The organism is Shinella kummerowiae (assembly GCF_009827055.1).
Classification (GTDB): domain Bacteria; phylum Pseudomonadota; class Alphaproteobacteria; order Rhizobiales; family Rhizobiaceae; genus Shinella; species Shinella kummerowiae.
Map to the genome: position 1 here is coordinate 55,830 of NZ_WUMK01000008.1, position 55,850 is coordinate 111,679.

56 protein-coding genes (2 of these 56 cut by a window edge) are annotated in these 55,850 nt (G+C 64.3%); 26 read left to right on the plus strand and 30 right to left on the minus strand.

The window, feature by feature from the left end; translation table 11 throughout:
• The 4 genes in view from GR138_RS20605 to tsaD are tightly spaced (at most 16 nt apart) and all read right to left on the minus strand, a layout consistent with a single transcriptional unit that may run on beyond the window.
• Positions 1–20, minus strand: partial view of an EVE domain-containing protein gene (locus GR138_RS20605; protein WP_160861149.1) — the beginning only. It extends 412 nt beyond the left edge of the window; 20 of the gene's 432 nt are visible here — the first part of the coding sequence; the start codon lies at positions 18–20; its stop codon lies beyond the left edge, outside the window.
• 5 nt (positions 21–25) lie between these two features.
• Complete coding sequence (locus GR138_RS20610) at positions 26–319, minus strand: YciI-like protein (RefSeq protein WP_160861150.1); 294 nt, start codon at positions 317–319, stop codon at positions 26–28.
• A gap of 16 nt (positions 320–335) precedes the next feature.
• Positions 336–1,319 (minus strand): NAD(P)H-dependent glycerol-3-phosphate dehydrogenase, encoded by a 984-nt coding sequence (locus GR138_RS20615; protein ID WP_160861151.1) that lies wholly within the window; start codon positions 1,317–1,319, stop codon positions 336–338.
• Positions 1,316–2,410: a tRNA (adenosine(37)-N6)-threonylcarbamoyltransferase complex transferase subunit TsaD gene (gene tsaD / locus GR138_RS20620; RefSeq protein WP_160861152.1), complete on the minus strand. Its 1,095-nt coding sequence runs from the start codon at positions 2,408–2,410 to the stop codon at positions 1,316–1,318. The genes GR138_RS20615 and tsaD overlap by 4 nt, the downstream gene beginning before the upstream one ends.
• A 73-nt stretch (positions 2,411–2,483) precedes the next feature.
• Between tsaD and hemC the strand changes: the two genes are divergently transcribed.
• The 7 genes from hemC to GR138_RS20655 all read left to right on the plus strand — a co-directional run bounded on the left by hemC (position 2,484) and on the right by GR138_RS20655 (position 8,763).
• Positions 2,484–3,413, plus strand: a complete 930-nt coding sequence (gene hemC, locus GR138_RS20625) for a hydroxymethylbilane synthase (protein ID WP_160861153.1) — start codon at positions 2,484–2,486, stop codon at positions 3,411–3,413.
• Between the two features lie 3 nt (positions 3,414–3,416).
• A complete protein-coding gene (locus GR138_RS20630) occupies positions 3,417–4,142 on the plus strand; it encodes a uroporphyrinogen-III synthase (RefSeq protein WP_160861154.1) in 726 nt (241 codons plus the stop codon).
• Positions 4,143–4,240: 98 nt separating this feature from the next.
• Entirely contained in the window at positions 4,241–5,503 is a 1,263-nt protein-coding gene (locus tag GR138_RS20635; protein ID WP_160861155.1) for a COG4223 family protein, read from the plus strand.
• A gap of 12 nt (positions 5,504–5,515) precedes the next feature.
• Positions 5,516–7,135: a heme biosynthesis protein HemY gene (locus GR138_RS20640; protein WP_160861156.1), complete on the plus strand. Its 1,620-nt coding sequence runs from the start codon at positions 5,516–5,518 to the stop codon at positions 7,133–7,135.
• A 26-nt stretch (positions 7,136–7,161) separates the two neighbouring features.
• Entirely contained in the window at positions 7,162–7,650 is a 489-nt protein-coding gene (locus GR138_RS20645) for a tellurite resistance TerB family protein (protein ID WP_160861157.1), read from the plus strand.
• Between the two features lie 3 nt (positions 7,651–7,653).
• On the plus strand, positions 7,654–8,370 hold the full coding sequence (locus tag GR138_RS20650; protein WP_160861158.1) for a glutamine amidotransferase: 717 nt from the start codon (positions 7,654–7,656) through the stop codon (positions 8,368–8,370).
• A 99-nt stretch (positions 8,371–8,469) separates the two neighbouring features.
• Positions 8,470–8,763, plus strand: coding sequence for a YggT family protein (locus tag GR138_RS20655; protein WP_069060745.1), 294 nt, complete (start codon positions 8,470–8,472; stop codon positions 8,761–8,763).
• A 244-nt stretch (positions 8,764–9,007) separates the two neighbouring features.
• Here GR138_RS20655 and ppa read toward each other — a convergent pair whose 3' ends face one another.
• Positions 9,008–9,541 (minus strand): inorganic diphosphatase, encoded by a 534-nt coding sequence (ppa, locus tag GR138_RS20660; protein ID WP_160861159.1) that lies wholly within the window; start codon positions 9,539–9,541, stop codon positions 9,008–9,010.
• Positions 9,542–9,672: 131 nt separating this feature from the next.
• Between ppa and GR138_RS20665 the strand changes: the two genes are divergently transcribed.
• Positions 9,673–10,287, plus strand: coding sequence for a hypothetical protein (locus GR138_RS20665; protein WP_160861160.1), 615 nt, complete (start codon positions 9,673–9,675; stop codon positions 10,285–10,287).
• A 1-nt stretch (position 10,288) separates the two neighbouring features.
• Here the strand turns inward: GR138_RS20665 and GR138_RS20670 are convergent, their stop codons facing one another.
• From GR138_RS20670 to GR138_RS20685, 4 genes are all read right to left on the minus strand, one after another.
• The gene (locus tag GR138_RS20670; protein WP_160861161.1) at positions 10,289–10,795 is read right to left on the minus strand and encodes a GNAT family N-acetyltransferase; all 507 of its coding nucleotides are present in this window, start codon (positions 10,793–10,795) and stop codon (positions 10,289–10,291) included.
• A gap of 215 nt (positions 10,796–11,010) precedes the next feature.
• Positions 11,011–12,837, minus strand: a complete 1,827-nt coding sequence (gene typA / locus GR138_RS20675; RefSeq protein ID WP_160861162.1) for a translational GTPase TypA — start codon at positions 12,835–12,837, stop codon at positions 11,011–11,013.
• Between the two features lie 134 nt (positions 12,838–12,971).
• Positions 12,972–14,534, minus strand: a complete 1,563-nt coding sequence (locus GR138_RS20680; RefSeq protein WP_160861163.1) for an alkaline phosphatase D family protein — start codon at positions 14,532–14,534, stop codon at positions 12,972–12,974.
• A gap of 287 nt (positions 14,535–14,821) precedes the next feature.
• Complete coding sequence (locus GR138_RS20685; RefSeq protein WP_160861164.1) at positions 14,822–16,882, minus strand: M3 family metallopeptidase; 2,061 nt, start codon at positions 16,880–16,882, stop codon at positions 14,822–14,824.
• A gap of 377 nt (positions 16,883–17,259) precedes the next feature.
• On the opposite strand from GR138_RS20685, the gene GR138_RS20690 reads away from it, so the two are divergent.
• A complete protein-coding gene (locus GR138_RS20690) occupies positions 17,260–18,381 on the plus strand; it encodes a DUF475 domain-containing protein (protein WP_160861165.1) in 1,122 nt (373 codons plus the stop codon).
• 246 nt (positions 18,382–18,627) lie between these two features.
• Here the strand turns inward: GR138_RS20690 and GR138_RS30320 are convergent, their stop codons facing one another.
• From GR138_RS30320 to GR138_RS20710, 5 genes are all read right to left on the minus strand, one after another.
• On the minus strand, positions 18,628–18,792 hold the full coding sequence (locus GR138_RS30320) for a hypothetical protein (RefSeq protein WP_171902425.1): 165 nt from the start codon (positions 18,790–18,792) through the stop codon (positions 18,628–18,630).
• Between the two features lie 153 nt (positions 18,793–18,945).
• On the minus strand, positions 18,946–20,463 hold the full coding sequence (locus tag GR138_RS20695) for a tripartite tricarboxylate transporter permease (RefSeq protein ID WP_160861166.1): 1,518 nt from the start codon (positions 20,461–20,463) through the stop codon (positions 18,946–18,948).
• 10 nt (positions 20,464–20,473) lie between these two features.
• Entirely contained in the window at positions 20,474–20,962 is a 489-nt protein-coding gene (locus GR138_RS20700) for a tripartite tricarboxylate transporter TctB family protein (protein WP_160861167.1), read from the minus strand.
• Positions 20,959–21,903 (minus strand): Bug family tripartite tricarboxylate transporter substrate binding protein, encoded by a 945-nt coding sequence (locus GR138_RS20705; protein ID WP_160861168.1) that lies wholly within the window; start codon positions 21,901–21,903, stop codon positions 20,959–20,961. Before GR138_RS20705 ends, GR138_RS20700 begins: the two co-directional genes overlap by 4 nt.
• A gap of 233 nt (positions 21,904–22,136) precedes the next feature.
• On the minus strand, positions 22,137–23,204 hold the full coding sequence (locus GR138_RS20710) for an ABC transporter substrate-binding protein (RefSeq protein ID WP_160861169.1): 1,068 nt from the start codon (positions 23,202–23,204) through the stop codon (positions 22,137–22,139).
• Between the two features lie 79 nt (positions 23,205–23,283).
• Between GR138_RS20710 and GR138_RS20715 the strand changes: the two genes are divergently transcribed.
• The 3 genes from GR138_RS20715 (at position 23,284) to GR138_RS20725 (ending at position 25,883) form a co-directional block, all read left to right on the plus strand.
• The gene (locus GR138_RS20715) at positions 23,284–23,958 is read left to right on the plus strand and encodes a response regulator (protein ID WP_160861170.1); all 675 of its coding nucleotides are present in this window, start codon (positions 23,284–23,286) and stop codon (positions 23,956–23,958) included.
• Positions 23,955–25,346, plus strand: coding sequence for a sensor histidine kinase N-terminal domain-containing protein (locus tag GR138_RS20720; protein WP_160861171.1), 1,392 nt, complete (start codon positions 23,955–23,957; stop codon positions 25,344–25,346). Before GR138_RS20715 ends, GR138_RS20720 begins: the two co-directional genes overlap by 4 nt.
• Before the next feature lie 99 nt (positions 25,347–25,445).
• The gene (locus tag GR138_RS20725; protein WP_160861172.1) at positions 25,446–25,883 is read left to right on the plus strand and encodes a VOC family protein; all 438 of its coding nucleotides are present in this window, start codon (positions 25,446–25,448) and stop codon (positions 25,881–25,883) included.
• 13 nt (positions 25,884–25,896) lie between these two features.
• Here the strand turns inward: GR138_RS20725 and GR138_RS20730 are convergent, their stop codons facing one another.
• A complete protein-coding gene (locus GR138_RS20730) occupies positions 25,897–26,538 on the minus strand; it encodes a LysE family translocator (RefSeq protein WP_160861173.1) in 642 nt (213 codons plus the stop codon).
• A gap of 173 nt (positions 26,539–26,711) precedes the next feature.
• On the opposite strand from GR138_RS20730, the gene GR138_RS20735 reads away from it, so the two are divergent.
• Together GR138_RS20735 and GR138_RS20740 are read left to right on the plus strand one after the other, a co-directional pair.
• Complete coding sequence (locus GR138_RS20735) at positions 26,712–27,197, plus strand: MarR family winged helix-turn-helix transcriptional regulator (RefSeq protein ID WP_160861174.1); 486 nt, start codon at positions 26,712–26,714, stop codon at positions 27,195–27,197.
• Positions 27,194–28,411, plus strand: a complete 1,218-nt coding sequence (locus GR138_RS20740; RefSeq protein WP_160861175.1) for a multidrug effflux MFS transporter — start codon at positions 27,194–27,196, stop codon at positions 28,409–28,411. The genes GR138_RS20735 and GR138_RS20740 overlap by 4 nt, the downstream gene beginning before the upstream one ends.
• Before the next feature lie 63 nt (positions 28,412–28,474).
• Here GR138_RS20740 and GR138_RS20745 read toward each other — a convergent pair whose 3' ends face one another.
• The 5 genes from GR138_RS20745 to GR138_RS20765 all read right to left on the minus strand — a co-directional run bounded on the left by GR138_RS20745 (position 28,475) and on the right by GR138_RS20765 (position 32,201).
• Entirely contained in the window at positions 28,475–28,978 is a 504-nt protein-coding gene (locus tag GR138_RS20745; protein ID WP_160861176.1) for an invasion associated locus B family protein, read from the minus strand.
• A 342-nt stretch (positions 28,979–29,320) separates the two neighbouring features.
• Positions 29,321–29,710, minus strand: coding sequence for a YkvA family protein (locus GR138_RS20750; RefSeq protein ID WP_160861177.1), 390 nt, complete (start codon positions 29,708–29,710; stop codon positions 29,321–29,323).
• A gap of 101 nt (positions 29,711–29,811) precedes the next feature.
• Positions 29,812–30,120, minus strand: a complete 309-nt coding sequence (locus tag GR138_RS20755; protein WP_160861178.1) for a 4a-hydroxytetrahydrobiopterin dehydratase — start codon at positions 30,118–30,120, stop codon at positions 29,812–29,814.
• Between the two features lie 78 nt (positions 30,121–30,198).
• Positions 30,199–30,924 carry a beta-ketoacyl-ACP reductase gene (gene phbB / locus GR138_RS20760; RefSeq protein ID WP_160861179.1) on the minus strand — a complete coding sequence of 242 codons (726 nt, stop codon included), beginning with the start codon at positions 30,922–30,924 and terminating at the stop codon, positions 30,199–30,201.
• 95 nt (positions 30,925–31,019) lie between these two features.
• On the minus strand, positions 31,020–32,201 hold the full coding sequence (locus tag GR138_RS20765; protein ID WP_160861180.1) for an acetyl-CoA C-acetyltransferase: 1,182 nt from the start codon (positions 32,199–32,201) through the stop codon (positions 31,020–31,022).
• Positions 32,202–32,492: 291 nt separating this feature from the next.
• Here GR138_RS20765 and phaR point away from each other — a divergent pair, with 291 nt between their 5' ends.
• Positions 32,493–33,071 (plus strand): polyhydroxyalkanoate synthesis repressor PhaR, encoded by a 579-nt coding sequence (phaR, locus tag GR138_RS20770; RefSeq protein ID WP_160861181.1) that lies wholly within the window; start codon positions 32,493–32,495, stop codon positions 33,069–33,071.
• A gap of 34 nt (positions 33,072–33,105) precedes the next feature.
• Here the strand turns inward: phaR and GR138_RS20775 are convergent, their stop codons facing one another.
• The 4 genes from GR138_RS20775 to mtgA form a co-directional block, all read right to left on the minus strand.
• A complete protein-coding gene (locus tag GR138_RS20775) occupies positions 33,106–33,513 on the minus strand; it encodes a hypothetical protein (protein WP_160861182.1) in 408 nt (135 codons plus the stop codon).
• 165 nt (positions 33,514–33,678) lie between these two features.
• On the minus strand, positions 33,679–33,864 hold the full coding sequence (rpmF, locus tag GR138_RS20780; protein WP_069060722.1) for a 50S ribosomal protein L32: 186 nt from the start codon (positions 33,862–33,864) through the stop codon (positions 33,679–33,681).
• A 147-nt stretch (positions 33,865–34,011) separates the two neighbouring features.
• On the minus strand, positions 34,012–34,659 hold the full coding sequence (locus GR138_RS20785; RefSeq protein WP_160861183.1) for a glutathione S-transferase family protein: 648 nt from the start codon (positions 34,657–34,659) through the stop codon (positions 34,012–34,014).
• A gap of 67 nt (positions 34,660–34,726) precedes the next feature.
• Positions 34,727–35,482 carry a monofunctional biosynthetic peptidoglycan transglycosylase gene (gene mtgA, locus GR138_RS20790; RefSeq protein WP_420853690.1) on the minus strand — a complete coding sequence of 252 codons (756 nt, stop codon included), beginning with the start codon at positions 35,480–35,482 and terminating at the stop codon, positions 34,727–34,729.
• 136 nt (positions 35,483–35,618) lie between these two features.
• On the opposite strand from mtgA, the gene GR138_RS20795 reads away from it, so the two are divergent.
• The 3 genes from GR138_RS20795 (at position 35,619) to GR138_RS20805 (ending at position 38,515) form a co-directional block, all read left to right on the plus strand.
• Positions 35,619–36,536 (plus strand): polyprenyl synthetase family protein, encoded by a 918-nt coding sequence (locus tag GR138_RS20795; RefSeq protein ID WP_160861185.1) that lies wholly within the window; start codon positions 35,619–35,621, stop codon positions 36,534–36,536.
• Between the two features lie 4 nt (positions 36,537–36,540).
• Entirely contained in the window at positions 36,541–37,596 is a 1,056-nt protein-coding gene (gene hisC, locus GR138_RS20800) for a histidinol-phosphate transaminase (protein WP_160861186.1), read from the plus strand.
• A gap of 274 nt (positions 37,597–37,870) precedes the next feature.
• Positions 37,871–38,515 carry a LysE family translocator gene (locus GR138_RS20805; protein ID WP_160861187.1) on the plus strand — a complete coding sequence of 215 codons (645 nt, stop codon included), beginning with the start codon at positions 37,871–37,873 and terminating at the stop codon, positions 38,513–38,515.
• Between the two features lie 56 nt (positions 38,516–38,571).
• On the opposite strand, the gene ispG is transcribed toward GR138_RS20805, so the two are convergent.
• The 6 genes from ispG to GR138_RS20835 form a co-directional block, all read right to left on the minus strand.
• A complete protein-coding gene (ispG, locus tag GR138_RS20810) occupies positions 38,572–39,825 on the minus strand; it encodes a flavodoxin-dependent (E)-4-hydroxy-3-methylbut-2-enyl-diphosphate synthase (protein ID WP_160861188.1) in 1,254 nt (417 codons plus the stop codon).
• 140 nt (positions 39,826–39,965) lie between these two features.
• Entirely contained in the window at positions 39,966–41,153 is a 1,188-nt protein-coding gene (locus tag GR138_RS20815; RefSeq protein ID WP_246200619.1) for an MFS transporter, read from the minus strand.
• Between the two features lie 42 nt (positions 41,154–41,195).
• The gene (locus GR138_RS20820; RefSeq protein ID WP_160861190.1) at positions 41,196–41,963 is read right to left on the minus strand and encodes a DeoR/GlpR family DNA-binding transcription regulator; all 768 of its coding nucleotides are present in this window, start codon (positions 41,961–41,963) and stop codon (positions 41,196–41,198) included.
• Positions 41,964–42,299: 336 nt separating this feature from the next.
• Entirely contained in the window at positions 42,300–43,043 is a 744-nt protein-coding gene (locus tag GR138_RS20825) for a Bax inhibitor-1/YccA family protein (RefSeq protein WP_160861191.1), read from the minus strand.
• Between the two features lie 189 nt (positions 43,044–43,232).
• Positions 43,233–45,785: an ABC transporter permease gene (locus tag GR138_RS20830; protein WP_160861192.1), complete on the minus strand. Its 2,553-nt coding sequence runs from the start codon at positions 45,783–45,785 to the stop codon at positions 43,233–43,235.
• Positions 45,782–46,495, minus strand: coding sequence for an ABC transporter ATP-binding protein (locus tag GR138_RS20835; protein ID WP_160861193.1), 714 nt, complete (start codon positions 46,493–46,495; stop codon positions 45,782–45,784). The genes GR138_RS20830 and GR138_RS20835 overlap by 4 nt, the downstream gene beginning before the upstream one ends.
• 61 nt (positions 46,496–46,556) lie before the next feature.
• On the opposite strand from GR138_RS20835, the gene GR138_RS20840 reads away from it, so the two are divergent.
• From GR138_RS20840 to GR138_RS20875, 8 genes are all read left to right on the plus strand, one after another.
• Positions 46,557–47,201 carry an arylesterase gene (locus GR138_RS20840; protein ID WP_160861194.1) on the plus strand — a complete coding sequence of 215 codons (645 nt, stop codon included), beginning with the start codon at positions 46,557–46,559 and terminating at the stop codon, positions 47,199–47,201.
• Between the two features lie 82 nt (positions 47,202–47,283).
• Positions 47,284–47,865, plus strand: coding sequence for an RNA 2',3'-cyclic phosphodiesterase (thpR, locus tag GR138_RS20845; RefSeq protein ID WP_160861195.1), 582 nt, complete (start codon positions 47,284–47,286; stop codon positions 47,863–47,865).
• Positions 47,866–47,978: 113 nt separating this feature from the next.
• Positions 47,979–49,400 (plus strand): methylamine utilization protein MauJ, encoded by a 1,422-nt coding sequence (mauJ, locus tag GR138_RS20850; protein WP_160861196.1) that lies wholly within the window; start codon positions 47,979–47,981, stop codon positions 49,398–49,400.
• A 318-nt stretch (positions 49,401–49,718) separates the two neighbouring features.
• Entirely contained in the window at positions 49,719–52,787 is a 3,069-nt protein-coding gene (locus GR138_RS20855) for a helicase-related protein (protein ID WP_160861197.1), read from the plus strand.
• A gap of 3 nt (positions 52,788–52,790) precedes the next feature.
• Positions 52,791–53,210, plus strand: a complete 420-nt coding sequence (locus tag GR138_RS20860) for an RNA-binding S4 domain-containing protein (protein ID WP_160861198.1) — start codon at positions 52,791–52,793, stop codon at positions 53,208–53,210.
• A gap of 183 nt (positions 53,211–53,393) precedes the next feature.
• A complete protein-coding gene (gene fdxA / locus GR138_RS20865; protein WP_069060702.1) occupies positions 53,394–53,732 on the plus strand; it encodes a ferredoxin FdxA in 339 nt (112 codons plus the stop codon).
• Positions 53,733–54,201: 469 nt separating this feature from the next.
• Positions 54,202–54,771 (plus strand): CarD family transcriptional regulator, encoded by a 570-nt coding sequence (locus tag GR138_RS20870; RefSeq protein WP_069060701.1) that lies wholly within the window; start codon positions 54,202–54,204, stop codon positions 54,769–54,771.
• Positions 54,772–55,030: 259 nt separating this feature from the next.
• Positions 55,031–55,850, plus strand: the 5' portion of a protein-coding gene (locus tag GR138_RS20875; RefSeq protein ID WP_160861199.1) for an RNA polymerase factor sigma-32. The gene runs 41 nt beyond the window's last position; only the first 820 of its 861 coding nucleotides appear in the window; the start codon lies at positions 55,031–55,033; the stop codon falls past the right edge of the window.

Here is a 55,850-nt window from a genome sequence, read left to right on the forward strand (position 1 = left end):
TTGTAGAGCCAGTATGCCATGCGTCTCAGGCCTCCGGATTGTTGAAGACCCAGTTCCAGGCCTTCACCTCGACGGAGGCGAACAGGCCCGCCTTGGCATAGGGATCGTTGTCGGCGATCTGCCGCGCCTCTTCGATCGTCTCGGCCTTGACCACGACGAGGCTGCCGGTCGGCTTGCCGTCGTCACCGAGGAAGGGACCGGCAAAGGCGAGCTTTCCGCCCGCATTGAGGTCGTTGAGATAGGCGACGTGTTCCGGCCGTGTATCGAGGCGCACCTGAAGCGCGCCGGGCTTGTCCTGACAGATGAATGCGAAATGCATGAACAATCCTTCCTGTCTATTCCTGGGTGATCGGGCGCGTCATCAACTGCCCGATGGCTGTCTTCACGTCGAGCGTGCCGTCGATGATGCGGGCGACCGCATCGGTGATCGGCATGTCGATGCCCTTGTCCACGGCCACGCCGGCGGCAACCGAGGCGGCAAAAGCGCCCTCGACCAGATCGCCCGACCAGCCGGTGGCTGTGCCGTGGCGGCCGAGCGCGATGCCGAAGCGCAGGTTGCGCGACTGGTGGCTGGTGCCGGTCAGCACGAGGTCGCCGAGGCCGGAAAGCCCCGTCACCGTGCCGCCCTCCCCGCCATGTGCCGCAACGAAGCGCGACAGTTCGGCAAGCCCGCGCGAAATCAACGCGGCGCGCGCCGAATCACCGAGTTCGGCGCCCTCGATGATACCGCAGGCGATCGCCAGCACGTTCTTGAGCGCGCCGCCAAGCTGCACGCCGATCCGGTCCGTCGACGGATAGAGCCGGAAGGTCGGCCCGGACAGGGCCGCCAAGGCCGCACCGATCTCCGGTGTGCGCGCGGCGATGACCATCGCCGTCGGCAGGCCACGTGCGATATCGGCGGCAAAGCCGGGGCCGGACAGCACCGCGATCTCGCGGCCGGGCAACTCTTCTTCCAGTACATCCGTCAGCAGCCGGCCGGTGCCCTTTTCCATGCCCTTGGCGCAGATGACGACCGCCGTGCCCGGCGCCAGCAGGGGCGCCAGGTCGCGCGCCGCCTGGCGCTGCGCCTGCGAAGGCATGGCAAACAGCACGATGCCGGCACCACGAACGGTTTCAACCTCGGCGCTGAAGGCCAGCGCTTCCGGCAGGTCGATGCCCGGCAGGGCCTTCTCGTTGCGGCGCGATGCGCGCATGACCTCGACGGCTGCGGCATCGCGGCCGATCAGCGTGACGTCGCCGCCGCTCGCCGCGGCAACACTTGCCAGTGCCGTGCCGAAGGCGCCGGCTCCGACGACGGCGATCTGCGGGGTGATGCTCATGCCTTGGCTCCCCGTTTACCGGATCCGAGCATCGTCGCCGCCTCGCGGTCGAGCGGCCAGCGTGAACGCGGCGCGACGGCGAGGTCATCGGGCGCAAAGCCGGCTGCCATGCGCTCCAGTCCCGCCCAGGCGATCATCGAGGCATTGTCGGTGCACAGCGCCAGAGGCGGCGCGATGAAACGGAATTTGTGTTTGTCGCACAGCGTTTGCAGCGTCGACCGCAGTTCGGCATTCGCCGCCACGCCGCCCGCGACGACCAGCGCCGGTGTCCCCACATCGGGATAGAGCATGCGGAACCGTTCGAGCCCACGGCCGATGCGGTCCTTCAGGGTGCGCGACACCGCGCGCTGGAAGGAGGCGCAGATATCGGCGATGTCCTGTTCCGTCACCGGCTCGATCGACTGCGCCGCCTGGCGCACCGCGGTCTTGAGGCCGGAGAAGGAAAAATCGAGCCGCGCCTCGCCGACGAGCGGGCGCGGAAAGGTGAAGCGTTCCGGATTGCCGGTCTTCGCCATGCGCTCGACCGCCGGGCCACCGGGATAGGGCAGGCCGAGCAGCTTGGCCGTCTTGTCGAAGGCCTCGCCCAGCGCATCGTCGATCGTCGTGCCCCAGCGCTCGTAGTCATCGACGCCACGGATCAGCACGAGCTGGGTATGGCCACCGGAGACAAGCAGCATCAGATAGGGAAAGGACAACCCGTCCGTCAGCCGCGCCGTCAGCGCATGGCCTTCCAGATGGTTGACGGCATAGAGAGGCTTGCCGGTGGCGCGGGCGATCGCCTTGCCCGTCATCAGCCCGACGATGAGCCCGCCGATCAGCCCCGGCCCGCTCGTCGCGGCGATGGCATCGACATCCTTGAGCGAGCGTCCGGCACGCAGAAGCGCTTCGGCAATCAGGCTGTCCAGCGCCTCCACATGGGCGCGCGCCGCGATCTCCGGCACCACGCCGCCATAGGCGCTGTGCTCCTCGAGCTGGCTCAGCACGACTTCGCCGAGGATCTCGCCCTTCCCGTCCGGATCGCGCACGACGATGGCAGCGGCGGTCTCGTCGCAGCTCGTTTCGATGCCGAGAATGGTCAATTGAGACGACATGAAGCACTAGGATTGATTGCGGGCGGCTCTAAAGCCGGTTACGAGACATCCCGGTAACAACGGATTACGGCGGATGCAAACAAAACCTTTCAGGATCGGCACGCGGGGCAGCCCGCTGGCGCTCGCCCAGGCCCACGAGACCCGGTCACGCCTGATGGCGGCCCATGGCCTGCCGGAAGCGATGTTCGAGATCGTCGTGCTCTCGACGAAAGGCGATCGCATCACCGATCGTTCACTGGCGCTGATCGGCGGCAAGGGCCTGTTCACCGAAGAAATCGAGGCGCAGCTCTCCTCCGGCGAACTCGATTTCGCCGTGCATTCCTCCAAGGACATGCCGACGAAATTGCCCGACGGCCTGCATCTTTCCGCCTTCCTGCCGCGCGAGGATGTCCGCGACGCCTTCATCGGCCGTGCGGCAAAACGCCTGCTCGACCTGCCGCAGGGCGCCACGGTCGGCTCCGCGTCGCTCCGCCGCCAGGCATTGATCCGCCGGCTACGGCCGGACATCAACGTCATCGTCTTCCGCGGCCAGGTCGATACGCGCCTCGCCAAGCTCGCCGAAGGCCAGGCCGATGCGACGCTGCTCGCCTATGCCGGCCTCAAGCGCCTCGGCAAACTCGACGTGCCGACGGAAATCCTCGACCCCGTTTCCTTCCCGCCCGCCCCGGCCCAGGGCGCGATCTGCATCGAGAGCCGCACCGGCGACGCGCAGGTGAACGGCCTGCTCGCCGCCATCGACGACCGGGCGACGCGCGCCGCCGTCACCTGCGAACGCGGCTTCCTCGCCACGCTCGACGGCTCCTGTCGCACGCCGATCGCCGGTTATGCGACGGAGGAGGGCGAACACCTGCAGTTCCGCGGCATGATCCTGACGCCCGACGGCAGCCGCTACCACGAGATCGAGACCAGCGGCCCGGCCGGCAATGCCGGACAGCTTGGCGAAGACGCCGGCCAGGCGATCCGCGACAAGGCGGGAGCGGATTTCTTCGAAAGCTGGGGCTGATCCGTGCAGGTCGTCGTCACACGCCCGCAAAACGCGGCGGTACGCACCGCACGCAAGCTCGAGGCGCTCGGCCATGAGACGCGGCTTTTGTCGCTCGCCGCGCCGGAGCACGACGTCGAAGCCCTGAAATCCGCCCTTGCGGTGCGCCATTCGGCGATCGCCATCACCAGCGCGGAAGTGGCCCGCCTTTTCGGCATGGTCGGCGAGACACTCGACCGCCACCTCCTGACCACCGTCTTCTCCGTTGGCCGCGCCTCGGCGCAGGCGGCGGGAGAGGCCGGTTTCCGCACGGTGCTGACCCCCGAGGGCGACGGCCGGGATCTGGCCAACATGATCATCGGGCATTGCCGGGATTTCGGCATGCCGGCCGAACCGATCCTCTATCTTGCCGGCAATCCGCGCGCGCCCGCCTTCGAAGCCCGCCTCAAGGAGGAAGGCATCCCCTTCCGCACGGTGGAATGCTACCGCATGGCGCCCCGCATCCCGAAACGCAGCGAAACGGAGGCAGCCCTGCTTCGGCCGGTGCCGGATGCGGTGCTGTTCTATTCGCGGGAAACCGCCCGCACCTTCTTCGAACTGCCGCCGCTGATCGAAATGCCGGAGCGCTTTCTGTCGACGCTCATGCTCTGCATGAGCCCAAATGTCGCGCGGGGCGTGCCGCAGCGCTTTGCGGCCCTGACGGTCGTTGCCATCGCGCCCAATGAGGAAAGTCTGCTCGATCTGCTCTAAGCGCAGACGGCGACGGATGAATTTACCGCAAGGGTCTTTCCCTCTCTGCCATCCCTGTCTACGTTTAATGCAATGCACATGAACGCGAGGAGCTCGCCATGGAACCGGAAACCCCGTCCCGTCGCAAGAAGGCCAGCGATGAACCTGTGACCATCGACCTGGAGGCGGTTCCCGCCTCCGTGAGCAACGAAGCGCTCGCGGCCGAGGAAAAGGCCGAAACCGAGACCGCGACGCCGGAAACGGCCAACGAGGAACCGGTAACCGAGCAAACCGTGCGGGAAGAAACCGTCACCGCCGAGCCCGAAACCGTCGAGGAAAAGCAGGAGCCGGTCGAACCGGCCCGGTCGACCTATGAGGAGCCAGCCCGCGCGCAAACGCCGCCACCGCCGCAGAAGAGCAATGCCGGCATGCTGGCGGCCAGCATTCTCGGCGGCCTGATCGCGCTTCTCGGCGCCGGCAGCCTGCAATATGGCGGCTACCTGCCGGCACTCGGCCCGGAGCGCACCAGCGACACCAGCGCCGTCACCGCCCTTTCCAACGAAATCGAGGCGCTGAAGACCCGGCTTTCGGAAAGCACGGCCGCCAGCCCGGTCGATCTCCAGCCGATCGAAACCCGTATCGCGGCGCTCGAAACCGCGGCGGGCAGCAGCACAGGTGCCGCCGGTGCGGCGCCGGAGGCTGTCACCAAGCTGGAGAGCGACGTCACCCGCTTGACGACGGAACTGGCGGCGCTGCGCGAAGCCGTTGCGCGCACCACCGAGGCGGTCAGCTCCACCGAAACCCAGCTCAGCGAACGCATCGCCGCCGCCGAGCAGAAGCTCGACGAACCGCGCAGCGACATCGAAATGGCCCGCGCCGTGGCCGCCAGCGCCCTGAAGACCGCGATCGACCGCGGCGGGCCCTATCTCGCCGAACTCGAGGCCTTCGCCAGCATCGTGCCGGACGACCCGTCCGTCGCGGGCCTGCGCGAACATGCCGCCATCGGCGTGCCGTCGCGCTCCGATCTCGTGCGCGATTTCCAGAAGACCGCCGACAGCGTTCTCGACGCCGTGCACCAGCCGGAGGGCGACCAGGGCATCTTCACCCGCCTGATGTCGAGCGCCGCTTCGGCGATCCGCGTGCGGCCGGTCGGCACGGTCGAGGGGGATTCCCCCGAAGCGATCGTCGCCCGCATCGAGACCAAGCTGCAGAACGGCGATTTCAAGGGCGCGCAGATCGAGTGGCAGACCCTGCCGGAGACCGGCCAGGCCGCCGCAGCCGACTACAAGCGCACGCTCGACCAGCGCGTCACCGTCGAAGGCCTGATCGGCGCCGTCGTTTCCGGCGCCATGACCGGTACATCCACCGGCAACCAGGGCTGAGGAGAAGAGTTCATGATTCGTATTCTGGTCTTCGCTCTCTTCGTTCTCGCCCTTGCCGCCGGCTTTGCCTGGCTTGCCGATCGTCCCGGCGAACTGTCGATCATCTGGCAGGGCCAGCGCGCCGATATGAGCCTGATGGTCGCCGCCACGCTCGTCGTGTCGCTGGTCGCCGCAGTCATGTTCTCCTGGTGGATCGTGCGCGTTATCTGGACCTCGCCGCACTCGATTCAGCGCTATTTTCGTGCCCGCAAGCGTGACCGCGGCTACCAGGCGCTGTCGACCGGCCTGATCGCCGCCGGTGCCGGCGACGCCGCCGGTGCGCGAAAGATGCTCGGCCGCACGAAGGGCCTGCTCAGCGCCGACCAGGAGCCGCTGATCCACCTGCTCGAAGCACAGGCGGCGATGATCGAAGGCCGCTATGACGACGCGCGCAAAAAATTCGAGCTGATGGCCGACGATCCGGAGACCCGCGAGCTTGGCCTGCGCGGTCTCTATCTCGAAGCCCGCCGCCTCGGCGCCAACGAGGCCGCCCGGCAATATGCCGAGCGCGCCGCCGAAAAGGCGCCGCAGCTCCCCTGGGCGACCGAAGCAGCGCTCGAATACCGCTCCGCCGCCGGCGATTGGGACGAGGCGTTGAAACTCCTCGGTGACGGCCGTTCCGGCTCGCCCGAAGAGAAGAAGGCCCATGCGCGCCGCAAGGCGGTCCTGCTGACGGCCCGCGCCGCCGCGAAACTCGACGCCGATCCCAAGGGTGCCCGCGACGATGCGCACCAGGCGCTGAAGCTCGACGAAAACTTCGTGCCGGCCGGCCTGATCGAGGCCAAGGCCTATTTGCGCGAGGACAATCTGCGCAAGGCCGCCACCATCCTCGAAAAGCTCTGGAAGGCGACGGCGCACGGCGATGTGGCAAAACTCTATGTCCGCGCCCGCAGCGGCGATTCCGCCTCCGACCGGCTGAAGCGGGCGGAAAAGCTGGAAGCGCTCCGGCCGAACAATGCAGAGGCGCTCTATGCCGTTGCCGAAGCCGCGCTGGAAACCCGCGACTTCGCGCTCGCCCGCACCAAGGCGGAGGCCACCGCACGGCTTTCGCCGCGGGAAAGCGCCTTCCTGCTGCTCGCCGACATCGAGGATGCCGAGACCGGCGACCAGGGCCGCATCCGCCATTGGATGAACCAGGCGCTGAAGGCGCCGCGCGATCCGGCCTGGACCGCCGACGGCGTCACGGCGCCGGAATGGCACGCCGTCTCGCCCGTCACTGGCCGCCTCGATGCCTTCGAATGGAAGACACCGGTCAGCGAGTTGCAGGGACCGGTCGAAGAAGGCTCGAGCGATGCCGTCGACGAGGCCATTCGCACCTTGCCGCCGCTCGCCATCGAGGCGAAACCGGTTGCTGTGGTCGAAGAGGTGGTGACCGTCGAGAAGGCGGAAGCCGAGGCGCCCGTCGTGGTCGCCACGGTGGTCGAGCCGATCCCCGTCAAGACCGTTACACCGGCCAAGACGCCGGAAAAGGTGAAGGCGGAGACGGTGGAAGAAAAAGAGGAAGAACGTCCCTTCTATGGCCTGCCCGACGATCCGGGCGTCAAGGAAGGCGTCGTCAAGCGAGACGGCACGAGCGGCTTCAGGCTGTTCTGAGGGTTTTGGGAACGGGGCAAAAATCGATGTTCGAACGCTTGCAGCAATTCCTTGCGAGCCTCTCAGGTGGCGACGACAAGCCGGCCTTCGCCGCCGATGACCCGCGTGTCGCCGTCATGGCGCTGTGCATCCAGGTGATGGAGGCGGACGGCAAGGTGCTTGAGGTCGAGAAGAAGGCGCTGTGCGCCCGCTTCAAGGATTTTTACGGTGTCGACGAGGCGGAACTCGATGCCCTCGTCGCCGCCGGCACGGATGCCGAGAGCGAGGCGATCGATTTCTTCCGCTTCACCTCCGAGCTGAAACGCCAGCTTTCGGAGGAGCAGCGCATCGATCTGATCGGCCTGCTCTGGGAGATCGTCTATGCCGATGGCGAGCGCAGCGAGATGGAGGATCACGCTATCTGGCGCATTGCCGACCTGATGGGCGTCTCCGGCCGGGAGCGCATCATGAAGCGGCAGGAAGTGGCCGGGCGTGTGGGGGCAACCGGGGAAAAAGAGGAACAGGACGAAGCCTGAGCCATGCTCGATGTCCCGCGAAATCCAAGCCGCAGGCAACCGGTCCTGATCGTGCTGCATCAGGAGACCTCCAGCCCCGGCCGTGTCGGCCAGATCCTGCAGCAGATGGGTCACGCGCTGGATATCCGTCGCCCCGTGCTGGGCGATCCCTTGCCCGACACACTCGAACACCATGCCGGCGCCGTCGTCTTCGGCGGGCCGATGAGCGCCAATGACGATGAAGCCTATGTGCGGCGCGAGATCGACTGGCTCTCGGTGCCGCTGACGGAGAACAAACCGTTCCTCGGCATCTGCCTCGGCGCGCAGATGCTGGTGAAAAATCTCGGCGGCAGGGTGTTCGGCCATCAGGACGGCTGGACGGAGATCGGCTGGTATCCACTCAATGCCACCGAGGCCGGCACGGCGCTGATGCCCTGGCCGGAGATGGTCTACCAGTTCCATCGCGAGGGTTTTGACCTGCCAACTGGCGCGACGCTGCTTGCCACCGGCCACCACTACGAGAACCAGGCCTTCCGCTATGGCGACAATGCCTGGGGCATCCAGTTCCACGGTGAATTGACGCTTGCCATGATGCATCGCTGGGTCGTGCGCGGCGCGCACCGTTTCGAGCTGCCCGGTGCCCAGGTCGGCCGCGCCCATCTCGATGGGCGACTGCTCTACGACGCGCGCCTGCGCCTCTGGATGACGGCCTTCCTCGACCGGATCTTCCACGCGGGCTGAGGCCCGGCATTAAACATGTTGCCGCACCCCATGAAGCCCGGCCTTGCTGGCGGGGCCTGCAATGGCTACATGTCGTGACGAAACCAATTGGAGACGTCAATGATAGCGGTCATCAACACCCTATTGTTCATCATCAGCATTGCGTGGTTCCTGGTGATCGCCTCGGCGATCTTTTCCTGGCTCTACGCTTTCAATGTCATCAACGCGAACAATCAGGTGATCGCGACCATCGGCCGCTCGCTCTACCAGCTGACCGAACCGATCTATCGCCCGATCCGCCGTATCCTGCCGAATTTCGGCGGCGTCGACCTGTCGCCGCTCGTCGTGCTCGTCATCCTGTTCTTCCTGGAGCAGGTGATCCGCAGCGTGCTGGCGCCGGCACTTCTGTCCTGATCGCAGGCGCAGCGATACCCGAAAACGAAAATCCTCCGGATCGACGACGACCCGGAGGATTTTTTGTGTCTCGTGGCAACGCGTATGCGTTGCAATGGCGTATTCGGCGGCAAGCCCCACCCCGTCCACCGCGTCATCCTCGGCCTTGAGCCGAGAATCCTCTGCATAAGCAGAGGGCCGGGTCGGGCCCGACCATGACGAAAGAGGGATGCGGCGGCGCGCCGGGCGCCCCGCAGCAGACCGCTTACTTCTGGGCGTTGTAGCGGTCGACAGCCTCGAGAATCATCTTCTTGGCGACGTTGACGTCCTGCCAGCCGGCGATCTTCACCCACTTGCCGGGCTCCAGATCCTTGTAGTGCGAGAAGAAGTGCTCGATCTGCTTGAGCGAGATTTCCGGCAGGTCGGTGTAGTTCTCGACCTTGTCGTAGCGGCGCGTCAGCTTCGGCACCGGCACGGCGATGATCTTCTCGTCCTTGCCGCCGTCGTCTTCCATCACCAGCACGCCGATCGGGCGTACATTGATGACGCAGCCCGGAACGAGCGGGCGCGTGTTGGCGATCAGCACGTCGATCGGGTCACCGTCTTCCGACAGCGTGTGCGGCACGAAGCCGTAATTGCCCGGATAGGTCATCGGCGTGTAGAGGAAACGGTCGACGACGAGTGCGCCGGCTTCCTTGTCCATTTCGTACTTGATCGGGTGGCCGCCGACTGGCACCTCGACAATGACGTTCACGTCGTCCGGCGGGTTCTTGCCAACGGAAATCGCATCGATACGCATGGGGGCTCCCTCAGTGCACTGGGTTGATTGCGGGCTTCCTAATGCGAATCCCGTTGCAGCGCAACATGACTTTCGCCGGAGACGAATAGACCGCTGCTGTGTTTCGTCTTCTCAGGACCGGAGGATACCCCATGCGCCTGACAGCTCTTCTTCTCGCGACAACCCTCGCCGCCTGCGCCACGAGCCTCGCGCAAGCAAACGAAAGCGCCTATTCCGAGCGCAACCTCGATGCCTGCAAGACGCTCTCGCAAACCGATGAGGGGCCGAGCGTCACCCTGCAATGTGACGGCTACGAGGATGTCGGGGTCTATTTCAAGGAAGGTGACCTGCGGCAGAGCCAGGCCTATGGCCCGATCAGCAAGGTCTGGCTCGACGAGGCCTTCGAGAGTTTCGGACCGTTCAACCACACCAACGCGACGATCGAATGGCGTCTGGGCACAAATGGCAGGCTGGTCGCGACCATCGTCCGCTGGTTCGTCTCCGACCCGGAAACCACCAGCGACGTGACGACACGCTACGGCCAGGTCCTCGTCGTCGCGACGGTCGCAACCGCTGAAAACCCGACAAGCTGCGTCGTCGGCTATGTCGATGCGCTGGAAAACAAGGACGCCAACACGCTCGCTCGAACGGTCGCGGACGAGGAAGCGCTTGATTTCACCTGCGGCGTCAGCGAACCGCAATGGCATGGAAAACGGGGAAAGCTGGCGGGAGAACCGATGCGCTATCTGCCCGGGAGGGCAGAATAGCCTAGGGCCAGACGAAACCGACCTTCTTCAGTTCCTTGTCGCCGAAATTCTCCATGCCTTCGGCAATGTCGCGGCCGCCGGCGGAGCGGAAGAAGCGGTCGGCATGTTCGCTATCTTCCAGGCACCAGACGATCAGGCCGTTGCAGCCGAGCGACTTCAAAAGCCGCTGCGCCTCGCCGAACAGCAGCCGGCCAAGCCCGATGCCCTGATATTCCGGGCGCAGATACAATTCGTAGATCTCGCCTTCCTGCGGCAGGGCGCGGGCGCGATTGAGGCCGAGCGTGGCGTAGCCTGCCACGGTACCGGCGACATCCAGCACGAGAAGGGTCGCCGGCCCGCGAGTCGCCTTGCGCCACCAGGTCTCGCCCCGCCGATCGACCATCTGGTTGAGCGGAATGTGCGGAATGAGGCCGCCATAGGCCTGCAACCACGACACCCGGTGCACTTCGGATATCGCGCGCGCGTCCTGCGGCTCGGCGCGCCGCACATCAATCGACAGTGTTTTCATAACACCACTCTTATTCCCGCACCGATTCCACCGGAATCCCGCACCATGCAAAGGCATCCATTGCCCACAGGCGAGTTCCGGATGGCACGTGGAAAAGTTAACGCTTTTTTAACAAACGTCACAAGCCGTAAAACGATGGCACACACATGAAAAACCCCGGCCCTCATATTTCAGGGGGCCGGGGTTCAAAATGTCCCGTTTCGGGAAGAGGCAGCTTATGCCGCGCCGGCAGCGCGCTGCTTGTCGAATCGCTTGCGATCGTTGGCGTCGAGGAACATCTTGCGCAGACGGATCGACTTCGGCGTCACTTCCATCAGCTCGTCGTCCTGGATCCACGACAGCGCGCGGTCGAGCGTCATGCGGATCGGCGGGGTCAGCTTCACGGCTTCATCCTTGCCGGCGGCGCGGATGTTGGTGAGCTGCTTGCCCTTCAGCACGTTGACCTCGAGATCGTTGTCGCGCGAGTGGATGCCGATGATCATGCCGGCATAGACCTTCTCGCCCGGCTCGATGATCATCGGGCCGCGGTCTTCCAGGTTGAACATGGCGTAGGCGACGGCTTCGCCCGAACCGTTCGACAGCAGCACGCCGTTGACGCGGCCGCCGATCGCGCCCTTGAAGGGCTGGTAGTCGTGGAACAGGCGGTTCATGATCGCCGTGCCGCGCGTGTCGGTCAGGAGTTCCGACTGGTAGCCGATCAGGCCGCGGGTCGGCGCCAGGAACTTCAGGCGAACGCGGTTGCCGCCCGACGGACGCAGTTCCGTCATTTCGGCCTTGCGCTCGGACATCTTCTGCACGACGACGCCGGAATGCTCTTCATCGACGTCGATGACGACTTCTTCGATCGGCTCCATGGTGGTGCCGTTCTCGTCCGTGTGCATGACGACGCGCGGACGCGACACGGCCAGTTCGAAGCCTTCGCGACGCATGGTCTCGATGAGGACGGCGAGCTGAAGTTCGCCGCGGCCGGAAACGTAGAACGAATCCTTGCCTTCAGCCTCTTCGATCTTCAGAGCGACGTTGCCTTCGGCCTCCTTGAACAGACGGTCGCGGATGACGCGGCTCGTTACCTTGTCGCCTTCAGTGCCAGCCAGCGGGCTGTCGTTGACGATGAAGGACATGGTGACGGTCGGCGGGTCGATCGGCTGCGCCTTCAGCGCCTCGGAGATCGACGGATCGCAGAACGTGTCGGCGACGGTGCCCTTGGAAAGGCCGGCGATGGCGACGATGTCACCTGCATGGGCTTCGTCGATCGGCTGGCGCTCGATGCCGCGGAAGGCGAGGATCTTCGAGATACGACCGCTTTCGATGATCTTGCCGTCCTGACCGAGAACCTTGACGGCCTGGTTCGGCTTGATCGAGCCGGAATGGACGCGACCGGTGATGATGCGGCCGAGGAAGGGGTTGGCTTCGAGGATCGTGCCGATCATGCGGAACGGGCCTTCGGCAACCGTCGGCTCCGGCACGTGCTTCAGCACGAGGTCGAGCAGCGGCGCCATGCCTTCGTCCTTCGGGCCTTCCGGATTGACGTTCATCCAGCCGTTGCGGCCCGAACCGTACAGGATCGGGAAGTCGAGCTGTTCGTCGGTGGCGTCGAGATTGGCGAACAGGTCGAAGACCTCGTTCAACACTTCCTCGTGGCGGCCGTCCGGACGGTCGATCTTGTTGATCGCGACGATCGGCTTCAGGCCGACCTTGAGCGCCTTGCCGACGACGAACTTGGTCTGCGGCATCGGGCCTTCAGACGAGTCGACAAGAACGATGGCGCCGTCCACCATCGACAGGATGCGCTCGACTTCGCCGCCGAAGTCGGCGTGGCCGGGCGTGTCGACGATGTTGATGCGAACGCCCTTCCAGTCCACCGAAGTCGCCTTGGCGAGAATGGTGATGCCGCGTTCCTTTTCGAGATCGTTCGAGTCCATCACGCGTTCGGCGACGCGCTGGTTTTCACGGAACGAGCCGGACTGCTTGAGAAGCTCGTCAACGAGCGTGGTCTTGCCATGGTCGACGTGCGCGATGATCGCGATATTGCGGATAGACATGGTGTAATCTCTGAGGTTCGGGGCGCGCAGGGTATAAGGGCGCCGTCTTCAATGGTCGGGCTCTTACATGTTTTTCCGCAAATGCGAAAGGGGCGGGATGCAACTCTCTTGTCCGCCTGACGCAGGGCTCGTCCTCACGACGAACGCACCGGCGGCAGCGTGATGCGCCAGAGTTCCTGATCCTCCCGGTCCATCAGCCGCACGGTCATCTCCTCGCTTGCGCCGTGGATGTCGACGAGGCCGAAGAATTGCAGGCCGGCCGATGGCGGCAGGTTGCTGTCGATGCCGCCCTTCGACGACTTGATAAAACGCACCTCCGGGCCGAACGTGCTGTCGAGCGGTTTCGGGCCATAGGTGCCGCAATGCAGCGGCCCGGAAACGAATTCCCAGAACGGATTGAACTCCTGGAATTTCGCCCGCGACGGGTCGTAATGATGGGCCGCCGTATAGTGCACATCGGCCGTCAACCACACGACATTGTGGATCGCATTGTCGCGCATGAAGGAGAGCAGGTCGGCAATCTCGCGCTCGCGCGCCGCCGGCGGGCCATTGAGGCCGTCCGCCACACCCTCGTAACCCAGACTGTTGGCATAGTCGTCCCAGATGACGAGGCCGAGCGGCATGTCGCAGGCGATGACCTTCCAGACGGCCTGTGAGGCGGCAAGCTCGCGGCGCAGCCAGTCCGCCTGCCGCCAACCGAACAGGCCGTTTTCCGTGCCGCCCCGGTTGGGGCTGCGATAGGAGCGCAGATCGACGAAAAACACGTCGAGCAGCGGCCCGTACGCGACCTTGCGAAAGATGCGGCCCGGCTCGGTCGGGAAGTAGCGGATCGGCGTCATCTCGTGGAAGGCGCGTCGCGCCCGCGCCTCGTAGACGCCGATATCCTTTTCCGGATAGCGCCGGTCGCCGGACAGGTCGCTCGATTCCGACCAGTTGTTCAGCACCTCGTGATCGTCCCACTGGAAGAAGGTCGGGCACTTTGTGTTGAAGGCGAGCAGGTGATCGTCGAGCAGATTGTATTTCCACTGGCCTCGGAATTCGTCGAGCGTGCGCGCCACCGTGCGCTTCTCATCGGTGACGATGCGGTTTTTCCAGACCGTGCCATCGCGCAGCGGAATCTCGTCGGGGATCGGCCCGTCCGCATAGACGGTATCGCCGGAATGGATGAAGAAATCCGGCTCGTGGCGCAGCATTGTCGAATAGGTCTTCATGCCGACATCGTCGATGCCCCAGCCCTGCCCGGCCGTATCGCCCGACCAGACGAAACGCACAGACCTGTTGCGCATGGGCGCCGTGCGGAAACGCCCGACCACCGGCTCGGAAACGAGGTGGCTGGAATAGGGATCGCTTGCCGTGAAACGATAAAAAATGTCCTGATCCGGCAGCAGGCCTTGCAGCATGGCCTTCACGGTATGGTCGGAGCCGATCGTCGCCTTCTGCAGCGGCAGGCGCGCCACGTCGAGGAAACTCTCCGTCGTCGAATATTCCAGCGTCACTTCCGCCGGCCGGTCGACACGCGCCCAGACCATGCCGGACGAACAATCGACATCGCCGGACTGCACGCCATGGGAAAAGACCGGGCTGCCATGGCGTCGCGCATAATAGGGAACCGCCAGTGCCGAAGAGGCCGCAAGCGCGCCTGCCCCTGCGGTCAGAAGAAACGAGCGCCGCGTCAGCGTCTCGGGAACAATCGCCATGCCACCTCCGGCCTGACCCCGAATCGAAACGCCAGGCGGGCAGACCATGAGTCTTCGCCATGTCAGAGCGGTAACGGGATGATGACGATTCACCGAAAGTTCGGTGACGGGACGATGACGGCCGGCGCAGCCAACGCGTTGTGCGCGACACGCTCAAACCCCTCCGTCGTCATGGTCGGGCCTGACCCGACCATCCATTCTCCAGCACGCCGCGAATGTGGATCCTCGGGTCGAGCCCGAGGATGACGTTGGTGGGGGCTGCAACTGTTCGCGGAAGAGGAGCGTCCTTAAGCCGCCAACCCCTTCTTCTCCAGCATCGCCTCCGGGCTCGGCAGCTTGCCGCGGAAGGCCTTGTAGGCGTCCTCCGGATCGACCGAGCCGCCGACGGCGTAGATATAGGTCTTCAGCCGTTCGGCCATGGCCGGGTTGAAGGCGTCGCCGGTCTCGGTGAAGGCGGCGAAGGCGTCCGCGTCCAGCACCTCCGACCACATGTAGGAGTAATAGCCCGCCGAATAGCCGTCGCCGGAGAAGACATGCTGGAAGTGCGGCGTGGCATGGCGCATGACGATGGACGCCGGCAGGCCGATCTCTTCCAGCACCTGCGCCTGCACCGCCATCGGATCGTCGACGGCGCCGCGCGTGTGAAACGCCATGTCGACCAGCGCCGAGGAGGTGAATTCCACCGTCGCGAAGCCGGAATTGAAGGTGCGGGCGGCCAGCACCTTGTCGAGCAGCGCGGCCGGCATCGCCTCGCCGGTCTGATAATGCACCGCATAGCGCGTCAGGATTTCCGGCACCGTCAGCCAGTGCTCGTAAAGCTGCGAGGGCAGTTCGACGAAGTCGCGCGACACGCCGGTGCCCGACACCGACGGATAGGTGACGTCCGACAACATGCCGTGCAAGGCATGGCCGAATTCGTGGAACAGCGTGCGCGCATCGTCGATCGACAGCAGCGCCGGCTTGCCCTCGGCGGGCTTGGCGAAGTTGCAGACATTATAGATGATCGGGATTTCGCCGACCGAGCCGTTGGCAAGCGGCAGCCGGTGCTGGCTCTGGTAGGAGCTCATCCACGCACCCGAGCGCTTGGAGGACCGGGCGAAATAATCGCCGAGGAACATGGCGACGAGCCTGTCCTCGCGGTCGCGGATTTCGAAGACCCGCACATCCGGATGGTAGACCGGCACATCCTTCTTCTCGATCGCGCGGATGCCGAACAGCCGCTCGGCCACGTCGAAGCAGGCGTCGATGATCTTTTCAAGCTGGAGATAGGGCTTCAGCTCGGCTTCGGAAAAGTTGAATTTCTGCGCCCGCAGCTTTTCCGCATAATAGCGCCAGTCCCAGGGCATGACTGGGTGGTTGCGCCCTTCATCGGCAACGAGCACCGCGAGATCCGCCTCCTCTTCCCGCGCCCGCGCCACGGCCTTTTCCCAGACCTGCATGAGCAGCCCGTTCACCGCGTCGGGCGTCTTCGCCATGGTGTTGTCGAGCTTCAGCGCGGCGAAATTCTCGTAGCCGAGCAGACCCGCCTTTTCCGCCCGCAGCGCCAGCGTGTCCTTGACGATACCGCGATTGTCCGTCTCGCCTGCATTCTCGCCGCGCGCCACCCAGGCGCGGAACGCCTGTTCGCGCAGGTCACGGCGCGCCGAGAAGGTCAGGAAGGGTTCGATGATCGAGCGCGACAGCGTGACGGCGTAACGCCCATGCTGGCCGCGCTCGCGCGCCGCCGCCGCCATGGCGTCCTTCAGGAAATCCGGCAGGCCGTCGAGCGCATCGCCCTCGTCGAGGAACAGCACCCAGCTCTTCTCGTCGGCGAGCACGTTCTGGCCGAATTTCGCGCCGAGCCCGGCCAATGTCTCGTTGATCGCCGAAAGCCGCTCCTGCTCCGGCTTTTCCAGCTTGGCGCCCGACTTCACGAACCCCTTCCAGTGCCGTTCCAGAACGCGGGTCTGCTCCAGCGAGAGATTGAGCGCCTCGCGGCCTTCCCACAGCGCGTCGATGCGCTGGAACAGCGCGGCATTGGTACCGATCTTCGAATAGTGCCGCGACATTTTTGGCGCAATGTCGCGTTCCAGCGCCTGGATCAGGTCGTTGGTATTGGCGCCCGCCCGGCTCCAGAACAGCGCGGAAACGCGCGACAGCTGGTCACCGGCAATTTCCAGCGCAACCACCGTATTCTCGAAGGTCGGCGCCTCCGGATTGCCCGCAATCGCGTCGATCTCCGCATCATGCGCCGCCAGCGCCGCATCGAAGTTCGCGGCGAAGGCCTCGTCCCTGACACGATCGAAACGCGGCAGGCCGTTGAGGCCGGTCCATTCGACGAGGGCGGGATCGATGTGCGTTTCGGTCATGGACGGCTCCTTCTGGCAAATCACTGTGCGGCGAATATAGGAACGCAGACGGGTCTTGGTACAGGGCGCCGGCATAAAATAGGGGAACCGCGGTCGCGCACATGCGTTGAGGGCGATGCGGCACCCTGCCTCTTGACGCGGAGGGCAACTTCGGTGAAAACAGCCCCTATCGCGGCTTTTGACATCCTGCCGCGATGAACCCTGGTGCCGGGCCCCTCTGGCGAGAGTTTTTACGGCGCTCTCGTGATGTCGGTACCGCCAGCAATTAGCCGGCGGATTCATACGCACATGAAAATCCTGACCATGCCTTACCCGCATGCCCGTTGTGGTATGCGCAACCTCGCTTCCCGTATCTCCTCCAGCATGGAGGCGCTGTCATGATCGGCAACGGCGAAGGCAAGACCACCCTCTCCTACCTGAAATGGGCCATCATCTCCACTGTCATCGGCCTCGCGCTCGGCGCCTGGCTCGGCTGGCAGACGGAAGGAACGCTCGCCGGCATGGCGACCGTCTTCTTCATCTGCGCGGTTCTCGCGGTGCTGGAGATCTCGCTCTCCTTCGATAACGCGATCGTGAACGCCAACAAGCTCAAGGACATGACGCCGGTCTGGCAACACCGGTTCCTGACCTGGGGCATCGTGATCGCCGTGTTCGGCATGCGCATCGTCTTCCCGCTCCTGATCGTCGTCATCGCCGCCGGCATCGGCCCGATCGATGCGCTCATCCTCGCGGCCCGCGAGCCGGCGGAATACGCCCGCATCATGAACGACGCGCATCTGCCCATCGCTGCCTTCGGCGGCACCTTCCTGATGATGGTCGGCCTCACCTACTTCTTCAACCATGAGAAGGACGTGCACTGGATCGGCTTCATCGAGAAGCACATGGCGCGCTCGGCAACGGTCAAGGGCATCGAGATCGCCTTCGTTCTCGCGCTCATCCTGATCTTCTCGAACCTGCTTGACGGGGAAGATGCGAACACCTTCGTGCATTCCGCCGTCTACGGCCTCCTGACCTTCCTTGCAGTGGAAGTCGTCGGCGGCCTGCTGGATGCCTCGCAGAAGGCGATGTCGGAAGCGGCCAAGGGCGGCCTCGGCGCGTTCATCTATCTCGAAGTGCTCGATGCCAGCTTCTCCTTCGACGGCGTCATCGGCGCCTTCGCACTGACGCAGAACCTCTTCATCATCGCCATCGGCCTCGGTATCGGCGCCATGTATGTGCGCTCGATGACGATCATGCTGGTGGAGAAGGGCACGCTTGCCGAATACCGCTACCTGGAGCACGGCGCATTCTACGCGATCCTGATCCTGTCGGTCGTCATGTACTTCCAGACGCTGGTGCACATTCCGGAAGTCATCACCGGCCTCGGCGGCGCAACGCTGATCGGCATCTCGCTCTGGTCCTCGATCCGCTACAACAGGCGGGAGAAGGAACTGGGACACCACGAGGCCCCGCATGCGGGCGACCGCGTGGCCGCCCAGCTCGGCGAGAACAACGCGTAACAAACCTCCGGCCGGCCGTTTCGACGGCCGGCTTTTTCTTTCGCCGACATGCCGCAAACTTCTCCGCCGTCATGGTCGGGCTCGACCCGACCATCCATCCACCGGCACGCTGCGACAGTGGATCCTCGGGTCAAGCCCGAGGATGACGAAGGAAACGGTTTCGAACCGACGCAAGTCAAAAACACAGAAGGCCCGCTGATCTTTCGACCAGCGGGCCTTTTCATTCAGGGAATTCTCTATGTCGCGTTAGACGCGCGGGAAGTCGGCGGGGTTGATGCCGAGCGTCTTCAGGTCGCGTTCCTTCGGGCGGCGGTGCCCTTCGACAGCCGCGGCGGCTGCATTGGCAGCGCTCAGTACGGCGAAGGCCCGGCCGAAGAAGCCCTGGGCGAAGGAGTTGCGGAGGGTGGTCATTGGATTGCTCGCTTTCTGTTTTAGCTTACGAGCAGAAGATGATACTTCAGGCCGGAAAGAACAACCGACGGAATCTCAGGCCAGCCATGCAACGAATGCAGGCCGGAAGCGGGGCTTCCGGCCTGCATTGCTTTCAACCGTTCAAGAACAGCGTCAGTCTTCGTTCGCGGCAAACTGCGAAAGAACTTCGCCCTTGCCCCGCGCCCGCAGGATGAGCGGCACGACGACGGCGAGCACCGCCAGCACGAAGAGCACCGCGGCGATCGGCGACATGAACAGCGTGGTCACGTCGCCCTGGCTGATCGCCAGCGCGCGGCGCAATTGCTGCTCCGCCATCGGCCCGAGGATGAGGCCGACGACCACGGGGGCGATCGGATAGCCGAAGATGCGCATGGCAAAACCGAGCAGGCCGAAGGTGAGCAGCATGCCGAGTTCGAACACCGACGGATTGGCGCCGATCGTGCCGAGCGTGGCAAACAGCAGGATGCCGGCATAGAGCCAGGGCTTGGGGATCGTCAGCAGCTTCACCCACAGGCCGATCAGCGGCAGGTTCAGCACCAGCAGCATGAAATTGGCAATCAGCAGGCTGGCGATGAGGCCCCAGACGAGCTGCGGATTGGTCGCAAACAGCAGCGGGCCGGGCTGGAGACCATATTGCTGGAAGCCGGCGAGCATGATCGCTGCCGTCGCCGTCGTCGGCAGGCCGAGCGAGAGCAGCGGCACGAGCGTGCCGGCAGCCGACGCATTGTTTGCCGCTTCGGGACCCGCAACACCTTCGATGGCGCCCTTGCCGAATTCGTCCTTGTGCTTCGAGAACTGTTTTTCCGTCGAATAGGACAGGAAGCTTGCGATATCCGCGCCACCGGCCGGCATGGCGCCGATCGGGAAGCCGATGAACGTGCCGCGCAGCCAGGGTTTCCAGGAGCGCGCCCAGTCCTGCCTGCTCATCCAGACCGAGCCCTTGACCGCCTCCACCTTCTCGGGGATGCGGTCGCCCTGACAGGCGACATAGAGCGTCTCGCCGATGGCGAACATGGCGACGGCAAGCGTCGTCACCTCGATGCCGTCAAGCAGGTCGGGAATGCCGAAGGACATGCGCGCCTGGCCGGTCTGCTGGTCGATGCCGATGACGGCGAGTGCCAGACCGACGAAGAGGGCGGTGAGGCCACGCAAAGTCGAATCGCCGAAGGCCGCCGACACGGTCACGAAGGCGAGCACCATCAGCGCGAAATATTCGCGCGGGCCGAAGGAGAGCGCGAACTTCACGACGAAGGGCGCGATAAAAGCGAGGCCGAGCGTGGCGATCAGGCCGGCGACGAAGGACCCGATCGCCGCTGTCGCGAGCGCAGGACCGCCGCGGCCGGCGCGTGCCATCTTGTTGCCTTCGAGTGCGGTGACGACCGAGGCGCTTTCGCCAGGCGTGTTGAGCAGGATCGACGTCGTCGAGCCGCCATACATGCCACCGTAATAGATGCCGGCGAACATGATCAGCGATCCGGCCGGATCGAGCTTGTAGGTGACGGGAAGCAACAGCGCGACCGTCAGCGCCGGGCCGATGCCGGGCAGAACGCCGACGGCCGTGCCGAGCGTCACGCCGATCAGCGCATACAGCAGGTTCATCGGCTGCGCGGCAATGGCGATGCCCTGCAGCAGGAATTCGAAAGTACCCATTGTCAGCCCCTCAGAAGAACAGGTGCTCGAGCGGCCCGGCGGGCAGCGAGAGCTGCAGGAAGCGGCCGAAGATGATGAAGACGACGAAACTGAAGGCGATGCCGATCGGCAGCGAGATCCACAGCTTGCGCCGGCCGAAGCCGAAGGCCGTCAGCGCGAACAGCACGCCCGTCGCGATGGAAAAACCCGCAGTCTTGAGCAGCAGCATCTGCCCGGCAAGGCCGGCGACGATGAAGATCACCGGCTGGGCCTCGATCGGCTCACGCTCGGGAAAATCGCCGCGCCAGGCTTCGAACGCCGTCCAGATGGCGAGCAGCGCCAGGCCGATGGCGACGACATGCGGCACGGTGGCGGGGCCGATGCGCGAATAGTTGCTCATCTCCGCCAGGCGGCCGGCATCCCACCAGATCACGGCGGCGAGGATGAAGAGGACCGGGGCGATGACCAGCGCCGCCCGATCAGGGCGGCGCTTTCCATGAGAGGACGAGACCTCGCTCATTTGACGAGCCCGATGTCCTTGAGGATGCTTGCAGTCGAAGCAATGTCCTTGTCGAGCTGGGCGTTGAAGGCGTCGCCGGCGAGATAGGTGTTCTGCCAGCCCTTGGTCTTCAGGATGCCCTTCCAGGCGTCGGAGTTTACGACCTTCTCGATATCGGCGTTGACCGCGGCCACCTGCTCGGCCGAAAGGCCGGGGGCTGCGGCGACCATGCGCCAGTTCTCGACGACGACGTCGAGGCCGCCTTCCTTGATGGTCGGGGCATCGATGCCTTCGACGCGCTCGGCGCTGGAAATGGCGATCAGGCGCAGCGTGCCGGCCTTCACCTGGGCTTCGAACTCGCCGTAGCCGGAAATGCCGGCGGTCACCTGGTTGCCGAGGATCGCGGCCAGCGCTTCACCACCACCGGAATAGGCGATGTAGTTGATCTTGGTCGGGTCGACGCCGGCTGCCTTGGCGATCAGGCCGACCGCGATGTGATCCGTGCCGCCGGCAGAGCCGCCAGCCCAGGATACGGCGCCCGGATCCGCCTTCAGCGCGGTGACGAGGTCCTGCATGTTCTGGATCGGCGACGATGCCGGAACGACGATCGCTTCATATTCGCCCGTCAGGCGGGCGATCGGCGTGACATCCTTGAGGGTCACTGGCGACTGGTTGGTGAGGATCGCGCCGACCATGACGTAACCGCCGACGATGAGCGCATTCGGGTTGCCGGAATTCTGGCTGGCGAACTGGGCAAGGCCGATCGTGCCGCCGGCGCCCGGAACGTTCACCACCTGCACGCTGCCGGCGATCTTCTCGTCCTGCAGAACCGTCTGCAGCGAGCGGGCCGTCTGGTCCCAGCCGCCGCCCGGGCCGGCCGGGGCGATGATCGAATAATCGGCGGCAAAAGCCGGAAGCGCCATGGCGCCGGCAATCAGGGATGCCAGGAAGAAATGTTTCAAGAGTGTGTCCTCCGTCAGGCGCGGCTTGTTTCCGCGCATCGTTGCTTATGGAGGGAGGAACGGGTCGGCCACGGCAACGCGAACGACGGTTCGCGGGCGCAAATCTGGCTGAAGTCTCCTCCCGGTCTTCCGTCCGCCTCCACGGACGTTGAAGACCCCAAGAGCAACACAAGAAGCTGACATCTACCTGACATGGCAGTGCACAAGGGGCGCGCTTGCCGAGCCCTGCCGCGCTATTGCGTGCGCAGAACCTCGTTCCAGCGCGCAATCAGCCGGGCGCGTTTCACCTGGTCGAGATAGACCATGAGGCCCGGGCTCACCGGCACCGGCTTCAACTGCGCGCCAAGCAGCGCGCTCATGGTGCGCGCCGTATTGGTGCCGGAGACTTCCGGGCTGACGGCGGCGATCTGCAATTCGCGCGCCATGATGGTCTGGCCCTCCTTCGACATGAAGAAGGCGAGATAGCGCCGCCCGAGTTCCGGCGAGGCCGCCGCCTGCGGCACGAGGCCGATGCGCGACATGACGACGGTATAGTCCTTCGGCAGGACGATGCCGACATCCGGATGGCGCGACGCCCAATCGGCCGCATAGGAGCCGAGAATGTTATAGCCGAGCACGAAGCGCCCGTCGGCGACGCGCTCGAGGATCGCCGAACTGGTCGAATAAAGCTTGACGCCTGCCGCCCCCATCGCCTGGATCACCGTCCAGATATCGCCGAACTGCTCCTGGTCGCGCGCCATGAAGAGGAAACCGACGCCGGAGCGTTCGATGTCATAGGTACCGATGCGGCCATAGACCTTCTCGCCTTGCCGTTTCAGGTATTCCACGAACTCGGCGCGCGAGGCGGGCGGCTTCTCGTCCTTGAAGCTCGGCTTGTGGTAGACGAAAACGGCCGGCTCGAAGGTCAGCGCATAGGCGGTGTTGCGCCAGTTCGCCCATTGCGGCCAGCGATCGCTCATCGGCAGGTCGCTGCGCTGGGCATAACCGTCATTGCTGAGCTTCACCTGCAGGTCCATCGCCGAGGAGAAGGCAAAATCCGCCGTCTTCTCGCCGGCATCCGTCTCGCGCACGATGCGGTCGTGCACCTCGCCGGTCAGCATCTCGTCGTAACGCACCGCGATATCGGGATTGGCATCCTGGAAGCCCATGATCATCGGCCGGGCGAGCGGCTCGTCGAGCGAGGAATAGACGACGAGCACCGGCGCTTGGGCATTACCGTCGCGCGCCGGAAAGAAGGTCGGCTCCGCGAAGGCCGGGAGGGGCGCGGCAATGAGGGCAAGAAGGCTGAGGACAAGACGCATGGCGCGACCTTGCCAAAGCGTGAGCCCGTTCACAAGTGCACCCGCCCCCGTTAGAGTTCCGAAAGGAGGACGACACGACGTGCGCATTCTACTGGTCGAAGACAATGATGCCCTGGCCGACGGCCTGTCGGCCATCCTGAAGGGCACCGGGCATGCCGTGGACGTGGTGCGCGACGGCACGTCCGCCGATGCCGCCATCGCCTCGGAGAATTTCGACCTCGTCATCCTCGACCTGACGCTGCCCGAGATGGACGGCCTCGACGTGCTGCGCGCCATGCGCGCCCGCAAAGACAAGGCATCCGTGCTGATCCTGACGGCCCGCGGCGCGCCGGAAGAGCGGGTGCGCGGCCTCGATCTCGGCGCCGACGACTACATGATCAAGCCCTTCGACATCTCGGAATTCGAGGCGCGCGTGCGCATGCTGCTGCGCCGTCAGGCGGGCCTGCGCTCCTCGGCCATCACCTATGGCGGCGTGGCACTCGATCTCAACTCCCGCACCTTCTCCGCCGAGGGCACCCCGCTCGATATTCCCGCCCGCGAACTCGGCCTGCTCGAAATCCTCTTCATGCGCGCCGGAAAGGTGGTCGCCAAGGAGGCGATCATGCAGTCGCTCGCCGCCTTCGACGACGACCTTTCCGCCAATGCCATCGAGCAATATGTCAGCCGGCTCCGCAAACGCCTCGCCCCGCATGGCCTGACCGTGCGCACCGCCCGCGGCATCGGCTATTATCTCGACAAGGCACCCGCCGCGTGAACCCGTTCCCGGCCTCCTCGCTCCGTCGCCGCCTGCTCGCCTGGCTGCTCGTCTCGACGGCAGTGATCGGCGTCGTCGCCCTTGTCGACACCTACTGGGAGGCCGTGAAGACGGCGAATGCCGTTTCCGACCGCGTGCTCGCCGGTTCCGCTCTGGCGATTGCCGAGCGCGTCGTGGTGACGGAAAACGGCAGTCTCGAAGTCGACATCCCCTATGTCGCACTGGAAATGCTGACATCGGCCGCGCAGGACCGCGTGTTCTACCGCGTCGACGGGCCGCCGGGCCAGTTCATTACCGGTTACCAGACGCTGCCGACCATCGACGACATGAAAGGCCAGCCGATCGGCTTTCAGGATGCGACCTTCCGCGGCGAACCGATCCGCATCGCCGTGCTGCAACGCTCCGCCTCGACCGGCATCAACTCGGTGCCCTTCGCCGTCACGGTCGCCGAAACCACCATCGCCCGCCGCCAGCTCGCCCAGGCCATCCTGATCCGCTCGGCGCTGCGCCTCGCCATGATGATCGCGGGAGCCGCCACCATCGTCTGGATCGCCGTCACCGTGTCGCTGCGCCCGCTCTACCGTCTCAGCGACGCCATCGCCGAGCGCAGCCCGAACGACCTGCACCCCATCGAGCAGCGCGTGCCGAGCGAGGTGCAGGGCGTGGTCGATACGGTCAATTCCTTCATGGTGCGCCTGCAATCGGCGCTCGATGCGCTACGCCATTTTTCCGGCAATGCCAGCCATCAGTTGCGCACGCCGCTCGCCATCATCCGCACCCAGCTCGCACTCGCCAGCCGCGCCGGCACGCTGGAGGAGGCGCAGGAGGCTGCCCGCAAGGGGGATGCCGCCGTGGCCCATGCCGAGCGCATCCTCGCCCAACTCCTGCTGATGGCGAAGATCGACGCCGCCGGCTCCAACGAACCGCAGCAGGCCGCGCCGATCGATATCGCCGCACTGACGCAGCAGCTCACCGCCGACCGTGTGCCCTCCGCTGCCGAAACCGGCATCGACCTCGGCTACGAGGGCGAAGGCCCGGCCCTTGCCCGCGCCGAACCGCTGCTCTTCGGCGAATTGCTGCGCAACCTCGTGGAAAACGCTATCGCCTATGCCGGCCCGGATGCGGAGGTGACGGTCAGCGTGCGAGAGGTGGCCGATGCCGTGCTGCTTGTCGTCGAGGATAACGGTCCCGGTATCCCGCCGGAGCGCCGCAGCCTCGTGCGCCAGCGTTTTTCCCGAGGCGACCACAACGCCGCACCGGGCATGGGCCTCGGCCTGCCGATCGTCGAGGAAATCGCCGCCCTGTTCGATGCGACGATGACGCTGGAGAACGGCGCAAACGACAAAGGCCTGCGCGTGACGATCCGCTTCCCGGCAGCCGGCGCCTAGCGAGACCGCGGCGAGCGGCCGGTGTCGGGGACACGCCAAGCGCCCGTGTTATACTCGGCGATACCGTGTCGATTCTGGAACTGCACCTTGGAGGAAAACATGGCGCTCAAGCGGATGGACAACGTCGGAATCGTCGTCGAAGACCTCGACGAGGCAATCGCGTTCTTTCGTGACCTCGGCCTCGATCTCGAAGGGCGGGCGATGATCGAGGGAGAATGGGCCGGACGCGTCACCGGGCTGGGCGATCAGCATGTCGAAATCGCCATGATGCGCACGCCGGACGGCCACAGCCGGCTCGAACTCTCCCGCTTCCTCGCGCCACCCGTCGTCGCCGATCACCGGAATGCCCCGGTCAATGCGCTCGGCTACCTTCGCGTCATGTTCACCGTGGACAACGTCGACGCAACACTTGAGAGGCTCCGAGCACGCGGTGCGCACCTCGTCGGCGAGGTCGTCCAGTACAAGGACGCCTATCGGCTCTGCTACATCCGTGGGCCGGAAGGGCTTCTCATCGGGCTCGCCCAGGAACTCGGCTGAGCCGAACGGACAGTCAGGGTTTGCGCCAGCCAAGAAGGCCCGGCGCCGCATGCCAGACGGCCTGCACGGCAAAGCCCATGAAGAGCAGACCGGACAGGCGCACGATCGCCAGTTCATGACGCCGGTAGAAGCGGCGTACCAGGCCAGCGCCGATAATGGCGACCAGGATGACATCCGCCATCAGGAAGCCGAAGAACGACACGCCGAGCAGCGCCGGCAGCGCATCGAAATCGAGCGCGTTCGAGGACCCGGCAAGCAGCGCCGTGAAGGTCGCCAGCGCCACCGGATAGCCCTTCGGGTTGGTCAGGCCGAACACCAGCCCGCGGCGCAGCGGCCGCTCGACCGTCATCACCGCGCCGCCATCCGCCCGCGGCTTTGCACGCAGCGCCGACCAGCCGATCCAGGCGAGATAGAAACCGCAGGCGAGGCCGAGCACGTCGAAGACCGTGGTGCCGATCGTCTTGGCCCCGACGATCGCCACGAGCGCCAGGCTCGACCAGAGCAGGTCGCCGGCGAGATGCCCGCCCATGAACAGCGCCCCCGCCTTTCGCCCCTGCCCGGCGCCGATACCGAGCAGCGCGAGAAACGCCGGCCCGGGAATGAGCACGTAAAGCAGGGCGGCCATGAAGGCGCCAAAGAGCATCGAACCGGTCATCTGGAATCCCCTTGAAGATCCCGGCATTCCAGTCTGCGTCGCACCGTTCGTCAAGGTGGCGCGGGAACGATTTGTCATTTCGCAAGGCAGCCATGCGTTGCAGCTTTGGCTTGCGGGTTGTTCATTGCCGCGGCGCATAGTAAGTTAAACTTACAATAAGCCAGAAAGTGATCATGTCCCCTCGTCCCGATCCCGACGCCCTCGGTTTCGTCCTCATCGACGTTGCCCGCATGCTGCGTAGCGCTTTCGAGCGCCGCATCGCCACCGCCGGTCTCGGCCTGACACCGGGCGAGGCCCGCACGCTCGTGCGCATCGCCACGCTGGAAGGCAGCCGCCAGCTCGACATCGCCCAGCGCATGGGTATCGAGCCGATGACGCTCTCCACCTATCTCGACCGCCTCCAGAGCCTCGGCTTCATCGAGCGCCGTCCCGACCCGGTCGATCGCCGCGCCAAGCTGATCTTCACGACGCCCGCCGCCAATGAGCTGATCGCCAGCATTCGCGACGAGCAGATCGATCTGATGCAGCATGTGACGAGCGGTATCGGCACGGCCGATATCGAGGTGATGCGCGGCCAGTTGAAGCAGTTGCGCGCCAATCTCGTGGCGCTCGAGGAAGACAGTTCCGCGCTTGCCCTCGTCAAGGAGGCCATCCGATGACGGCGCCGCGCATGAGCGAACGGCGCACGAGCATCATCGGCGCCTTCCTCGTGGCGCTCGGTCCCGTCTCCATGGCGCTCTACACACCGGCCATGCCGGAGCTGGTGCATGCCTTTTCCTCGACGGAATCGGCGATCAAGCTGACGCTGTCGCTCTATTTCGCCGGCTTCGCCCTGTCGCAACTCGTCTCCGGCACCATGTCGGACGTGCTCGGCCGCCGCAAGACGACTCTGATCTTCATGACCGTTTACCTTGCCGGCAGCCTGATGGCGGCCTTCGCGCCGAGCGTCGAGGTGCTGCTCGCCGGCCGCCTCGTCCAGGGCATCGGCGCGTCCGTCGGCATGACGGTGTCGCGCGCCATCGTGCGCGACCAGTTCACCGGCACCGAGGCCGCCCGCATCATGAACATGGTGGGCATGATGCTCGCCATCGGCCCGGCCGTCTCGCCCACGCTCGGCGGCTTCGCGCTCGGCCTGTTCGGCTGGCAGTCGATCTTCTTCCTGATGGTCGGCTTCGCGTTGACGGCCTGCGGCGCGGTCTATTTCTGCATGGCCGAAACGACGATACCCGACCCGGCCAAGGGCCGTGTCGGCCCGATCCTGCGCGGCTATGGCGAACTCGCCGCGAGCAGCCGCTTCGTCTCCGCCACGCTGGTCATGGCGGGCGCCGTCGGCGCGCTCTACGGTCAGGCCACCATGCTGCCCTTCGTGCTGATCGGCAAGGTCGGCCTGACGCCCACCCAGTTCGGCGTCGGCATGCTCATGCAATCGGGTTTCTTCTTTGCCGGAACCGTCGTGGTGCGCGTGCTGATGCGCAGGATGCCACCGGCCCGCATCGTCTTTCCCGGCCTCTGCTTCATCGGCATTGCCAGCATCCTGATCGCCTCGCTCTCGCACCTCATGGAGCCGACCTTCCTGAGCGTCATGGGACCGGTGGGCATCTATGCCTTCGGCATCGCCTTCGTCATGCCCTATATGATGACGGCCGCCATGGAGCCCTTCCCGCATATCGCCGGCTCGGCTTCGGCCGCGATGGGGTTCATCCAGATGGGCTCCGGCTTCATCGCCGGCCTCGTCGCCGCGGCCATCGGCCTGCCCCTCTTCGCTTTCGGCACGATCATCCCCGCCATGGGCCTGATGGCGATCCTCTCCTATGCCTGGTATCGCGCGGTTTGCGCGCGCGATGCGCAGCTTCTGACGGAACCGGCGGAATAATCCGTCCCGAAACACAAAAGGCCGGCGTGAAGCCGGCCTTTTGCTGTGAAGTTCAGGGTGCTGTTAGCGGCAACCTTCGATCTGCTTGAGCGCCGCCGAGATGCCGGACAGCGAATAGGAGTAGGACGTGCCCGTGCCGCGGCGTGACTTGGCCTGCACCTGCATGTCCTTGCCGCCGCGCATGGCAGCGACCAGCGCCGGCTCTTCGGCGGCGTTCTCCACCCAGGCCGAATTGCCCTTGGTGAACATCGCGAAGGTGCGGCCGTCGATGACGACATTGACCTTGGAATTTTCCTGCAGCGGATAGCCCATCATCGCCTGCGGCTCGTAGCTGATGTTCTGGCCGGGACGCTGCGAGACGAGGAAGAACACATCGCCGTGGTCGACGCCGGGCGGGTTCTTGTCCTTCGGCACGGAGAGCACGTAGCAGACCTTGCCACCGTTCGCCTGATAGGAATAGGCGCCCCAGGCATTGAACTGCTGAATGCGCGTCGGCGTCTGGGCCGAGGCAACGCCTGCGGTCGCGACGACAAGGGCGAGTGCGGTTGCGAGCTTTCTTACGAACATGTTTTCCTGCCGGTTGTCTTGCCTGTGGTGTACCGACCGAAGGCGGCGCCCCCGATGCGGGTTTAAGCCATGCATGATGACGATCTGGTTCATTTTGACTTAATTCAGGTTACCAAACCGTCAACAGGCACGCATTTTACCGGGAGTTTCCGCACCGCACCGGGACAGTTTGCGTCGAGAACCCGCCGCTGCCTTTGTAAAGAAAGGCGGGCGTCCCCGATCCCCATATGGTGAGATAGAAACCCGTCGAAACCCCTAATGGCACAAGGAATAGGGCAAGAATTTGACTGGCGCTACCACGGCTCGCGCCAACAACCGGGAGATGCCGTCCGGGACCGCCGTTTAACCGGCGGCCTGCATGTCCGGCTCGTCCGCCAGGGCCTTGTCGGCGGCCATGTAGTGGTCGTCGCGGATGTGGCCGCGGATCGCCGCGAAGGCCGCCGTCAGCACGGCAATGTCATCGGAAAAGCCGACCAGCGCGAAGAAATCGGGAACGCCGTCGAGCGGCAGCACGAAGTAGGCGAGCGCCGCCAGAAGAATGCCGCGAACCTTGGTCGGCGTACGGGAATCCAGCGCGCAATAGTAGGCGGCGACCAGATCGCGACCGAACGGCACCTGCCGCATCGCGCGCTTCAAGACCGGCCAGAACCGCTTCTTCACGCGGCTCTTCTGCCGGTCCTGCTCGTCCTCGTCTCCCGGCAGAAGGATCTCGCCGATCTTCACATCATCCATGCAGGGCCTCCTTCAGGTGGCGATGCCGGCCTACACGCAAAGCGCGCTGTAGCGTTGAAAATCTCCCGGCGGGAATCATATGGGAATGCGTTCACGCGCCTTCAACTCTTCGTGCGCTCGCCCGCCGCCTTGTCCATTGCGGTGGCGAGCTTGACGTCCAGCTCGGTCAGCCCGCCCGCATCGTGGTTGGTGAGCCGCACGTCGACACGATTGTAGACGTTGAACCATTCGGGATGGTGGTTGAATTTTTCCGCCGCAAGCGCCCCCTCGGTCATGAAGCCGAAGGCCTCGCGAAACGTCTTGAATTTGAACCGCTTCTCGATGGCGATGCCGTCATCCGAACGGCTCCAGCCGTCGAGTGTCGCCAGTGCCTCGGCAATCGCCTCTTCGCTCAATCGTTCCTGTTTCATGGGCCCTCTCCGTCTTGCACAGTGTACCACATGAAAACGGCGCCCGAAGGCGCCGTGTTCCGTCTCAAAAAAATGGCCTCAGACGAAGAACTGTCCGCCATTCGCCGAAATGGTCGAGCCGGTGATGAAACCGGCATCGTCCGAGGCGAGGAAGACGACGACGCGGGCGATTTCCTCCGGCTCCCCGAGGCGACCCACGGGGATCTGCGGGATGATCCGCTCGTTCAGCACCTTTTCCGGGATGGCGCGCACCATTTCCGTGCCGATATAGCCGGGGCAGATAGCGTTGACCGTGATGCCCTTGGCGGCACCCTCCTGGGCGAGCGCCTTGGTGAAGCCAAGGTCGCCGGCCTTGGCGGCGGAATAGTTCGCCTGGCCCATCTGGCCCTTCTGGCCATTGATCGACGAGATGTTGATGACGCGGCCGAAATTGCGGTCGCGCATGCCGGTCCAGAGCGGATGGGTCATGTTGAACAGGCCGGTCAGGTTGGTGTTGATGACGGCGCCCCACTGGTCAGGCGTCATCTTATGGAACATCGCGTCCTTGGTGATACCCGCATTGTTGACGAGAATATCAACGGGGCCGAGATCGGCTTCCACCCTGCCGATGCCCTCGACGCAGGCCTCGTAGCTCGCGACGTCCCACTTGTAGACCGGGATGCCGGTTTCCGCCTTGAAGGCGTTGGCCGCATCGTCATTGCCGGCGTAGCTTGCAGCCACCTTGTAGCCCGCAGCCTTCAGCGCCACCGAAATGGCAGCGCCAATGCCGCGCGACCCGCCCGTTACCAATGCTACCCTGCTCATGTCGCTCACTCCCTTGCTGTGTTTTTTTGAGTCGACCCGACGCCCCGTTGCCGGGCAGGCGGCGGGTCATGGCAAAGCAGCTTGTAAGCTGATGCTTACATGCGCTCGACGCACATCGCCACGCCCATGCCGCCGCCGATGCAGAGCGTGGCAAGGCCCTTCGAGGCGCCGCGACGCTTCATCTCGAAGAGGAGCGTGTTGAGGATACGGGCGCCGGAAGCGCCGATCGGATGGCCGATGGCGATCGCGCCGCCGTTGACGTTGACGATCGACGGATCCCAGCCGAGATCCTTGTTGACCGCGCAAGCCTGCGCCGCGAAGGCTTCGTTGGCTTCCACGAGGTCGAGGTCGCCGATCTTCCAGCCGGCGCGTTCGAGCGCCTTGCGCGATGCCGGGATCGGGCCGGTGCCCATGATCTTCGGGTCGACGCCGGCGGTCGCCCAGGAGACGATGCGGGCGAGCGGCTGGATACCGCGGCGCGAGGCCTCGGCTTCGCTCATCAGAAGCGCGGCAGCGGCGCCGTCGTTGAGACCGGAGGCGTTCGCCGCCGTCACCGTGCCGTCCTTGTCGAAGGCGGGGCGCAGCTTGGCCATCGAATCGAGCGTTGCGCCATGGCGGATATATTCGTCGGCGTCGACCGACACATCGCCCTTGCGGGTCTTGACGATGAAGGGAACGATCTCGTCCTTGAAGCGGCCTTCCTTCTGGGCGGCCTCGGCCTTGTTCTGCGAGGAGACGGCGAAGGCGTCCTGGTCATCGCGCGACAACTGCCACTGCTTGGCGACGTTTTCGGCGGTGATGCCCATGTGGTAACCGTAGAAGGCGTCGGTCAGGCCATCCTTGATCATCGTGTCGATCATCTTGAAGTCGCCCATCTTCACGCCGCCGCGCAGATGCGCGCAATGCGGCGCCATCGACATGGATTCCATGCCGCCGGCGACGATGATGTTGGCATCGCCGGTGGCGATCTGCTGCAGGCCGAGGGCCACGGCGCGCAGGCCCGAGCCACAGAGCTGGTTCATGGTCCAGGCGGTCGCTTCCTGCGGAATGCCGGCCTTCATGGCCGCCTGACGCGCCGGGTTCTGGCCTTCGCCGGCCTGCAGGACCTGGCCGAGGATCACTTCGTTCACCTCGCCTGCCGCCACGCCCGCACGCTCCAGAACCGCCGAAATGGCCGTCGCCCCGAGTTCATGGGCCGGCGTGTTGGCAAAGGCTCCGTTGAAGGATCCGACCGCTGTGCGGGCGGCGCTGGCGATGACGATGGACGGGGTGCTCATGGATGTGCTTCCTCAGTTCTGTCGACCGATGACCGGCCTTGGAACCGGGCTCAACGCGCGAACGACGCGAGCCCGGCGGTTCTCCCAAATCAAAACTGGCAAAGCGGAGGGGGAGAGTCAAACGGGATATCCCGCAGCACTAAAATTTCATCAAACGGGCTTGCAGCATGAAAATCCATGTTGCGCAGCATTCCTCGCCGCATCGCACAATTCGATTGTCAGGAAGCGTCTTTTTGCGGATACTCGCCGGCATCAAAAAAGAAATAGGAACACGGGGATGAGGAGACCCTAATGGCCAAGAACGACGGTCAGATCGTCATCAAGAAATACGCGAACCGCCGCCTCTACAACACGGGCACGAGCACCTATGTGACGCTCGACGATCTCGCGGTCATGGTGAAGAAGGGCGAGGACTTCACCGTGCAGGACGCGAAATCCGGCGACGACATCACCCATTCGGTGCTGACGCAGATCATTTTCGAGCAGGAATCCAAGACCGGCAACACGCTTTTGCCGATCTCTTTCCTGCGCCAGCTGATCTCCTATTACGGCGACCAGATGCAGATGGTGGTGCCGAGCTATCTCGAGCATTCCATGCAGGCCTTCACCGAGCAGCAGTCGCAGATGCGCGAGCAGATCAACAAGGCGCTGGGCGATACGCCGCTTGCCAAGAACCTCCAGGTGCCGATGGCGCTCATCGAGGAGACGACACGGCGCAACACGGAGCTGTTCCAGCAGGCGATGAAGATGTTCGCCCCCTTCGCCAATGCCGCGCCGCCGAAGGAGACCCGCAAGGCCGAGCCCAAGGATCTCGACGAGCTGAAGGAACAGCTTCGCGCATTGCAGACCAAGCTCGACAACCTGAGCTGACGACAGAAACGGCGCGGGGCCTCCCCGCGCCCCGTCAGAGCCCGATCGAAACGTCGCGGCCCGCCGTGCGGATCGAGACGGCAAAGCCCGCGATGACGTCGATGAAGCAGATGGTCATCAGGATGAAGAAGATCTGCGTCGCCGCCCCCTGCACCAGCAGGAACTCGACGAGAAACACCACGAACAGCACCATCGACAGCATGTGATCGAGCAGGGCGCGCGAGCCCGGCCGCGTGGCCTTCAGGATTTCCACGAAGAGCAGCACGAGCGCGATGAAGATGAGCAGGTCGCCGAAGGCCATCGTCCAGGTCGTGCCGGACAGCATGTTGACCGCCAGCACCTCGCTGTCGAGCACGGCGGTGCCACCGTCGCCGAACAACCCGGTCATGGCGAGATTGTAGAGAGCGAACGGGATGATCAGAAGCGGGATGGCAAAAAGCATGGGTAGCGCTCTCCTCTGGCCGCCCTTGCACGAGCAGCCCTACCGGCCCTCTTAGCCGAAGATTCGGCACAAGAAAATGTCGCGCGGCGGGAACGGAGCAATTGCCCCAAAAGAAAAGGGCCGGACGAGCCGGCCCCTGATCTCAGCTGATGCCGAAAACGCAGATTATGCGCTTTCCTTCGGCGTCAGAACCTGGCGACCGCGGTACATGCCGGTCTTCAGGTCGATGTGGTGCGGACGGCGCAGTTCGCCCGAGTTCTTGTCTTCGATGTAGGTCGAACCCTTCAGAGCGTCTGCGGAACGGCGCATACCGCGCTTGGACGGGCTCGTTTTTCTTTTCGGTACAGCCATTTCACTAACTCCACTTATCGGGCAAACACATCCGCAAGCCACCGAATGGCTGACAAAGACATGTCTTTATTTCGGAAATTTGGCGGGCTTATACATGGCAAAACCCCGCTTGACCAGTCCCCGACCGGAATTTTTCGATTCCGACGGTCAGGCTTCGTCTTCCGGCACGATCCAGGGCTCGGCGCGCGCGGCCACCTCCCACGTCTGCCAGGCCGGATGCGCCTTCATGCGGGCCATATAGGCCAATACGGTTTCGTCCGTGGTGAGGCAATAGGCCTCGAAGCGGTTGACGACCGGCGCATACATGGCATCGGCCGCCGAAAACGCACCGAACAGGAACGGGCCGCCCGAGCGGGTCAGCGCCGTCTTCCAGATCGTTTCGATGCGCGCGACGTCGTTTCTCACGCCATCGGACAGGTCGACCGTGCCGGGCTTGCGGCGGATGTTCATCGGGCAGGTATTGCGCAGCGCATGGAAGCCGGAGAGGATTTCCATCGAGATCGCCCGTGCCTCGGCGCGGGCCGCCACATCTTCGGGCCAGATGCCCTTGTCGGGAAAAAGCTCGGCGGCATATTCGATGATGGCGAGCGATTCCCACACCCGCACCGCACCATGGTACAGAACCGGCACCTTGCCGGTCGGAGAAACCTTGCGGATGTCCGGATTGCCCGCGGGGAAATCGAAGGGGATCACCTTGTCCTTGAAGGGCACGCCCGCCGCTTCGAGCGCAATCCAGGGCCGGAAGGACCAGGAGGAATAGTTCTTGTTGCCGACATAGAGGATGAGGTCTGCCATTGCGCGCTCCTTGCAAGCCCGGATTCTAGGGGCTCAGGCCGGCAAGCGCCAATGAAAAGCCCTGACATCAATCATAAAGGCATTTGATATATTCGCCGGAGCGGCTCGCCCGTCGCTCGATCAGCCGCGCCAGCTGTTGCAGCCCGCGCCCCGGCTTGCCGGCATTGCGCTCGAAGGGATTGGGCAGAGAAACGGCGAGAAGGGCCGCCTGCCGGCGCGAAAGCTTGGCGGCCGAGACGCCGAAATGGTGCTGCGCCGCCGCCTCGATGCCGTAGATGCCCGGACCCCATTCGGCGATGTTGAGATAGATCTCCATCAGCCGCCGCTTGCTCCAGACGAAATCCGCAACGACGGCAAGCGGCAGTTCCATCACCTTGCGCAGGAAGGAGCGGCCGTTCCACAGGAACAGGTTCTTCGCCGTCTGCATGGGTATGGTGCTGGCGCCGCGCGTCTGCTCGCCGGCCAGCGCCTCGTTGACGACGGCGCGCATCTCGCCCCAGTCGACGCCGGCATGGCGGCAGTACTGGCCGTCCTCGGACATCATCACCGCCTGCACGAGATTGGGTGAAATCGCGTCGAACTCCACCCATTGCCGGTCGTAGCCGCGCAGCAGCACGAGGTCGCTCAGCATGAGCGTCGACACCGGGCGGACGAACTCCACCGTATAAAGCAGGATCAGCACATAGGGCAGCGCGATGAAGGCCGCGACGGCAAGGACAATGCGTCGCCAATGCCGGCGAAGGCGGGTCATCAAACCTTCCCTGCCACCGGCATCCGCTTGCGAATTGACCGTGTCTGCCCGTGTTTCCGGTACGATGTCCAAATGCCGGCGCCCATCCTTGCGTCGTTGCGCCTTCATACCGTCACGGCGCGCCAAAAACCAGCGCCGCGCCGCGATTCTTTGCCGCTCTCCCGGCATTCCCGTTGCCTAAGCACGGAGCCCATGCCAAAGAGCGGCCATGAGCGAACGTCACCAGGAATTCCAGTCCCTCCTGAAAAGCAATGCCGAAGCGGTGGAAACGCTGCTCGCCGCCCTGCTGTCGGGGGACATGCAGACGGACGAGATCGCCCGGCCCGAACGCCTTCTCGCCGCCATGCGCCACGGCGTGCTGAACGGCGGCAAGCGCCTGCGCCCCTTTCTCGTCATTGAATCCGCCGCCCTCTTCCCGAATGTCGAGCGCGATACGGCGCTGCGCATCGGTGCGGCGCTCGAATGCATCCACTGTTATTCGCTCGTGCATGACGACCTGCCGGCGATGGACGACGACGACCTGCGCCGCGGCCAGCCGACCGTGCATATCGCCTTCGACGAGGCGGCCGCCATCCTTGCTGGCGACAGCCTGCTGACGCTCGCCTTCGACATCGTCGCCGCCCCAGAAACCCGCCTTCCCGACGCCACCAAGACGGCGCTCGTACTGGCGCTCGCCCGCGCCGCCGGCATCGGCGGCATGGCGGGCGGCCAGGCGCTCGATCTTGCGGCGGAAAAACAGGCGCCGGACACCGACGGCATCGTCACGCTGCAGGCCATGAAGACCGGAGCACTTCTGCGCTTTGCCTGCGAGGCCGGTGCAATCATCGCAGGTGCCCCGGAAAACGAGCGCGCGACGCTGCGCCGTTACGGCGAAACGGTCGGCCTCGCCTTCCAGATCGCCGACGACCTGCTCGATCTCACCGCGGATGCGCAGACCATGGGCAAGGCGACCGGCAAGGATGCCGACCGCGGCAAGGCGACGCTCGTGTCGCGCCGCGGCCAGGCCTGGGCGGAAAGCCGCCTTCAGGCGCTTGTGAAGGAGGCCGAGGCGCTTCTTGCGCCGTTCAGCCATCGGGCCGGCATTCTCATCGAAACCGCCCATTTCATCGCCAATCGCAGGAACTGACGTCATGAGCAAATTCTGGTCGCCGATCGTCGCCACGCTCAAGCCCTATGTCGCAGGCGAACAGCCGCGCATCCAAAACCTCACCAAGCTCAACACCAACGAAAACCCCTACGGCCCCTCGCCCAAGGCCATCGCCGCCATGCAGGCCGCCGTTGCCGACAGCCTGAAGCTCTACCCCGATCCGTCGGCGCTGGCGCTACGCCAGTCGATCGCCCGTTTCTACGGCGTCGAGGCCGACGAGGTCTTTGTCGGCAACGGTTCGGACGAGGTGCTGGCGCACGCCTTCGTCGCCCTCCTCAACCACGAGCAGCCGCTGCTCTATCCCGACATCACCTACAGCTTCTACCCGACCTATTGCCGCCTGTTCGGCATCGAGGCGGTGGAAATCCCGCTGAAGGACGATTTCACCATCGATCTGGCCGATTACGCCCGCCCCGCCGGCGCCATCATCCTGCCGAACCCGAATGCCCCCACCGGCATCGGCCTGCCGCTCGCGGCCATCGAAAAGCTGGTCGCCGAACACCCGGACCAGCCGATCGTGGTCGACGAGGCCTATATCGATTTCGGCGGCGAGAGCGCGATTCCGCTGACGAAAAAGTACGACAACCTGCTCGTCGTGCACACGCTGTCGAAATCCCGCTCGCTGGCGGGTCTCCGCGTCGGCTACGCCATCGGCCAGCGCCCGCTGATCGATGCGCTGGAGCGCGTCAAGGACAGCTTCAATTCCTACCCGCTCGACCGCGTCGCCCAGGCGGGTGCTGCCGCCGCCGTGGACGACCGCGCCTGGTTCGACGAGACGCGGGGCAAGGTCATCGAGACACGCGAACGCGTCACCGGCGCGCTTCGCCAGCGCGGCTTCGAGGTCTTGCCCTCGCAGGCCAACTTCGTCTTCGCCCGCCACCCCGGCCACAGCGGCGAAGCCCTCGCCAAGGGCCTGCGCGACCGCGCCGTGCTGGTGCGCCACTTCGCAAAACCCCGCATCTCGGACTTTCTGCGCATCACCATCGGCACGCCGGAGGAATGCGACCGGCTGATCGCGGCGGTCGAAGAGATCGTCTGAGGGGTCAGTCAGGGCGGCGACAGCCCCCTCATCCGTCTGCCGGCACCTTCTCCCCACTGGGGAGAAGGGGACAAGGCCTCCTTTTCATCCTCTCGATGGCGCGTTCAGAAACCACGCCACATCTCCCCTTCTGCCCACCGGGGAGAAGGTGGCCCGAAGGGCCGGATGAGGGGGATGCACCGACTTCCCGGCCAACGGTGACATGTGGTGCAATTCTCCGGCTTGGAGCGGCCAAAACGATCGATTATCGTCCACCGACATCCACCGGTGAACCATGACCGACATCACGCCCTACCTGCCGCAACTCGCCGTCGCCTGGACCGCCTATTTCATCGCGACAGCCTCGCCGGGACCGGCGATCATCGCCATCATCGCCACCTCGATCAGCCAGGGCCGACGCGCCGGGCTGGCGCTTGCCTCCGGCGTGCTGACCGGCTCCTATGTCTGGGCGATCCTTACGGCCTCGGGCCTCTCCGCCCTCATCCGCACCTACGGAGAGGCGATCATCGTGCTGAAGATCGTCGGCGGCTGCTACCTGCTCTGGCTCGCCTGGAACGCCTACAGGGCGGCGCGCAAGAGCGAGGAAACCTACCGCGCGCAGATGGCCGCCCTGCCGCCGCTCTCGCCGCGCCGGCAATATCTCAAGGGTTTTGGCATCCACATCACCAATCCGAAGGCGATCTTCAACTGGATCATGCTGACATCGCTCGGCATGCCGGCGGGTGCGCCCGGCGGTGTGATGGTCACCTTCATCGCCGGCTGCATGGTGATGGGCGTCTGCGTCTTCCTCGGCTTCGCGCTGGTCTTTTCGCTCGGTCCCGTGCACCGGGCCTACTTGAAGTCGCGCCGCGCCATCGAAGGCGTCATGGCCGCCTTCTTCGCCTTTGCCGGCTTCAAGCTGCTGACGACGCGGCTCTGAACCGCGCCCGGAAAAGGGGGCAGCAGCTTTCCGTTCGGCGCGGCGCCTGACAAAGCTTATTCAGCGGCCGCCTGGCCCTGCCCGTAGCGCTTCTCGATATAGTCGTTGACCAAGGTCTCGAATTCGCCGGCAATGTTGGTGCCGCGCAGCGTCATCGATTTCTTGCCGTCGACATAAACAGGCGCGATCGGCAATTCGCCAGTGCCCGGCAGCGAGATGCCGATATCGGCATGTTTGCTCTCGCCCGGCCCGTTAACGATGCAACCCATGACGGCGACCTTGAGACCCTCGACACCCGGATATTTCTCGCGCCAGACCGGCATGTTCTTGCGGATATCGTCCTGGATTTTCTGCGCCAGCTCCTGGAACACCGTCGAGGTCGTGCGTCCGCAGCCCGGACAGGCGGCCACCACCGGAATGAACTGCCGGAAGCCCATGACCTGCAACAGTTCCTGCGCCACCTGCACCTCGCGTGTGCGGTCGCCTCCGGGCTCCGGCGTCAGCGAGATGCGGATCGTGTCGCCGATGCCCTGCTGCAGCAGGATACCGAGTGAGGCCGACGAGGCGACGATGCCCTTGGTGCCCATGCCGGCTTCGGTCAGGCCGAGATGCAGCGCATGGTCGGAACGCGAAGACAGCATCGCATAGACGGCGATGAGGTCCTGCACGTTGGAGACCTTGGCCGACAGGATGATATGGTCACGCGGCAGGCCGATCTCTTCCGCCAGCTCCGCCGAAAGCAGCGCCGACTGGCAGATCGCCTCGCGCATCACCTGCTGCGCCGTCAGCGGAAAACCCTTTTCCTGGTTTTCGTCCATCAGCCGCGTCAACAGTTCCTGGTCGAGCGAGCCCCAGTTGACGCCGATGCGCACCGGCTTGTTGTGGCGGATCGCCGTCTCGACAATGGCCGAAAACTGCCGGTCCTTCTTCTCCTTGAAACCGACATTGCCCGGATTGATGCGGTATTTCGCCAGCGCCTCGGCACAGGCCGGATGATCGGCAAGCAGCTTGTGGCCGATATAGTGGAAGTCGCCGACCAGCGGCACGTCCAGGCCAAGGCGCTCCAGCCGCTCGCGGATTTTCGGCACCGCCGCCGCACTCTCGTCGCGGTCGACCGTGATGCGCACGATCTCCGAGCCCGCGCGATGCAGCGCCGCCACCTGGGCGACCGTGCCGTCGATATCGGCCGTATCCGTGTTGGTCATTGACTGCACGACGACCGGCGCACCGCCGCCGACCAGCACGCCACCGACATCGACCCCGACGGACGAACGCCGCGGCTTCGGTTCAAACTCGAAGGAAAAGGACATTTTTGGAGCCTCTTGCTCGAAAAGCGGCCACGCGCGGCTTTGGGCGCCGGCCTTTGCCCTCAGGTGGATCAGGAAAGGGGGCTTGTCAACTGCAAGGGCCGGGACGCGCGACGATTTGATCGCCGCGCGACCTTTTGCGATCAGCGATGGTCGCGCACATCCGCATGCACCGCATGGTGCGAGAGCAGCAGCACGACGATGAACAGCACCGGCAGCAGGGCGAAGATGATGGCGAAACCCGTGTGTTCGGCAATGAAGCCGATGATGGAGGGTGCAAACAGCGAGCCGGAATAGCCCATGATGGTCGCGACCGACAGCGCCACGCCCTGCGCGAAGCCGGGCAGGTTGCCGGCGGCGGAAAAGGCGATCGGCACCATGTTGGAAATGCCAACCCCGCAGATCGCAAAACCCACCACCGCGACATAGGCATTGGGCGCCAGGCCGGCGGTGACCATGCCGATGATCGCCATCACGGTGCAGAAGCGCAGCGTCTTCACCGCGCCGAACCGGTCGCGCACATGGTCGCCGGCAAAGCGCATGACGGCCATGGTCAGCGAGAACGCACCGAAGGCGAAGCCCGAGAGCGCCAGCGAGGCACCAAGCTCGTCGCGCATGTAGAGCGCGCCCCAGTCGAGGATCGCGCCTTCCGGTGCCATGGAAAACAGCGCCATGACGCCGATCAGCCAGGGCAGCAGCGTCATCGGCAGGCGCACCTTCTGGCGTTCCTCGTTCGGATGCGGCGCATCGTGCAGGACAAAGGGCCAGATGAACACGAGTGCGACGGCAGCGATCGCGGTGAGCAGGCCCGCATGGCCCATCACGCCGAGCCGCTCGATCAGGAAACCGCCGGTCGTTGCCCCGATGAAGGCGCCAAGGCTCCAGAAGGCGTGGCAGGACGACATGATGGCGCGGCGCATGGATTTCTCCACCTCGACCGCATTGCCGTTCATGGCGACGTCCATCGCCCCCATCAACCCGCCGAAGAAGAAGATCGCGACAGCGCCGACCGGAATGTTCGGCGCGATGGACAGCAGCAGCATGGTGGAGAGGAAGAGGATCGTCGCCCCCTTCACCGTGCGCGTCGTGCCGTAATGGGCGATCAGGATGCCGGCGATCGGCATCAGCACCAGCGAGCCGATGCCGAAGCACATGATCATCAGGCCGAGCCCGGATTCGGAAAGATCGAGGCGGCTTGCGAATTCCGGGATCTTCGGCGCCCAGGCGCCGGCAAAGGTGCCGTTCAGCAGGAAGAGGCCGGAGACGGCAAGCCGCGTCGACGGAAAATAGGTCTTGGCGAAGGATTTGCCGGCAAGGGCATGGTCGGGCATGGTCATGGGAGGTCCATTTTCGGGAGTCTGGATGGCAGGCGCTCAGCCGGCCCGAAGGATTTCGATACCGGTCGCGGCCAGCGCCGCGACGTCCGTTTCGTCGGCATCCGCCTCGACGACGGCGCGCGCCACGCGCGACAGCGGCACGACCGAATAGGGCGCGGCGATGGAAAGCTTGTCGTTCGTGAAGGTCACCAGCACCAGCTTGCTGCGCGAGGCGACGAAACGCTTGAACTCGGCGTCCTCGAACGTATAGGCGGTGATGCCCGCATCCGGATCGATACCGCAGACGCCGAGCACGAGGATATCCGGGCACAATGCTTCGGCATCCCGCATCGCCTTCGCGCCGATGGCACCCCCGACCCCCGGGTCGATCAATCCGCCAAGCTGGATGGTTGCGATGTCGCGCTCGAGCAGGATTGCCGCAATCGCCGGTGCATTGGTGGCCACCGTCAGGTCGCTGCCGGCCGGCAGGGCACGGGCCAGCGCCAGGTTGGTGCTGCCTGAATCGAGAAACACGGTGGAGCCCGCGGGAATGAGCCCGGCGGCGGTTTGCGCCAGCGCGGCCTTGCGCGCGCCGCCGATCGCCATGCGCTCCTTCATCGAGGTCTGCGACTGGGTGATGCGCAACGCGCCACCATAAACCCGGCGGCAGAGGCCCGAAGCCGCCATCTCGCGCAGGTCCCGCCGGATCGTGTCCTCCGACACGCCAAGCTCCTGCGCCAGCGCCGCCGCAATCACCCGCCCCGAAAGATCGAGCCGCGTGCGGATGAGATCCTGCCGTTCCCCGAGAAGAAGTTCCTGCGACATTGCACCACCAAATCATGCACGATTGGGCGAGAATGCGCATGAACGCGTAAAAACGTCAATGAATGCGGATAATCACGTTTGGTTGCGGGAAGACACACGCGGCGCGCGGCGCAGAGTGGATCCTCGGGTCGAGCCTGAGGATGACGGAGGGAAGGCGGTGGCGACGGACACATCGAACGATGCGGAACGACGCGCGGCCTCTTTGATCTTCCGCTTCTCTTCTTTCGTCATCCTCGGGCTCGACCCGAGGATCCACGCCACGCGCACCAGCGCGCCAAAACGAAAAACCCCGCCGTCTCCGGCGGGGTTTCATGATCAGCCATCCGGCTGCCGGCGTTACTCGCGGTTGCCGAGGAAGCGCAGCAGGAACAGGAAGAGGTTGATGAAGTCGAGGTAGAGCGTCAGCGCGCCCATGATGGCCTTGCGGCCGGCCACGGCGACGTCGTCGGCTTCAAAGTACATTTCCTTGATCTTCTGCGTGTCCCAGGCCGTCAGGCCGGCGAAGACCAGCACGCCGATCGCCGAGATCGCGAAATCGAGCGCCGAGGACTGCAGGAACAGGTTGACGAGCGAGGCGATGATCAGGCCGAACAGGCCCATCACCAGGAACGAGCCCATCGCGGAGAGGTCGCGCTTCGTCGTGTAGCCGAACAGCGACAGCGCGCCGAAGGCGGCGGCCGAGACGAAGAAGGTCTGCGCGATGCTGGCGCCGGTGTAGATCAGGAAGATCGACGACAGCGACAGGCCCATCAGGCCGGCATAGACCCAGAAGGTCGCCTGCGCGGCCGAAACGCTCATCGTGTGGATGCGGAAGCTCAGGAAGAAGACCAGCGCCAGCGGGGCGAGCATGACGACCCACTTCAGCGGGCTCACATAGATCGCCTGACCGAACGCGGTCAGCTGGCCGTCGGCGAAGGCGGCCTGCGAGGCGAAATACGCCACGAGACCGGTGATCGCGAGACCGAAGGCCATCAGGTTGTAGACCCGGAGCATATAGGCGCGAAGGCCCTCGTCGATGGCGGCACCGGCCTGAGCGCCGGTATTGGCCGTTCGGGTCTGGTAGTTGCGAAGATCAGCCATGTTTTCCTCTTGGATCAAGCCCCCTGTATTGACGGTGTCGGGCTCCCGCTTATTCGCGCCGATCGTTCGGCGCGCTTGCGGGGTCCAGGCAACCGCTGCGGGGTTCCAGCTTGCCTGTGATAAATATGCGCATGAATTGTGTCTCGCACAAGACCCGCGACCCTTGAGTGCGCCGAAGGTCCTGCAATTTCAAAGCTCGCGCAGCACCGGCGCCGCCTTCTGCCCCAGAATGCGCCAGGTCCCGGCAAGGCCGATGCCGACGGTCATGACCAGCGCCGTCACCACCGTCATGACGGCGACATCCGGCAGGAAGCTCGACGGCAGCGTCATGATGCGGCTCACCACGAACCAGGCCGCCACGCCGCCGGCAAACAGCGCGAAGATCGCGGTCGCCAGCCCCAGCATCAGATATTCGTAGCTGAAGGCGCGGATCAGCGTAGCGCGCGTGGCGCCCAGCGTCTTCAGGACGACCGCATCGTGCACGCGCGCCCGGTTGCCCGCGGCAAGCGCCCCGGCCAGCACGAGGATGGAGGCGATCAGCGCCACGGCGGCGGCGGCACGGATCGCCGTCGCGAGCTGCCCGACCAGCTCGTTGACCACGTCGAGCGCATCCTTGACGCGCACGCTGGTGACGGTCGGATAGGCGTTGGTGACCGCCTTCAGCGTCGCCGCCTCCTGCTCCGCCGTCGCCGACGGATCGATCACCGTGGCCAGCCACGCATGCGGCGCGCCGGCAAAGGTGTTGGGCGAGAACACCATGACGAAGTTGATCGACAGCGATTCCCACTCGACATTGCGGAAGTTGGCGATGCGCGCGGTCATGTTGCGGCCGAGCACGTTGACGGTCACGGTATCGCCGATCTTCAGTCCAAGCTCGCGCCCCTCCTCCGCCGCAAACGAGACGAGCGGCTCGCCGGAATAGTCCTCCGGCCACCAGTCGCCCTCGGCGAGCGTCGAATTTTCCGGCGTGCGCTTGGCATAGGTAATGCCGCGGTCGCCGCGCAGCACCCATTGGCCTTCCGGCGGCACCTTGACCTTGGCCACATCGACGCCGTTCAGCTCCATGACGCGGCCGCGCAGCATCGGCACCTCGATGATCTTGCCATCAGGCATGTTGGTTTGCAGCACCTGCCGGAACCCGTCGAGTTCGCTGCCCTGGATATCGACGAAGAAGAAGTTCGGCGCGCGCTCCGGCAGATTGCCGGTGAGTTCGCGGCGGAGGTTCCCGTCGATCAGCGTCAGCGTGACGAGCAGCGCCAGACCAAGCCCGAGCGACAGCACGACGGACGAGGTCAACGCCCCCGGCCGGTGGATATTGCCGATAGCGAGGCGCAGCGAGGGCGAATTGACCCGCGGGCTGCGCTTGGCGAGCGCCGTTATCAGCATCGCCACGACGCGGAGCACCACGAAGGCGAAGGCGATGGCGCCGAGGAAGACCAGCGCGATGTACCGGTCATAGGCCGTGAAGATGGCGAGCCCCGCCAGTGCGGCAAGAAAGATCGCCGCCCCCAGCACATAGGGCCAACTCGGCAGACGGCCGGCCTCGAAACCCTGCTCGCGAAACAGCGCGGTCGCCGGCACCTCGCGGGCATGGCCGAGCGGCATGATCGCGAAGGCGAGCGCCGTCAGCAGGCCGAAGACGGCGGCGATCAACAGGGCGGACGGATAGAGCGTCGCCTCCGCCGGCACCGGCAGCACGCCATCGAGGAACTGCATCGCCACCATGGGCATCAGCGCCCCGGCGACAAGGCCGAGCAGGATGCCGACGGCCGCGATCAGCGCGATCTGCGTCAGGTAGACCAAGGCCACCAGCGAAGCCGGCGCGCCGAGGCACTTGAAGGTCGCGATCACCGAGCGCTTGGAATCGAGATAGGCCCGCACGGCATTGGCCACGCCGACGCCGCCGACGATCAAAGCTGTCAGGCCGACCAGCGTCAGGAATTGCGAGAAGCGGGTGATGTTGGTGGTCAGCGAGGGTGCGGCGCTGTTGGCGGTGCGGATCGACCAGCCGGCCTTCGGGAAAGCCTTGGTGGCGTCCGCCCGGACCTTCGCAAGCGCCACGTCCTGATCGGCCAGACGGACGCGATAGGCATTTTCCACCAGACTGCCGGTCTGCACCAGGCCGCTCGCCTGCAAGGCCTCTTCCGACAGCATCAGGCGCGGCGCAAAGCCAAAACCTTCCGACACCGCATCGGGCTCGCGCAGCAGCGTGCCCGTAACCTTGAGCTTCGCCGTGCCGAGCAGGATCTCGTCGCCGACGGCAATGCCCAGCCGGTCGAGCAGCAGCGGCGCCACGATGGCGCCAAAAGCCTCGCCCTGCTTGGCGAACAGCTGGCTCGCCGGCTGCTGCGGCAAGGTTTCCAGCGTGCCGTAGAGCGGATAGGCGCCATCGACGCCCTTCGCCTCCACCAGCGTCTGGTCGGAACCGTCAGGCAGGCGCGCCATGGAGCGCAGCCCGGTGGACAGCGACACATCGCCAAGCCCCTGGAAATGCTTCAACTCTTCCGGTGTGGCAAAGCGGTTGTTGAATTCAAAGCGCACGTCGCCGGCCAGCAGCGTCTGCCCCTGCGAGGCGATCGCCTGCGTGATGGCGCTCGACACGGAATTGACGCCGGCAATCGCCGCCGTACCCAGCGCGATACAGGCGAGGAAAATGTAAAACCCCTTCAGGCCGCCGCGCATCTCGCGCAGCGCCAGGCGGATCGCCAGCGGAAACTGTCGCAGGATCGCGCCGACCCTCATGCCGGCACCACGGCCAGCGTCGCCTTGATCGGTGCGGCGCCGGACACGATCTCGCCGGAGCGCATGGCGACCTGCCGGCTGCACCGGGCGGCGAGCGACGGATCATGCGTCACCAGCACCAGCGTCGTGCCGCGCTCGGCCTGCTTGGCAAACAAGAGGTCGGCGATCTGCCGGCCGGTCTCGGTGTCGAGATTGCCGGTCGGCTCGTCGGCGATCAACAATTTTGGCGCCGGCGCCAGCGCGCGCGCAATCGCCACGCGCTGCTGCTCGCCGCCGGAAAGCTGGCCGGGATAGTGCGACAGGCGCTCGCCGAGCCCGACGGCCGTCAGTTCGCGGCGCGCAATCTCGAAGGCATCGCGCACATTGGCAAGCTCCAGCGGCACCGCGACGTTTTCCAGCGCCGTCATGTTGGGAATGAGGTGGAAGGACTGGAAGACGATGCCGATATTGCGGCCGCGGAAATCCGCCACCTGGTCCTCGCTCATGCCATGCAGGCCGGCACCATCGATATGGATCTCGCCGCTGTCGAGCCGCTCCAGCCCGGCCAGCACCATCAAGAGCGTCGACTTGCCGGACCCCGAAGGCCCGACGATGCCGACCGATTCGCCCGCATCGATCGACAGGCCTATCCCCTTCAACACATGCACGGAGGCGGCGGCCCTTCCGAGGGTGAGATCGGCATTTTTGAGGTCGATGATGGTTTTGGCCAAGGAATTCTGCCCTATATGTTTCTTAGAACAACTGGAATGCCAGCAATCTAGGATCAGCACTATGTCGTTTAAAGCGGCGCTTTCGATTTTCGCCTCACTTGCAATCACAGCTTTGTTATCCGCCGGCAGCGCGCTTGCGGAGCCGATCAAGCTCGTCGGCTTCGGCGACAGCCTGATGGCCGGCTACCAGCTTCCCGCCTCGGACGCCTTTCCGGTGAAGCTGGAGGCCGCGCTGCGCGAAAAGGGTTTTGACGTCGAGATCGCCAATGCCGGGGTTTCCGGCGACACCTCATCGGGCGGCCTTGCCCGCCTCGACTGGTCGATCCCGGACGGCACGAAGGGCGTCATCCTCGAGCTCGGCGCCAACGACGCGCTGCGCGGTATTCCGCCGGAACAGACGGAAAAGAACCTCGACGCCATGCTGACCCGTTTGAAGGAGCGCGGCATCGCCGTGCTGCTCGCCGGCATGATGGCGCCCCCGAACATGGGCCCGGACTACGGCGAACGCTTCAACGGCATCTACCAGCGCATGGCCGATAAACACGGCGTGGCGCTCTATCCGTTTTTCCTCGACGGCGTGGTGACCCATGCCAACCTCCAGCTTGAGGACGGCATGCATCCGAACAGCGAGGGCGTCGACGTCATGGTCAGGACCATGCTTCCGGCCACGGAGACCTTCCTCAAATCCATCACAGCGGGGGAGTAGTTTTCGCGGGTGCGAAATAAGGGTTGCGTAAAAAACCGTTGCGTGATTCGCTGACGGTACATTCCAGAGTGGAGAGGTCGCCATGCCGAGACTTTTCGTCGCCCTCGAAGTGCCGCGCAACGCGGCGATGAGCCTCTCATTGTTGAGAGGCGGCCTTCCCGGAGCCCGCTGGATAGACGTCGAGAACTTCCACATCACCCTGCGCTTCATCGGTGATATCGACGGCCGCACCGCCGACGAGGTGGTCGACAGGCTCGACCGCATCGAGCGCCCGGAATTCCAGCTCGCTTTGTCCGGCATCGGTTCCTTCGGTTCGAAGAAACCCCATTCCGTCTTCGCCGGCGTCACCCAGGCCCCGGAAATGTACGCCCTCCAGGCGGAAATCGAGCGCATCTGCCAGCGCCTCGGCCTGCCCGCCGACCCGCGCAAATTCACCCCCCACGTCACGCTGGCAAGGCTGCGCAACGCCCGAACCGAAGACGTCGCCCACTACCTCACCGGTCGCGGCAACTTCTACACCAACACCTTCACGGTGAACCGCTTCGTGCTGATGTCCTCCAAGGAATCCGTCGGCGGCGGCCCCTACATCACCGAAGAGGTCTTCCCGCTCTACGAATCGGGCGGCAGCTGGGATGGGGCGGAACTGCACGACCATTTGGCGTGACCAAGAACTGTAACGTCTGGATACAGAACAACTGGAATCAAGGCTTTTTAGGTTCGAAGCACTCCCAGTAGGTAAGGACCTTCAACTCGACTCGAGGGTGAGGGTATACACATATGTATGCGCGCGATCTAATGATTTGGCTGCACGATAGGCTTGCTGAACGTGGCACGCTTGATCAAACTAAAGAACGTTTTGAAAGTTTAAGGAGATACAACCTGCTGCCTCAAGGCCGAGAGAATGCTGGTGTCAGAATTTCTAACAAACAGATTGCAAATGCCATCCTCGGCTTTGCCCATTATTCATCTGGTTATGCTGGCCATGTCTCGCTTATTCTGGGCGATTTACGACCGGTAGGCGGGATTAATGCATCATTTCGCAATGCGGCAAATTTGCAAGACGCAGTTGCTATTCTTGTCAGCACTGACGATGACGGCACTGGTCTCCTACGTCTCACCTTGTCTGTTGAGCAGGATTTCACCTCCGATGAATTCGCGGCGACACTCCGATTCAGAAACAAAGATAAAACCAGAACGGTCTCATTCGTTTCCAAGTACGCTTTAAGCCTTTTCAACGAGGGAGCAGAAAATAAATATGACCACGACAGGCTGGACAAACTAACAGCGGTCGAAAGGTCATTTGGAGCAAAAATCTTCCGAGATCTTTCTCGTACGGTGTCAATTTCGCGCCAACTAGACCGGCCGTTTAAAACCGATTGGCGTGAGTATGAGACAGAGGAGGAGAAGGCTGCGTTTCATAGAAAGCTTGGAGCTCGGCAATCATCGAGGTTCTTGAATTTACGGGCGGACACGCAGGTCACTTGGCCCAAAGAACCAACAAGAATGGAATTTGGTGGGCACCATTTGATTTTATTCCCAAAGACGAAAGATAATTCGCATTCCGTCAGCATCGACCTGATTCAGGAACGCATGTCGCAAGACGCAGCGGCAACACTAATTAACCGGATGTTGAGCGTGATGAGCTGGTGTAATGACCAACCAGCGTCGCTTCATGAAGGTTGGTCGGGTAGTCCCGTTCCTGCACCCGTGCCAAAGAAAAATTTGGCGTCTACTACCATTAACGAATGGTATTTCTATCGAACGCTCCCAACTGATGAAAATTTATTGCGGTGCTTAGCCTACTACCGAGATGCCTTGAATGCCTACTCGGTAGGATTGGCAAGCCACTCAGTCCTTAGCTTTTTTCGAGTTTTCGAGACCCGCTATGACACTAAGAAGAAAGTGACTGAGTGGGTTAATGCTGTCTTCCCTGATATTGAACCGGCCGTCCTTGAAAGTGCATTAAAAGCGTTTGAAGCGGACCGTCAGTTAGAACAAGTCGACATCGGGACGTATGTCTACCACAACTGCCGTGTGGCAACCGCACATGCTGCCCGAGACTTTCCCTCGGATCCTGATCGAGCTGAGGAGTCTCGTCGCCTGTTAAACGCTTCAAGAATCATGCAGAGTTTGGCTCGTTTTTTTATCAAGCAGGAATTCAATTTCTCCACTACGTATTTAACGGACAATCCCAATTAGTTGGGAATATTCCTACGTAGATTGAATGGCGCATTCGGCGCAAAGCCGTCCCGCGTTAATCCTCGGTACGATTCAGTATTTAGCGGCTCGTTCGGAGACTTCGTCCACCCATTGTGGTGAACAAACCCTGAATCCACCCGAGTCAGCGATTCGTCGCCGTTTCGTTCCGCGCCTGTTCCATGAGCCGGCGAATGACGTGGAAAATTGCCGCTTTTCGCCTCCCCCCTTGCCATTCCCCGCCCCGATGGGCATCTGTTGCCTGCCGGATGCGTCCGGCGAGCGTTGAAACAACCGGTATGTGACTTGTCGCAAGCACCCATGATCTTGAGCGGCCGCGGGGTCACCGCGGTGCTCGGCCCGACCAATACGGGCAAGACCCACTACGCAATCGAGCGCATGGTGGCGCACGAGTCGGGCATTATCGGCCTGCCTCTGCGGCTCCTGGCGCGCGAAGTCTATACGCGTCTGGTCGAGAAGGTCGGGGAGCACAATGTGGCGCTCGTCACCGGCGAGGAGAAGATCACGCCGCATATGGCGCGTTTTTCGGTCTGCACGGTGGAGGCCATGCCGCGCGAGACGCGCGCCTCGTTCGTGGCGATCGACGAGGTGCAGCTCGCCGGCGATCTCGAGCGCGGCCATATCTTCACCGATCGGGTGCTGCATCTGAGAGGCCGCGACGAGACGCTGCTGCTTGGCGCGGCCACCATGAAGCCGATCCTTGAGCAATTGCTGCCCGGCATCCACGTCGTCGAACGGCCGCGCCTCTCGCAGCTCTTCTATGCCGGCTCGAAGAAGATCACCCGCCTGCCGCAGCGCACCGCCATCGTCGCGTTTTCCGCCGACGAGGTCTATGCGATCGCCGAGCTGATCCGCCGCCAGCGCGGCGGCGCCGCGGTCGTGCTCGGCGCGCTCTCGCCGCGCACCCGCAACGCCCAGGTCGCGCTCTATCAGGCGGGCGATGTCGAATATCTCGTCGCCACCGACGCCATCGGCATGGGCCTCAACCTCGATGTCGACCACGTCGCCTTCGCGCAGGACCGCAAGTTCGACGGCTACCAGTTCCGCAACCTCAATCCCGCCGAACTCGCCCAGATCGCCGGCCGCGCCGGCCGGCATCTGCGCGACGGCACTTTCGGCGTCACCAGCCGCGTCGATCCCTTCGACGACGAACTGGTCAAACGCATCGAGACGCACCAGTTCGACCCCGTCAAAGTGCTGCAATGGCGCACCACGCGCTTCGATTATGCGTCGCTGGTCAGCCTGCGCAAGTCGCTCGACGCCCCGCCGCCGATCGCCGGCCTGACGCGGGCGCTGCCCGCCGTCGACCAGCAGGCGCTCGAACATCTGTCGCGGTATCCGGACGTGCGCGATCTCGCCACGACGCCCGAGCGCGTGCAGAAACTGTGGGAGGCCTGCGCGCTTCCCGACTATCGCCGCATCACGCCTGCCCAGCACGCCGACCTGATTTCGACGCTCTATGCGGACCTCGTAAAGCGCGGTACGGTTAACGAAGATTTCATGGCCGATCAGGTCCGCCGGGCTGACAGAACAGACGGTGAAATCGACACGCTTTCGGCGCGAATCGCGCAGATAAGGACGTGGACCTATGTGTCGAATCGGCCCGGATGGCTTGCCGATCCGACACACTGGCAGGAAAAGACGCGGGAAATCGAAGACCGATTGTCCGATGCGCTACATGAACGGTTGACGAAACGCTTTGTTGATCGCAGGACATCTGTGCTCATGAAGCGCCTGAGAGAGAATGCGATGTTGGAAGCTGAAATCAGTGTGAATGGCGATGTCTTCGTAGAAGGACATCATGTCGGGCAGTTGGCCGGTTTCCGGTTCACGCTCGTCTCCGGTACGGAAGGTCCCGATGCGAAGGCCGTGCAGGCTGCCGCGCAGAAGGCGCTTGCGCTGGAGTTCGAGGCCCGTGCTGCGCGCCTGCATGCGGCCGGCAATGCCGACCTCGCGCTCGGCTCCGACGGCACCGTGCGCTGGCTCGGCGATCCCGTCGCGCGTCTGGCCGCTTCCGATCACATCATGCGCCCGCGCGTCATCCTGCTTGCCGACGAGCAGCTGACCGGCAATGCGCGCGACCACGTCGCCGCCCGCATCGAGCGTTTCGTGAACCATCACATCGCCACCGTACTGAAGCCACTCGACGACCTGTCGCGCGCGGAAGACCTGCAGGGCCTTGCCAAGGGTCTCGCCTTCCAGCTCGTCGAAAGCCTCGGCGTGCTGTTCCGCCGCGATGTCGCCGACGACGTCAAGTCGCTCGACCAGGATGCCCGCGCTTCCATGCGCAAGCACGGCATCCGCTTCGGCGCCTACCACATCTTCATGCCGGCACTGCTGAAGCCGGCGCCGGCCGAACTCATCACCCTGCTCTGGGCGCTGAAGAACGACGGCCTCGACAAGCCGGGTTACGGCGACCTCATTCCGGTGCTGGCCGCTGGCCGCACCTCGGTTGTCACCGATCCGGCATTCGAGCGCGCCTTCTACAAGCTCGCCGGCTTCCGTTTCCTCGGCAAGCGCGCCGTGCGCATCGATATTCTCGAGCGCCTCGCCGATCTTATCCGCCCGCTCTTGCAGTGGAAGCCAGGCACGCCGCGTCCGGAAGGCGCCTATGACGGCCGCCGCTTCACGGCGACGACCGCGATGCTGTCCATCCTGGGCGCGACGCCGGACGACATGGAAGAGATCCTCAAGGGTCTCGGCTACCGCGCCGATAGCGTGAAGCCGGAAGAAGCCGCCGCCTTCCTCGCCGCGCAGGCCCCCGCCGCTGCTGCTACCGCCGCCGAACCGGCGGACGCGACCGCCGAGACGGCTGAAGCCACAAGCGAGACGACGGACGAACACGACGCCGACGCATCGGACGCCGACGGCGAAGCACCGGCTGCAGCCGCCGAGCAGGCGCCGGCCGCCGTTGCCGAGGCCGCCGCAGAAACGCCGGTCGCAGCAGAAACCGTCGCCGAGGGCGAGCCGGTCGAAGCCAAGCCCGTCCTGCTCTGGCGCCCGGGCTCGCGCCACGACAACAACCAGCGCCAGGGCCAGCGCCATGGCGGCGAACGCCAGGGTGATCGCAACAACGGCGAACGCCGCGGCGGCGAGCGGCATCGCAACCAGCCGGCCGGTGAACGCGGCGACCGTCAAGGCGAGCGCGGCGACCGTCGTGACGGCGGTCGTGGCCGTCCGGACCAGAACAAGGGCCGCGACGGAAAGCCGCAGGGCGGCAATCGCCCGGATCGCGGCGAGCGCAACGATCGCGCGGCCAAGCCGCAGCAGGCGAAATTCGAGGCCCGGCCGCCCCGCAAGGAAAAGCCGATCGACCCGGATTCACCCTTCGCAAAGCTCGCTGCGCTCAAGGAGCAGATGAAGAAGTAAGCGATGGCGCGACACGAGGAACAGCCAGCAGGTCAGGCGCGACAGCGCATCGACAAGTGGCTGTTCTTTGCGCGCCTGCGCAAATCCCGCTCGCTTGCGGCGAAATCCGTCGAGGCGGGCGATGTCCGCATCAACAGCGTGGCGGTCCGCCAGCCCTCGCACATGGTGCGTCCGGGCGACGTGATCACACTCTCGCTCGACCGGCAGGACATGGTCGTCAAGGTGCTTCAACCCGGCGAGCGCCGCGGCCCCTATGAGGAAGCCCGCCACCTCTACAGCGACATGACGCCGCCCCCGCCGCCGCGCGAGGAACGCTCGTTCTACGAACAGGCGACACGCGAGCGCGGCGCCGGCCGGCCGACCAAGCGGGAACGCCGGGAAACAGACCGCCTGCATGGTTTTTCCGGCAAGGACGAGGATTAGAATTCTATACCTCGCATGCGCCGGCCGGCGCATGTATTACCCTTGCAAAGCGCCCCCAAAGCCTTTACCTCAGCCTCCGGACAGCCTGCGCATGCGCGGCATTCCCGTCCGGCAGGCCGATCGCGTGACAGGATCTGCGGGAGCGGACGGCTCCGCCGCCTTATGACTACTCTGGAGTGACTCATGACGTATGTCGTGACCGACAACTGCATTCGCTGCAAATACATGGACTGCGTCGAAGTTTGCCCTGTCGACTGCTTCTATGAGGGTGAGAATTTTCTCGTCATCCATCCCGACGAGTGCATCGACTGCGGCGTCTGCGAGCCCGAATGTCCTGCCGAGGCGATCAAGCCGGACACCGAGCCAGGCCTCGACAAGTGGCTGAAGATCAATACCGAGTTCGCCTCGATCTGGCCGAACGTCACGGTCAAGCGCGACGCCATGCCGGAAGCCAAGGAAATGGACGGCGTCGAGGGCAAGTACGAGCAGTTCTTCTCGCCGAACCCCGGCCAGGGCGACTGAGACATCCGGTCGCCGGAACGCATTTACCCGCTGTTGCACCGTGCGGGAAAACAACAAGTTGGCGCGCTGACGCAGCGGATGCCGGCCTTCGACACCGCACCGGCCCGCGCAAGCCGCCGAGTGAACCTGGGGAAAAAAGCATGCTCCCGCGAAAAAGCGATAGGGCAGGCTTGATGACCCATGCGAAGCAAATTATTGATTTCGGCACTTTTTTGTGGTAGGGTCTGAATACTGATCCACATCGCGGCATTTCGCATGCCCGAACACCACCACGAAAGCAAACGATCCCTCAACGTCGCTCACCTCCCATAGGCAACTTCGGTTGCTCACATGTGATCGCGTCGCTGGGGACTATTTTGCGTCGTCGGACGGACCAGAGTGGTGACACCCCCAAGGTGCCCCCGTCTTTCCCGGGTCCTCGGACCCACCCGGCCACGGCCGGGAGCGTAACAGGGAGTATTTGAACAGAATGACGACCCAGCAGAAGAAATCTTCCACGCGCCATGGCTTCAAGACCGGTGAATCGATCGTCTATCCCGCTCACGGCGTCGGTCAGATCGTCGCCATCGACGAGCAGGAAGTCGCCGGCATGAAGCTTGAGCTTTTTGTCATCGATTTCGAAAAGGACAAGATGCGTCTCAAGGTGCCGGTTGCCAAGGCCGTTTCGATCGGCATGCGCAAACTGTCGGAGACCGATTTCGTCGAACGCGCTCTGAAGGTTGTCCAGGGCAAGGCCCGTGTGAAGCGCACCATGTGGTCGCGCCGCGCGCAGGAATATGATGCCAAGATCAATTCCGGCGATCTGATCTCGATCGCCGAGGTCGTGCGCGACCTGTACCGTGCCGAAAACCAGCCGGAACAGTCCTATTCCGAGCGTCAGCTCTATGAAGCCGCTCTTGACCGCATGGCCCGCGAAATCGCAGCCGTCAACAAGATGTCGGAAACCGAAGCCGTTCGCCTCGTCGAGACGAACCTCAGCAAGGGTCCGAAGCGCGGCAAGGCCATCGAAGAAGACGACTCCCAGGACGAAGCGGCCTGATCTAGGGCGCACCTTCCAAATTTAAAGCCCGGCTGGCAACAGCCGGGCTTTTTCTTTGGAACTTTTCTGCCGCGTGGCCGTTTGCAAGCCGAGGACGACCGGCTTCGGGCGGCCGCGGCTGCGCCAGTCACTTTATTTCTCGAAATCGGTTTTTCGGGCGAACCGTCGGTCTTTCTGAAACGTCATCATCAAGCAGGGTGCAAGGCGAATGCCGGAAACGGGCCTCCTTGCATCGGTTCGGTTCACGTGGAGAGACCCCATGGCTACGACGACCGCAGACCGCCGCATGATCAAGCTTGCAATGTCGGCCCCCTATCTCGAACGGGAGGAAGAGCAGGCACTCGCCCACGCCTGGAAGGACAACAAGGATCAGGAAGCCCGCAACCGCATCGCCATGGCGCATATGCGGCTGGTCGTTTCGATGTCCGGCAAGTTCCGCAACTTCGGCCTGCCGCTCGGCGACCTCGTCCAGGAAGGCTATATCGGCCTGCTGGAAGCCGCCGCCCGCTTCGAGCCGGAGCGGCAGGTGCGCTTTTCCACCTATGCCAGCTGGTGGATCCGCGCCTCGATCCAGGATTATGTGCTGCGCAACTGGTCCATCGTGCGCGGCGGCACCAGCTCCGCGCAGAAGGCGCTGTTCTTCAATCTCAGGCGCCTACGCGCCCGTCTCGCCCGGGGTGACACCCATCTGACGGCGGAAGCCATGCACCAGGAGATCGCCGCAGCCCTTGGCGTCAGCACGGCCGACGTGCGCACCATGGATGCGCGCCTTTCCTCCTCCGACCTGTCGCTTCAGGCGCCCATCTCGTCTGCCGAAGGCGAAAGCTCCAGCCGCCTCGACTTCCTCACCAGCGACGCCCCCCTGCCGGACGAGCAGGCGGAAGGCAGCATCGATGGCGAACGGCGTCACCACTGGCTGCACGCCGCCCTCGGCCAGCTTAACGAGCGCGAGATGAAGATCATCCGCGCCCGCCGCCTTGCGGAAAACGGCGCGACGCTCGAAGAACTCGGCATCCTGCTCGGCATTTCCAAGGAGCGTGTGCGCCAGATCGAAAACCGCGCGCTGGAGAAGCTGAAAG

What these genes read in the sequence shown, in the direction of transcription:
- GR138_RS20610 (WP_160861150.1), bottom strand. Translation starts at nt 319, where the DNA reads ATGCATTTCGCATTCATCTGTCAGGACAAGCCCGGCGCGCTTCAGGTG.
- GR138_RS20615 (WP_160861151.1), bottom strand. Translation starts at nt 1,319, where the DNA reads ATGAGCATCACCCCGCAGATCGCCGTCGTCGGAGCCGGCGCCTTCGGC.
- tsaD (WP_160861152.1), bottom strand. Translation starts at nt 2,410, where the DNA reads ATGTCGTCTCAATTGACCATTCTCGGCATCGAAACGAGCTGCGACGAG.
- hemC (WP_160861153.1), top strand. Translation starts at nt 2,484, where the DNA reads ATGCAAACAAAACCTTTCAGGATCGGCACGCGGGGCAGCCCGCTGGCG.
- GR138_RS20635 (WP_160861155.1), top strand. Translation starts at nt 4,241, where the DNA reads ATGGAACCGGAAACCCCGTCCCGTCGCAAGAAGGCCAGCGATGAACCT.
- GR138_RS20640 (WP_160861156.1), top strand. Translation starts at nt 5,516, where the DNA reads ATGATTCGTATTCTGGTCTTCGCTCTCTTCGTTCTCGCCCTTGCCGCC.
- GR138_RS20645 (WP_160861157.1), top strand. Translation starts at nt 7,162, where the DNA reads ATGTTCGAACGCTTGCAGCAATTCCTTGCGAGCCTCTCAGGTGGCGAC.
- GR138_RS20650 (WP_160861158.1), top strand. Translation starts at nt 7,654, where the DNA reads ATGCTCGATGTCCCGCGAAATCCAAGCCGCAGGCAACCGGTCCTGATC.
- GR138_RS20655 (WP_069060745.1), top strand. Translation starts at nt 8,470, where the DNA reads ATGATAGCGGTCATCAACACCCTATTGTTCATCATCAGCATTGCGTGG.
- ppa (WP_160861159.1), bottom strand. Translation starts at nt 9,541, where the DNA reads ATGCGTATCGATGCGATTTCCGTTGGCAAGAACCCGCCGGACGACGTG.
- GR138_RS20665 (WP_160861160.1), top strand. Translation starts at nt 9,673, where the DNA reads ATGCGCCTGACAGCTCTTCTTCTCGCGACAACCCTCGCCGCCTGCGCC.
- GR138_RS20670 (WP_160861161.1), bottom strand. Translation starts at nt 10,795, where the DNA reads ATGAAAACACTGTCGATTGATGTGCGGCGCGCCGAGCCGCAGGACGCG.
- typA (WP_160861162.1), bottom strand. Translation starts at nt 12,837, where the DNA reads ATGTCTATCCGCAATATCGCGATCATCGCGCACGTCGACCATGGCAAG.
- GR138_RS20680 (WP_160861163.1), bottom strand. Translation starts at nt 14,534, where the DNA reads ATGGCGATTGTTCCCGAGACGCTGACGCGGCGCTCGTTTCTTCTGACC.
- GR138_RS20685 (WP_160861164.1), bottom strand. Translation starts at nt 16,882, where the DNA reads ATGACCGAAACGCACATCGATCCCGCCCTCGTCGAATGGACCGGCCTC.
- GR138_RS20690 (WP_160861165.1), top strand. Translation starts at nt 17,260, where the DNA reads ATGATCGGCAACGGCGAAGGCAAGACCACCCTCTCCTACCTGAAATGG.
- GR138_RS30320 (WP_171902425.1), bottom strand. Translation starts at nt 18,792, where the DNA reads ATGACCACCCTCCGCAACTCCTTCGCCCAGGGCTTCTTCGGCCGGGCC.
- GR138_RS20695 (WP_160861166.1), bottom strand. Translation starts at nt 20,463, where the DNA reads ATGGGTACTTTCGAATTCCTGCTGCAGGGCATCGCCATTGCCGCGCAG.
- GR138_RS20700 (WP_160861167.1), bottom strand. Translation starts at nt 20,962, where the DNA reads ATGAGCGAGGTCTCGTCCTCTCATGGAAAGCGCCGCCCTGATCGGGCG.
- GR138_RS20710 (WP_160861169.1), bottom strand. Translation starts at nt 23,204, where the DNA reads ATGCGTCTTGTCCTCAGCCTTCTTGCCCTCATTGCCGCGCCCCTCCCG.
- GR138_RS20725 (WP_160861172.1), top strand. Translation starts at nt 25,446, where the DNA reads ATGGCGCTCAAGCGGATGGACAACGTCGGAATCGTCGTCGAAGACCTC.
- GR138_RS20730 (WP_160861173.1), bottom strand. Translation starts at nt 26,538, where the DNA reads ATGACCGGTTCGATGCTCTTTGGCGCCTTCATGGCCGCCCTGCTTTAC.
- GR138_RS20735 (WP_160861174.1), top strand. Translation starts at nt 26,712, where the DNA reads ATGTCCCCTCGTCCCGATCCCGACGCCCTCGGTTTCGTCCTCATCGAC.
- GR138_RS20740 (WP_160861175.1), top strand. Translation starts at nt 27,194, where the DNA reads ATGACGGCGCCGCGCATGAGCGAACGGCGCACGAGCATCATCGGCGCC.
- GR138_RS20745 (WP_160861176.1), bottom strand. Translation starts at nt 28,978, where the DNA reads ATGTTCGTAAGAAAGCTCGCAACCGCACTCGCCCTTGTCGTCGCGACC.
- GR138_RS20750 (WP_160861177.1), bottom strand. Translation starts at nt 29,710, where the DNA reads ATGGATGATGTGAAGATCGGCGAGATCCTTCTGCCGGGAGACGAGGAC.
- GR138_RS20755 (WP_160861178.1), bottom strand. Translation starts at nt 30,120, where the DNA reads ATGAAACAGGAACGATTGAGCGAAGAGGCGATTGCCGAGGCACTGGCG.
- phbB (WP_160861179.1), bottom strand. Translation starts at nt 30,924, where the DNA reads ATGAGCAGGGTAGCATTGGTAACGGGCGGGTCGCGCGGCATTGGCGCT.
- GR138_RS20765 (WP_160861180.1), bottom strand. Translation starts at nt 32,201, where the DNA reads ATGAGCACCCCGTCCATCGTCATCGCCAGCGCCGCCCGCACAGCGGTC.
- phaR (WP_160861181.1), top strand. Translation starts at nt 32,493, where the DNA reads ATGGCCAAGAACGACGGTCAGATCGTCATCAAGAAATACGCGAACCGC.
- GR138_RS20775 (WP_160861182.1), bottom strand. Translation starts at nt 33,513, where the DNA reads ATGCTTTTTGCCATCCCGCTTCTGATCATCCCGTTCGCTCTCTACAAT.
- rpmF (WP_069060722.1), bottom strand. Translation starts at nt 33,864, where the DNA reads ATGGCTGTACCGAAAAGAAAAACGAGCCCGTCCAAGCGCGGTATGCGC.
- GR138_RS20785 (WP_160861183.1), bottom strand. Translation starts at nt 34,659, where the DNA reads ATGGCAGACCTCATCCTCTATGTCGGCAACAAGAACTATTCCTCCTGG.
- GR138_RS20795 (WP_160861185.1), top strand. Translation starts at nt 35,619, where the DNA reads ATGAGCGAACGTCACCAGGAATTCCAGTCCCTCCTGAAAAGCAATGCC.
- hisC (WP_160861186.1), top strand. Translation starts at nt 36,541, where the DNA reads ATGAGCAAATTCTGGTCGCCGATCGTCGCCACGCTCAAGCCCTATGTC.
- GR138_RS20805 (WP_160861187.1), top strand. Translation starts at nt 37,871, where the DNA reads ATGACCGACATCACGCCCTACCTGCCGCAACTCGCCGTCGCCTGGACC.
- ispG (WP_160861188.1), bottom strand. Translation starts at nt 39,825, where the DNA reads ATGTCCTTTTCCTTCGAGTTTGAACCGAAGCCGCGGCGTTCGTCCGTC.
- GR138_RS20815 (WP_246200619.1), bottom strand. Translation starts at nt 41,153, where the DNA reads ATGCCCGACCATGCCCTTGCCGGCAAATCCTTCGCCAAGACCTATTTT.
- GR138_RS20820 (WP_160861190.1), bottom strand. Translation starts at nt 41,963, where the DNA reads ATGTCGCAGGAACTTCTTCTCGGGGAACGGCAGGATCTCATCCGCACG.
- GR138_RS20825 (WP_160861191.1), bottom strand. Translation starts at nt 43,043, where the DNA reads ATGGCTGATCTTCGCAACTACCAGACCCGAACGGCCAATACCGGCGCT.
- GR138_RS20830 (WP_160861192.1), bottom strand. Translation starts at nt 45,785, where the DNA reads ATGAGGGTCGGCGCGATCCTGCGACAGTTTCCGCTGGCGATCCGCCTG.
- GR138_RS20840 (WP_160861194.1), top strand. Translation starts at nt 46,557, where the DNA reads ATGTCGTTTAAAGCGGCGCTTTCGATTTTCGCCTCACTTGCAATCACA.
- thpR (WP_160861195.1), top strand. Translation starts at nt 47,284, where the DNA reads ATGCCGAGACTTTTCGTCGCCCTCGAAGTGCCGCGCAACGCGGCGATG.
- mauJ (WP_160861196.1), top strand. Translation starts at nt 47,979, where the DNA reads ATGTATGCGCGCGATCTAATGATTTGGCTGCACGATAGGCTTGCTGAA.
- GR138_RS20855 (WP_160861197.1), top strand. Translation starts at nt 49,719, where the DNA reads ATGATCTTGAGCGGCCGCGGGGTCACCGCGGTGCTCGGCCCGACCAAT.
- GR138_RS20860 (WP_160861198.1), top strand. Translation starts at nt 52,791, where the DNA reads ATGGCGCGACACGAGGAACAGCCAGCAGGTCAGGCGCGACAGCGCATC.
- fdxA (WP_069060702.1), top strand. Translation starts at nt 53,394, where the DNA reads ATGACGTATGTCGTGACCGACAACTGCATTCGCTGCAAATACATGGAC.
- GR138_RS20870 (WP_069060701.1), top strand. Translation starts at nt 54,202, where the DNA reads ATGACGACCCAGCAGAAGAAATCTTCCACGCGCCATGGCTTCAAGACC.